This window comes from uncultured Phyllobacterium sp. (genome assembly GCF_902479695.1).
Classification (GTDB): Bacteria; Pseudomonadota; Alphaproteobacteria; order Rhizobiales; family Rhizobiaceae; genus Phyllobacterium; species Phyllobacterium calauticae.
The window spans coordinates 1-56122 of the sequence record NZ_CABSQF010000020.1 but is presented as its reverse complement, the minus strand read 5'-3'; the positions used below and the strand labels follow the sequence as shown (position 1 = coordinate 56122).

Here is a 56122-nt window from a genome sequence, read left to right as displayed (position 1 = left end):
GACACGACGGAGCGGGCCAGGGCTTCGATTTCAACCGCGTCTTCGGCGGGTTCCGACAGCGTCGTGGCATTGGCTTCGTGGTAATCCTCGCGGTCGCTGAAACTGGTGATTTCAGCGCGGGCAATACCTTCGACCAGAACCTTGACCGTACCATCCGGCAGTTTCAGCAACTGCAGGACATTGGCAATGGTGCCGATGCTGTAGATGGCATCCGCCTGCGGATCATCATCCGCAGCGTTCTTCTGTGTGGCAAGCAGGATTTGCTTGTCGACGCCCATCACTTCCTCGAGTGCGCGAATGGATTTTTCGCGACCGACAAAGAGCGGAACGATCATGTGTGGGAAGACAACGATATCGCGCAATGGCAAAACGGCATAAAGCCCGCTTTCTCCACCCGCCAGTGTCTTCTTGCTTGCAACCGTCATTTCATGTCCTTTCTCAGGCCAATCGGCCTAGATCGCCACATCCGGGTACCCTTTGGTTGCATGATCTTTTCCAAAATCGGGATCCATTTTGGGGATCATGCGAAGAGCGGCATACGACCGGCTGTGCAGCTTAACCTTTACTTGGAGTGGCGGGGCTCCGGTTTCAAGCGCCCCGGTTTCAAGCTCGGTCACAGAATCGTAATCTATCCTGCTCCTACCAAACTCCAAGCGCAATCTTTTGCGATGCAGCACACCGCTGAAGAGGATGATTTTCGTGGAAATCATCTGTCGACGGGGGCGATACTGCCCGGCCTACACTGTATTACCGACGCTGCTTTGCAAAAATTGTGCGCCCCGCATGGTTAATCAACCGTAAATATTGTTTCGTGGCACAATTAAGACCCGCAACAAATGCCAGGGTCAAAATGCAAAAGGCCCCGCTGACGCGGAGCCCTGCTTTCCAGACACTGGTTCGGCGCCTTACGCCGAAACATTGCCCTTTTCTTCCTTGCGTTCGGCATAGATGTAGAGCGGGCGCGAATTGCCCTCGACCACATCGCCGGAGATCACGACTTCCTGAACGCCGTCGAGCGTCGGCAGTTCATACATCGTGTCGAGCAGGATCTTTTCCATGATCGAACGCAGCCCGCGTGCACCGGTCTTGCGGGCAATGGCCTTGAGGGCGATTGCCTTCAGCGCATCCTCATGGAACGTCAGCTCGACGTTTTCCATGTCGAACAGGCGCTGGTACTGCTTGACCAGGGCGTTCTTCGGTTCCGACAGAATCTGCACCAGGGCAGCTTCGTCGAGATCCTCGAGCGTGGCGATGACAGGCAGACGGCCGACAAATTCGGGGATAAGGCCGAATTTCAAGAGGTCTTCCGGCTCAAGCTCGCGGAAGATTGCGCCGACACGACGCTCGTCCGGGCTCTTGACCGCTGCGCTGAAACCGATGGACGTCTTCTCGCCGCGTGCCGAGATGATCTTGTCAAGACCGGCAAAGGCACCGCCACAGATGAACAGGATGTTGGTCGTGTCCACCTGCAGGAATTCCTGCTGCGGATGCTTGCGCCCGCCCTGCGGCGGAACGGAAGCGACCGTGCCTTCCATGATCTTCAGCAGCGCCTGCTGCACGCCCTCACCCGACACGTCACGGGTGATCGACGGGTTGTCGGACTTGCGGCTGATCTTGTCGACTTCGTCGATATAGACGATGCCGCGCTGGGCCCGCTCGACATTGTAGTCGGCCGACTGGAGCAGCTTGAGAATGATGTTCTCGACATCCTCACCGACATAACCGGCTTCCGTCAGCGTCGTCGCGTCTGCCATTGTGAACGGCACGTCGATGATGCGGGCGAGCGATTGCGCCAGATAGGTTTTGCCGCAACCGGTTGGACCAACGAGAAGGATGTTGGACTTCGCCAGTTCGACTTCATTGTTTTTCGATGCGTGGGCCAACCGCTTGTAGTGGTTGTGCACCGCGACAGAGAGAACACGCTTGGCATGGTTCTGGCCGATGACGTAATCATCGAGCACCGCCATGATTTCCTGCGGCGTCGGAACGCCTTCGCGGGATTTCACCATCGAGGATTTGTTTTCCTCGCGGATGATGTCCATGCACAGCTCGACGCATTCATCGCAGATGAAAACAGTCGGGCCCGCAATCAACTTGCGAACTTCGTGCTGGCTCTTCCCGCAAAACGAGCAATAAAGCGTATTCTTTGAATCACCGCCGCCGTTGCTGACTTTGCTCATTGCAGTTTCCTTTCAGTATCGGCGCCCTGTTTGGCCGGGAACCGTTCACCCCCTTCGGGACTCTGCCCTGCGGGGAATGATTCGAATAGTAATTCGAAGAATAGGCTTCCTCTACTCACCAATCACTTAACGTAGCGTCTGTTGGCCTGCATGCAAGCCGGATGTGTGGCAAAAAGTCCGCATCCGGGTCAAAAAAAGTTCATTCTCGACCCGGTGCGGCCATTTAGCCGGTTACTTTGCATCCCCTTCGATGATCGCACGGGATTCAAGCACCTTGTCGATAAGACCGAACTCGAGTGATTCCTGTGCCGTCATGAAGTGGTCGCGGTCGAGAGTCTTCTCGATTGTCTCATAGTCGCGGCCCGTGTGCTTGACGTAGATCTCGTTGAGGCGACGCTTCATTTTGATGATGTCCTGGGCATGGCGCTCGATGTCCGATGCCTGGCCCTGGAAACCGCCGGATGGCTGGTGCAACATGATGCGGGCGTTGGGCAGCACGAAGCGCATGTCCTTTTCACCGGCTGTCAGCAGCAGCGAGCCCATCGACGCGGCCTGACCGAAGCACAGGGTCGAGACGGCCGGACGGATGAACTGCATGGTGTCGTAGATTGCCATGCCCGACGTGACGACACCGCCGGGCGAATTGATGTAGAGGTTGATCTCTTTCTTCGGATTTTCCGATTCAAGGAACAGAAGCTGGGCGCAGATCAGCGTCGCCATGCCGTCCTCGATGGGTCCGGTAATGAAAATGATGCGTTCTTTCAGCAGGCGCGAGAAAATATCATAGGCCCGCTCGCCCCGGTTGGTCTGCTCGACGACCATGGGTACGAGGTTCATTGCTGTTTCGATTGGATCTCTCATCGGTGGGCCTCAGCGTTTTGGAGAACAAGGGGTTTGAACGCCCCCAAGATTCGTGGATTACACTTTCGATACATAGGGTGTTGCCACCCTGTTCCGCAAGATGTTCTGCCGCCATCCGGTGAGGAGCGCAAGCGCAGAACCGCTTTTTACGCGGCTTCCGCCCGCAACCAGCGCTGCAGCAGCGGCACATCGCCGGTTCCCAGCGTTTGCGCGACCCGCCGCCCGACCGCCGCGCCGAATTTGTACCCATGTCCGGAACAGGCCGAGACGACGAGGCATTTGTCCCGTTCCACGGCGAAAAACCGTTCATCGGCGGTGAAGGTATAGGCGCAGGTGACAACACCGCTCACCCTGTATTCGCCGATCCGCTGCAGCGGCGGGGCGAAGAGATCGCGGATCGCTTCGCCCTCGCCCGGTTCGGCAACGCGGGCAGCGTTGGCATCCGCCGATTTGCGCTTGTGCAGGCCCGAGCCGAATTTCAGGCCGCCGCCGCCGCTGGCCGGGATGATATAACCGTCGGTACGCCCGCCCACATCGAGCACGACGGGAGAATGCTCCCAGGCTGCCTGCAAATCCGCCGGCGGTTCGAGATAGACCACGGCCGTCCGGTAGGTGGTGAGCGAGGAGACGAGATCGGGGAACAGTTTTGTCACCCATGCACCCGCCGGGACGACCACCCTGTCAGCAGCAATGACCGTACCATCGGCCAAGGTCACCGTCCCTGCGGCGCTGTCGACGGCAGTCACTCCGGTGTTTTCCAGAAGCGCGGCGCCGTGCGCGCGCAGCCAGCGCGCCATATCCCCGGCGATCCTGCGGCAATGCAGCGCGCCGCCCTCCGGCGAGAAGAACGCATAGCGGAACGTGCCCGCTTCCAGATAGCCATAGCGCTTTATGGCCTCGGCGGGCTCATAAAGCTCAAGGGGATAGCCGCCCTGCTCAAGCCCCTTGCGGTATTCCTCGGCGTCATCGTCCGCGTCGCGCGATATGCAGATGAAGCCGCGCGGATCGAGATGGCTCGTGCCGATGTCCTGCCACAGCTCGTCCCAGGCCGCATAGGCCTCCGAAATCGCATCAGCGTAACCGCCCGCGGCACCATAGGCGCGGCGGATGATGCGGTGATGATCGCCCGAGGCTGCCAGCGGATTGGGAATCGGCCCCTGCTCGATCAACGTCACCGCATGACCGGCCTTGGTCAGCGACCAGGCGCTGGACAGTCCGGCAATTCCTGCTCCGACGATGGTGATTTTCATGATGGGGTCCTGCTATGACTGCTGAAGGAGGGAGATTCGCATGCAATATGAAACCATTCGCATCGATTGCTCAAACATTTTCGACGTGGAAAGCTTTCATCCTGTGTTTGCCGCGACCTGCGGCTTTCCTTCCTGCAAAGCGGTGACCCGCCTGTTCCCTGCCTTTCCTTCGTCTGACCCACGGTATATCTGATCATGACCCCTGCTACGCCCGCCTCATTCCAGTTCACGCCTGCCACCCGCCATCTGCGGCTCGATCCGCACGACCAGGTCTTCGTGCAGAATCCCTACGGCACCTATGCCGCGCTGCACGCGCAGACATCGGCGTTCTTCTGGGAGGAATACGGCTTCTGGTGTTTCATCGGCTATGACGGCGTCAACAAACTATTGCGCGACCGCCGCTTCGGCCGGGAAAACCGCCACGGCATCGCCGATTCCCAGGGCAACACCGGTGATCGCGCGCATCTGAAGGATTTCGACCACGTCGAAAAATTCTCGATGCTGGAGCTGGAACCGCCCACCCATACCCGGCTGCGCACGCTGGTGAACCGGGCCTTCGTCTCCCGGCAGGTGGAAAGGCTGCGCCCGCGCATCGAGACGCTGGCGCACGCGCTGATCGACCGCTTCGAAGCAAAGGGCAAAGCCGATCTCATCGCCGATTTCGCCACGCCCATTCCTGTCACCGTGATTGCCGAAATGCTCGGGGTGCCGACGGAAGCGGCGCCGCGGCTTCTCGACTGGTCACACCGCATGGTGGCGATGTACATGCACGGCCGCAACCGCCGGTCGGAAGACAGCGCCAACGCCGCCGCTGCCGAGTTCTCCAGCTTCCTCAGGGACTATGCCGGACGGCGGCGCAGCGAACCGGCCGACGATCTTCTCAGCCTGCTGCTGGCGGCCGAGGCGGATGGTGCGAAACTGTCGGAAGATGAACTGATCACCACGGCGATCCTGCTGCTCAATGCCGGGCACGAAGCCACGGTGCACCAGACCGGCAATGCGGTCAAAACCATCGTGGAAAGCGGCCGCAGCGCCGCCGACCTGTTTTGCGATGCGGATTCGACGGCGCGGACCATCGAGGAATGCCTGCGTTTCGACGCGCCGCTGCACATGTTCACGCGCTATGCCTATGAAGAAATCGACCTTGGCGACGGCATTGCGGTGAAGCCCGGCGACCAGATCGGCCTGATGCTCGGCGCGGGCAACCGCGATCCCAACGCCTTTGCCGATGCCGGAGCTTTCCTGCCGGGACGGTCAGACCAGAAAAACCTCTCCTTCGGCGCGGGTATCCATTTCTGCATCGGCGCACCGCTGGCGCGGCTGGAACTGCAGGTCTCGCTCAAAGTGCTGTTCGACCGGCTTCCCGGGCTGCATTTCAAGGAAGCCCCGCGCTTCAAGGATACCTATCATTTCCATGGATTGGAGCGGTTGGAGGTGGAGTGGTAAGCACGAGTTCGCACTCACAACCTGATCACATATTCCTTGCGCGTTGTTTCGATGACTTCCCAGGTGCCGCGAAAGCCGGGGCGCAGCACAAAACTGTCTCCGGCCTGCAAATGCTGCTCCTTGCCGCCCTCTTCCGTGACGATCGAGCGGCCCGAGAGAATGTGGCAGAACTCCCACTCGTCATAGACGATGCGCCATTTGCCCGGCGTTGCTTCCCAGACCCCGGCGTAGAGGCCGCCATCGGCCTCGTCGCAGTTCCAGGTGCGGAACTGCGGATCGCCCGCGATCACCCGATCTGCCGCCGGGGCGCCGTGTTCGGGATCGATGCTGCCGAAATCGATGGTGACGAAATGCGACGATGCCATGGGTCTATCCCGCCTTCGTCAAAGCCTGGTCGAGATCGGAAATCAGATCCTCGACGGTCTCGATACCGATGGACAGTCGCACCACATCCGGCCCCGCACCTGCGGCGATCTTCTGCGCATCGCTCAATTGCCGATGCGTGGTCGATGCGGGATGGATGATCAGGGACTTGGTATCGCCGATATTGGCCAGATGCGAAAACAGCTGCAGGTGCTCGACCAGCTTGACCCCGGCTTCGTAACCGCCCTTCAGCCCGAAGGTGAAAACCGCACCGGCACCGCGCGGCGCATATTTCTGCTGCAGGGCATGATAGGGGTCGTCCGGCAGCCCGGCATAGCTGACCCAGGCAACCTTTGCGTGGCTGGAAAGCCACTGCGCCACCTTCAACGCATTGTCCGCATGGCGCTGCATGCGCAGCGGCAAGGTCTCGATCCCCGTCAGGATCTGGAACGCGTTGAACGGCGACAGCGCCGGCCCGAGATCGCGCAGGCCGAGGACGCGGCAGGCAATGGCAAAGGCAAAATTGCCGAAGGTTTCGTGCAGCACGATGCCGTTGTACTCGCTGCGCGGCTCGGACAGCAGCGGATAGTTGCCCGACTTCGACCAGTCGAACGTGCCGCAATCGACAATCACCCCGCCCATGGAATTGCCATGGCCGCCGAGGAATTTGGTCATGGAATGCACGATGATATCGGCACCATGTTCGATGGGACGGATGAGATAGGGCGACGCCAGCGTGTTGTCGACAATCAGCGGCAGGCCGTGCTTGTGGGCGATGGCAGCGATGGCCTCGATATCGGTGACGATGCCGCCGGGATTGGCAAAGCTCTCGATGAAGATTGCGCGAGTCCGGTCGTCAATCTGCGCTTCGAACGAGGCGAGATCGTCGGGTTCCGCCCAGCGCACATGCCAATCGAAGGACTTGAACGACTGGCCGAACTGATTGATCGAACCGCCATAGAGCTTTCTGGAGGCAATGAAATTGTCGCCGGGCTGCATGAGTGTATGAAACACCAGGAACTGTGCCGCGTGGCCCGATGCAACCGCCAGCGCCGCGGTGCCGCCTTCCAGTGCCGCCACGCGCTCTTCAAGCACCGCATTGGTCGGGTTGGTGATGCGGGTATAGATATTGCCGAAGGCCTTCAGGCCGAACAGCGATGCGGCGTGGTCGGCATCGTCGAAAACAAAGGCCGTCGTCTGGTAGATCGGCGTGGCGCGCGCGCCGGTTGCCGGATCGGGCTGGGCGCCCGCATGTACGGCAAGAGTTTCAATTCCGGGTGCGCGGTGCGCCATGGTTCATCTCCCTGTCATTCCTGATTTTGCTACACGCTATGGGATCGCAGCTTTGCCGCCAACCTATTTTGGCGATCTGAGGCCAAAACTCTGGAAGCCCTGCCGCATCTGCGGTTTTTTCGCCGACAGGATGCGCGAATTGACGCCGCTCCAGCCGATCTCGCCGCACAGCCGCGCATATTCGATCTTCGGGCAGCGATTCATCACCACCTGAATACCCGCCGCTTCGGCCCTGCGTGCCGCTTCGTCGTGGCGAACCGTCAACTGCGTCCAGATGACCTTCGGCAGCGGCGTCAGCGTCAAGACCTCATCGACAATCGCCGGCACGGCCTCGGAGGCGCGGAACACGTCGACCATGTCGATGGCTTCAGGGATATCGGCGAGGCGCGCAAAAACCTTCTGGCCGAGAATGTCCTTGCCCGCCTGTCCCGGATTGACCGGTATGACCCGGTAGCCCTTGTCGATCAGGTACTTCATGACAAAGAAGCTTGGCCGCACCTCATTGGCTGATGCACCCACCATGGCAATGGTTTTGACGGATGAAAGAATGCCGCTGATATAGTCGTCCGGGTAATGATCGTGATCCATGCGCTTATTCGCCCGTCCATTCCGGCTTGCGCTTTTCGATGAAGGCGTTGATGCCTTCCTCCGCATCGTGCGCCAGCATGTTTTCCACCATCACCTGCGCCGTATAGGCATAGGCCTCGGAAAGTCCCATTTCGGCCTGCCGATAAAAGGCTTCCTTGCCTGTTTTGACGGTTAAAGTCGATTTCTCCGCAATGGCTTGCGCGTATTTCCTGACAATCGGATTCAGGTACTCCTGCGGCACGACCCGGTTGACCAGACCGAACTCCCGTGCGGTCGAGGCATCGATGATCTCGCCGGTGAGGAGCATTTCCATGGCCTGCTTGCGCGAGACATTGCGCGACAGGGCCACCATCGGCGTCGAGCAGAACAGGCCGATATTGACGCCCGGCGTGCAGAATGTCGCCTTGTCCGAGCAGATCGCCAGGTCGCAGGACGCGACAAGCTGACAACCGGCAGCCGTTGCAAGACCGCCGACGGCGGCAATCACTGGCCTTGGATGGTGGACGATGGCCTGCATCAGTTCAGCGCAGAGCAGCATCGTCGTCTCGAAAAAGGCCCGGCCCCGATCAGCGTCCTGCCGGTGCGCGGTCAGTTCTTTCAGATCATGGCCCGCCGAAAACAGCTTCTGCGCCGAATCGATGATGATCACGCGCACCGCCTTGTCATCCCGCGCCGCATGCAAATGATCGAGCAGCAGGCGCATCATGGCGAGCGAGAGGGCATTGGCGGGCGGATTCTGCAATGTCAGGCGCAGAACGCCCGAGGCAAGCTCATATCCGACGATTGGTTCATCCTTGCGGATAATGTGAACTTCTCCCATATCGCTCCTCATTCCCCAGCGCTTGCAACCCGGTCAAAGACTGGTCCATTGTTTATAGAGTGGTTTGATCGAACTCACGTGCTTTTTGACAATAGCGAGATTCTCCGCCGACGGGCGTGCTTTCTCGACCGTTGCCAATCCGCTCCTCAGGCCGTCGATCATTTCCGCCTTCTGCTTATCGGTCAGGTTGGGCATGGACGGAATGGAGGCGATGGCCTTTTCCACCTCCTCGCGCGGTTCCGGATTGGTCACCCAATGATAGGTCACCATGATCGTTCTTGTGGTTTCGCCCCAGTCATTGAAATCCTTGAAGCCGTATTCCGCCGCCTTTTTGTCCAGCCGCGCCGTTGCTTCCGGTGAAAGGACGGCATTGCCCGCCGCTTCTTCCTTCATCTGCGCGCCAACGGGGGCAAAGCTGTAGAGAAAGCGCTTGATGATATCCTGGGTCAGCGCCACCGGCCGGACCGGCAGGCTGAAGGGTTCGATCTGCGGCGCGGTCTGTGCAAAGGATGGCACCACGGGTGTTGCCGCCAGAACGGCAATGAAAAACAGCGTGGATCGGAGCAGCGTCATGACTGGCTTCCTTGCAAAGAAGACACGGATGATTAGGAATACCAGCGATCATCGCCAGAGAACAGATGGAGTGCCCTTTGGAAACGGCAATGGATGTAACAGCGTTAACGGCCTTTCTCGAGCGGGAGTTTCCACAGGTGAACGCTGACGGGGTTGCCTACACCGTCACCGGTGCCGGCCCGGGTTATGCCACGATGCGGCTTGATCCGGCGGACCGGCACCTGCGCCCCGGCGGCACGGTATCGGGACCCACCCTGTTTGCCCTTGCCGATATTGCCGCCTATGTGGCGATCCTCGCGCAGATCGGCCCGGTCGCCCTGGCGGTGACGACCAATCTCAACATCAACTTCCTGCGCAAGCCGCAACTCGGGCCCATCGATGCCACGGCAAAGGTGCTCAAGCTGGGCAAACGGCTCGCGGTGATGGATATCGCGCTCACCAATGGCGAAGACAACGAACTCGTGGCCCATGCCACCGCGACTTATTCGATTCCGCCGCGCAGCTAGGGCTGCAAGCGAGCCCAAAATCCCGCAAAACGCTGCAAATCCGGGCAAGAAGCGTGTGGTAATATAATACCTTTTCCATAAGCTATTGTTTTATAAAGAATATTTGTCAAAACTGCCAAAAACATCTGCTTGACGTGATCCTGTTGGGCCGGTATTGAACCCCTCGACTGCGGTAGGTTCTTCCTGCCGCATTTAACTGTTGCGTGAATGACTACCATTGACGCAACGCAAGCAACAAGAAAAGCCTTCCTATGTGAAGGATGATCTCAAGGACGAACACAAATGGCTACCTTCTCTCAGAAGCCAGCAGATGTGACGAAAAAGTGGATCCTGATTGACGCCGAAGGTCTCGTCGTCGGCCGTCTCGCTTCCATCGTCGCCAACATCCTGCGCGGCAAGCACAAAGCAACCTTCACCCCTCACGTTGACGATGGCGACAATGTCATCATCATCAATGCTGAAAAGGTTGCGCTCACCGGTAAGAAGTTTACCGACAAGGTTTACTACTGGCACACCGGCCACCCAGGTGGCATCAAGGAACGCACTGCCCGTCAGCTGCTCGAAGGCCGTTTCCCGGAACGCGTCGTCGAAAAGGCTATCGAGCGCATGGTTCCCCGTGGTCCGCTCGGCCGTCGCCAGATGAAGAACCTCCGCGTTTACGCAGGTTCCAATCACCCCCATGAAGCTCAGGCCCCAGAAGTCCTCGACGTTGGCGCGCTGAATTCCAAGAACAAAAGGAGCGCATAAGAATGGCTGAGCTCAATTCGCTCGCAGATCTCGGTACTGCCGCCGCATCGACGCAGGCAGCTGCACCGGTTCATGTCCAGAAGCTCGACGCCAATGGCCGTGCCTATGCAACAGGCAAGCGCAAGGATGCGGTTGCCCGCGTCTGGATCAAGCCAGGTTCCGGCAAGATCATCGTCAACGAAAAGGAATACGGCAAGTATTTCGCCCGTCCGGTTCTGCAGATGATCCTGCAGCAGCCAATCGTTGCCGCTAACCGCGCTGGCCAGTACGACATCATCGCGACCGTTGCCGGTGGTGGTCTGTCCGGTCAGGCCGGTGCCGTTCGTCACGGCATTTCCAAGGCCCTCACCTACTTCGAACCTGCCCTGCGCGGTGTTCTGAAGAAGGGTGGTTTCCTCACACGCGACAGCCGCGTTGTTGAACGTAAGAAGTACGGCAAGGCGAAGGCCCGTCGTTCCTTCCAGTTCTCGAAGCGCTAATCCAGCGTTTCAATTGGACAGAACAAAAAGCGGGCCCTCGGGTCCGCTTTTTTGTTGCCAATAAATGCGTTTGCGGTAGCTTCGCCGCCAAGCTGAAGATGCATTATCCCGGAGTTAGAAATCCAATGCCATCGAAGACCATCGATCACGCCTTCACCGCACGGACCCCGACCAGCGCTGCGACCGATCCCACACATGCAGGCGCACTGTCCTTCATGCGCCGGCGCTATACGAAGAATCTGAACGGTGCGGAAGTGGTGGTCTGGGGCATTCCCTTCGACGCCGCGGTTTCCAACCGGCCGGGTGCGCGGTTCGGCCCGCAGGCGATCCGGCGGGCATCGGCTATTTTCGACAATGACCCGCAGTACCCCTTCCAGCGCGATCTGTTCGAAGACCTCGCGGTGATCGACTACGGCGATTGCCTGCTCGACTACGGCAATCACCAGAAGACTCCAGCGACAATCGAGCGCGAAGCGGCCAAGATCGTCAAATCGGGCGCGTTCCTGCTCTCCATGGGCGGCGATCACTTCGTCACATGGCCCATCCTGAAAGCGCATGCGGCCAAGCATGGCCCGGTGGCACTGGTGCAGTTCGATGCGCATCAGGACACATGGTACGATGACGGCAAGCGCATCGATCATGGCTCCTTTGTCGGCCGGGCAGCGCGCGACGGCGTCATCGACCCCGCGCATTCGATTCAGGTCGGTATTCGCACCCACGCGCCGGATGATTGCGGCCTGCAGATCGTCTACGGTTATGAAGTCGAGGAAATGTCAGCTGCGGAGATTGCCAAGGCGATCATCAAGCGCACCGCGGGCAAACCCGTCTATCTCACCTTCGACATCGATTGCCTCGACCCGGCTTTTGCTCCCGGAACCGGCACGCCCGTTGCCGGCGGCCCGTCGTCGGCGAAAATCCTTTCGGTGCTGCGCCATCTGACGGAACTTAACATCGTCGGCGCCGACGTGGTGGAGGTCGCGCCCGCCTATGACCATGCGGATGTGACGGCCATCGCCGGTGCCACAATAGCGATGTACTATCTTGGTATTCTTGCGGAGAAAAAAGCCAAGCGACGAAGCTGATATTCTGATTCAGGGTTCTTACATAATGAATCCGGTTTTCTCGCTAACTCTCTGAATATCAAGCGCCAAAGGCATCTCACATGAAACCGAAAATCTTTATCGACGGCGAACACGGCACCACAGGACTGCAGATCCGGACACGGCTTGCCGGCCGTCATGATCTCGAAGTCCTCTCCATTCCGGAAGCGGAGCGGCGCAACAAGGACATGCGCGCCGACTTCCTGAAGAGCGCCGACGTGGCAATCCTCTGCCTGCCGGACGACGCGTCGAAGGAAGCCGTCGCCATCCTTGAAGGCCATAATTCCACGCGGATCATCGATACATCGACGGCGCACCGGATTCATCCTGATTGGGCCTATGGCTTTGCCGAGCTCGACCGGGCGCAGCGGCAGAAGATCGCCGATGCACGGCTGGTGGCTAATCCCGGCTGCTATCCGACCGGCGCGATTTCGCTGGTCCGGCCGCTGCGTGATGCGGGCATTCTTCCCGGCGATTACCCGATCACCGTCAATGCGGTTTCCGGCTATACCGGCGGCGGCAAGCAGATGATCGCGCAGATGGAAAATCCCGCTAATCCGGACCATATCAGCGCCAACAATTTCCTCTACGGCTTGCCGCTCAAGCACAAGCACGTCCCGGAACTGCAGACGCACGGCCATCTCGACCGGCGTCCGATCTTCAGTCCCAGCGTCGGCCGCTTTGCCCAGGGGATGATCGTGCAGGTTCCCGTGTTCACCGGCGACCTCAACGGCAATGCCTCGCTGGAATCCATCCATGCTGCCCTGACAGCCCATTATGAAGGCCAGGACATCGTGCAGGTGGTGCCGCTGGCGGAGAGTGCATCGCTTGCAAGAATCGATGCGGAGGAACTGCGCGATACCGACATCATGAAGCTGTTCGTGCTCGGCACGGAAGGCCAGGGACAGGTGAACCTCGTGGCGCTGCTCGACAATCTCGGCAAGGGCGCTTCCGGCGCTGCCGTGCAGAATCTCGACCTCATGCTGAACCATGGCTGACAGCATCCACGAGACGTTCCCGGCCGAATGGCAGATATCTTCTCCGGAACTGTTCGTTGAAACCCATACCAGCCGCATCATCATGGTGCGGCTGGCTGACGGTACACCCGCCGTGGTGAAGGCACTCAACGAAACCGGCATGCGGGAAGAGTTGCGCGGCGTGCACTATCTCGACTGGCACGACGGCAACGGCTCCATCCGCGTGCTGGCCGAAAATGGCAATCTGCTGCTGCTCGAACATGCCGGCAGCCGCACTCTGCTGGACCATCTGAACGCGCATGGCGACGATGCGGCCACTGCGATTGCTGTCGATGTCCTGCTGAAACTGCAGGGCAATAATGGCAAGGGCAAATCCTTCGCACCGGACCTGCGGCCATTGCGCGAACAATATGCCAGCCTGTTCAAGAAGGCGGAAATCGACCGGAACAACGGCGATGCCAGCATTTTTGTTGCAGCGGCGGGGATTGCCGACACGCTGCTCAGCAACCCGGTCGACGTTCAGCCGCTGCATGGCGATGTCCACCACGAGAACATCCTTCTGGGCGATCGGGGCTGGCTTGTCATCGACCCGCAGGGGCTTTTGGGCGATCCCATGTACGATGCCGCCAACATGTTCTACAACCCGTTGGAACGGCAGGATTTGCGCACCAGCGACCAGCGTGTTGCAACGATGGCCCTCACTTTCTCCCGCGCCTTCAACCGCGATATCGGCACCATCCTCGGCTATGCCATGTCGCATGCGGCGCTGTCGGCTTCGTGGCACACGGAAGACGCGAATTTCGAGGAAGCGGAGCGGAGCCTCGGCGTCGCACGGGCAGTGCAACGCGTAATGGCCTCACTGGGCTGAGCGCCGGACCAGGCGGGCGACCGTCAGGAATGTCAGGACGCCGAGAATGCCCACCGTGGCGGCAACCGACAATGCCAGCGTCGGCCCGAGCTTTTCCATGATGAAGGCGAAGATGAACGGCGCGGATGACGATACGATCAGCCGCGCCGAGGTGATCTTGCCCAGAATTTCGCCATAGCCCTGATGCCCGAACAGCGCCAGCGGCAGGGTCCCCTGAACGATGCTGTTGAGCCCCGATCCCATGCCGAAGAGCATGGCGAAGACCACGGCGCCCGCCACCAGCGGCACAGGCAGTGGCGCGATCAACATCAGGAACGATAACGGGATCAGGGCCGTCGACAGCACCGCAATGGCCATAGCCGACAACCGGGTGCCGAAAACCATGTTTACCAGACGCGCGGCGAACTGCGATGGCCCAAAAATGGCACCGACCAGGACGGCCGACGTACCGACACCTACGGCAGCCAGAACAGGCACCAGATGCACGAGCATGGCAGACAGCGAAAAGCTTGCCAGCGAAAATCCGGCCATGATCAGCAGCAGCGCCGAACGCCTGTTCTCGATGGGCAACTGCCCGCCGACGCCCCTGGCGGATTCATCCGCGCGTTCCTCATGCAGCTTTGGCGAGCGCCGCGTCATTTGCGACAACCAGAAATGGATGGGAAAACAGATGAAGACCTGCAATCCCGCATAGAACAGGTAAATCTCCCGCCACGTAAACACTGTCAGCAGATGTGTTGCCAGCGGCCAGAACAAGGTCGAGGAAAACCCGGCTATCAGCGTCAGATAGGTGATCCGGCGCGGCGCCGTCTGCGGATCGATCTGCACAAGCACCGCAAAGGCCGTGTTGTAGAGGATGAACGGTGTGGCCATCCCCGTTGTCACGAGTGCCGGAGCGAACCAGATCCAGCTTGGCGACAGGACGCAGAGGATGAGCGACAGCGCTGCGGCGAGCGAGCCGAATGTCATCACCCGCCCTGCTCCGAAGCGGTCGGCCCAGCGGCCGGACCATGGCGAGATGATGCCGCCGATCAGAAGCGTGCCGGAGAAGGCCGCAAACAGCCATTGGCGGGACTGGCCGAACTCCTGCGCCATGGCCGGTTCGAGAATGCTGAAACTGTAATAGAGCGTGCCGTAGCTGACGATCTGCGTGACACCCAGACCTGTAACGGCGGCCAGTGAGCGTCTTGCGCTGAGAATCATGATGGTTGCTTTCGATACGGCGGGAATGCCCCGCTGTCCGTAGCCAGCGAAGCTCTCGAATCACTACACCGAGTCTCGGTGCAAATACAGTTCACCCTATCGCCGGGCAGAAATTTCCGTTGGCAAGGGGTATGCGCCCTTGGTTGCGCGCCAATGGGCAACGGCGAAACCCAGGATGACGATGGCAAATCCCTGATGCAAAAGGCCCAGGCTCATCGGCACCTGCATCAGCAGCGTGGTGATGCCGATGGCTGCCTGCGTGAGGACAAGGACCACCAGGAATATCGCACGCCGCGCATGGGTGGTACCCGGCAGGCGCCGCACCGTCGAGACCGCCTGCCACAGCGCCGCAAGCAGCACGAAATAGGCGAAGCAGCGGTGAACGAACTGCACGGTCTTGGGATTCTCGAAGAAATTGTGCCAGATGGGCTGGATCGGGAACATGTCGCCGGGAATGACGGCCCCATCCATCAGCGGCCAGGTATTGTAGGAAAGACCGGCATCCAGCCCGGCAACCAGGGCGCCGAGGTAAATCTGGATGAAGACAAACACCACGAACCAACCTGCCAGACGTTGGATGCCGCTGCCGGCCGGCCGTTCCGAATAGACGGCAAGACCGCGTGCCACGTACATTACGGCGGCAAAGATGATGCAGGCGAGCGTCAAATGGGTCGCCAGCCTGTACTGGCTGACGTCGACGCGGCCGCTGAGACCCGATGCAACCATCCACCAGCCCACGGCGCCCTGCAGGCCGCCAAGCGCCAGGATGCCGATCATGCGCGGCTTCAGCAGCCGTTCAAGCCGGCCGGTCAGCCAGAAGAAGGCAAGCGGAATGGCGACGAGGAAGCCGACGCCCCGCGCCAGGAACCGGTGCGACCACTCCCACCAGAAAATGCGCTGGAATTCGCCAAGGCTCATGCCCTTGTTGAGCTGTTCGTACTGCGGAATGAGCTTGTATTTCTCGAACTCTTCCAGCCATTGCGCGTGGTTCAAGGGAGGAATGATGCCGTGGATCGGCTTCCATTCGGTGATTGAAAGGCCCGAACCGGTCATGCGCGTCGCACCGCCGACCAGAACGATCGTGGCGAGCACAAGCAGCACGAGATAGAGCCACACGCGGATCAGTCTGCGGTTGCGCGCTTCGCGATCTCCGGCGGAGGACACAGCGCCTTCGGATAGGGTGTGGGCGGCCATTCAAAACACTCCTGTAACTGGCCGGATAGGTGCAGCATATGCGCCGGGATGACAAGCCGGGTTTACGCGACAAGCCGTCGCGTTTTTACCGCAAGGGGGGCTTTTTTGCTTTTCGGCTGCGGCTTAACCGGTTAGATGAGACCCTTGCGCACGTGTTGCAGATGAAAAAGACCAGAACTGGAATGGATTCATGCCCGTAAGGCTCAAGAAACTCATCGGAACCATCCTGCTGGTTACCCTGGTTTGCGTCTACGCCATCGTCGCCACGATCTTCGCCGTGGCGCTGCTTGCCAATGCCAGCCCGTGGATCCACCTGATCTATTTTCTTGGCACCGGCCTGCTTTGGGTCATTCCCGCCATGTTCATCATCAGCTGGATGGAAAAAGCACCAAAGAAGAAAGCCTAACTCAGGCCTGAATGACGCGCCGCCCCGCATTGGCAATCGGCGTCGTCACCCCGCTCATCATCGTCTGGGCGTAAACCAGCTTCTGGAAGCGGCCATTGATGGAGATGCGCGGCAAGGCATGCAGATTGTTGCTGTGCTCGGTATGGATGGTTCCATGCCGGGTCGTAACACCAGACAGGAAACCCTCTGCCGCGGCAATTTCCGCCTCCCGCTTACCGGCCGCCTTGGCTGAGCCGTAGGGATAGGCAAAATGCTGCGGCCGCCGCCCGAGCTGGTCCTCGATCATGCCTGCCGACAGATGCATTTCCTGCGCGACCATGCCCGCCGTCAGCTTTTTCAGATTGTAGTGGTGCACCGTGTGGCCGCCGATGGTGCACAGCGGATCGCGGTCCATCTGGCGGATTTCGTTCCAGCTCATGACATCGCGGTCCGGCGCGACGCTGCACACCATATCCTCCGCCGCGCACATCTCGCGCAGGACAGGCATCTGTTCCAGTTCGGTCAGCGTATATGAGAAATACCGCATAATGGCATGAAAAGCCGATCTTTTCTGGGAAAGCGTCCCGCATCGCCATTCCGGCCCGTCGGGGATTCGGATGAAATCCGCCTTGGCGACAAGGCTTTCGACCACTTCCCACCACAGCACCGCCGCCCCTTCGATGAAACCCGGTGCGACATACACGACGAACGGCACCGAATGTTTCTGGAAGACGGGATAGGCGTGGTGGAAATTATCGTCATAGCCATCGTCAAGCGTCACCGCGACGAAACGCCGGTCGGAACGTTTGCCACTCTTCACCCGTTCGACCACCTCGTCCATGGAAATGAACTCGGTTCCCTCGGATTTGAGCGAAACGATGATCTGTTCAAGGAATGCTGGCGTGATAGACAGGGAGCGCGTCACGCCAAGCGGGCTGACGCAGTCCGGACGGACGCGATGCAGCATGATGATCGAGCCCAGCCCGCCAAAATGCTCGCGCGCCGTCGACGCAAAACCGGTGTGCCACGCCAGTCGCATCACGGCCTTTCGTATCAAGTCGGCCGCGTGGACCATTCCTTCACCAATTCGCGCTAATAGGCATGTTGAAACGGGATCGTGACCGTCATTTCATGCAGATTAAGTGTTTATATATCGTTGATCAACGGCATGGTATTTGACGCAACACCGCTTTCACTGGAACCCGCCATGCCTTTACCCCATCTCGATCCAAGAATCATTGCGGCACCCGGTGAAATCGCAACAATCTGGCGATCCCTGCCGCAGAACCATGTCTGCGGCCCGGCACAGTCCGAAGATTGGGTTTCCCTGTGGCAGGCGAATGTCAATGCGGATTGCCTGATCGCTTGCCTCTGCGCCGGAGAAATACCGGTCTTCGTTCTGCCGCTGGCGATCAGCCGGTCCGGCCCCTTCAGGGTCGCCGCCTACCCCGGCGGGCCGCATGCCAACTGCAATTTCCCCGTTGTGTCCCCCGCGCATGCCGTCAGCCCCGGCGACCTGAACCGGCTCTTCGAGGCCCTGCACCAGTCGCGGCCGGACATCGACCTCGTCACGCTGGAACGGCAGCTTCCGCTGCTCGACGGTTGCGCCAACCCGCTGCTGCAACTGCCGAACCGGGTAAATGCCAATATCAGTCTGGCGATCACGCTGGATCGCAATTTTCAGACGGTTCTCGAGCGCCACAACGCCAAGCGCAAGAAGAAAAAACACCGCAACAGCATCGGCAAGTTTGCCGAGGTCGGCGGGTACCGCATTGTCACGGCAACGGTGCCAAGCGAGGCCGATGCCATGCTTGAGAACTACCTTGCAAACAAGGCGGAAAAGTTCGCCAAATCCGGGATCAGGAATACCTTTGAACCCGAGGAAATTCAGCGTTTCTTCCAGCAGTTGTTTGCCCGGCACGCGGCGAAGGAACAGCCCCTGTTCCAGCTCAAAGCCGTCGAGGTCGCCGGGCGTTATCGGGCGGTCCTCGGCAAATCCCGGGCGAGAACGCAGACCTTCATCGACTTCATCGGCATTGCCGACGATGACATGAGCAATGCCAGTCCGGGTGAGTTCCTGTTTTTCGAAGACATTCAGGACAGTTGCAACACCGATCTTGCCTCCTATAGTTTCGGGGTTGGCGACGAGCCGTACAAGCGGAACTGGTGCGATGTCGAAACGCTCCTCCATGACACGCAGCACAGCCTGACGGCCAAGGGCCGCGCCTGTGCCGCCTACCGCGCCGCCTGCGGCAATCTCGTGCGTGCCGTCAAGAGAAATGACCACCTGTGGACCACGGTGAAAAAACTGCGGTCCCGGCTCTTTGGCCGCGCCTGAACAGTCTCAGTGGCGATGGCTCGTGGCAGCGGCGCGGACGATCAACCCGTCGTCCAGCTCAAGCGAGCCATCCTTGAACGGGGTGAGAAGCTCGGGCTTGATGAACTCGCCGTCAAACAGCGCCATGGATATGGCCTTGACGCCACGGTCTTCAGGATCGACCAGGCTCAGCACGAGTTCGGAACCATCGTCGACAATGTGCTTCAGCTCGGCCGCCGTGGCCGGTCCGCTGTCGATGACCACCAGATCATAGGCGGACTGCAAGGCATTGAGAATCATCGGCAGGCGCCCGATGGACTGCATGGCCTTGACGGGGTCATGGATGCCGAGGGGAATGAGTTCCGCCTGCGAATAATGATCGGCGTGGATGACTTCGCTGAATGACCGCTCATTGGCCAAAAGGTCGGTCATCCCCGCGAGATTCTGGCCATCCAGCATGGAACGGCCGATTTCACCCGATCCGGTCATATCGATCAGAACGACCCGCACGCCGCGATCGGCAAGCTCCCGCACCAGCAATATGGTCAGCGCGGAGGCCTCGTCCCCTTCCGGCGACACGATAACCGCGCGGGCGGCACCGCTTGCCATCAGGCGGTCGGCAACGCCGGCAACACCCGAATGATCCGCATGGTGATCGGGACTTTCTACGGATGGCGCGGCAGCCAGAACCGGGGCTGCAACGGATGGCGCCGTGAATACCGGTGCGGCAACCGGCGACGGCTCCGCATGCAGGGGCTTGCTGCTTTCAACCGGAGGCACAGCCGCTGCCACGATTTTCGGGGGAGCGACCACCACCTTGGGTTCCACCACACCAACATCTGCAACGGCCGTGTGCGCAGGACGCAGGGCCCGGCCGCTGAACAAGGCGCTGAGCAGCGTGCCGATGCTCAGGACCAGCAGCGAGGCGACAAAGGCCGCAGCGGTCATCGGGAGAACCTTGGGGAAATAGGGCTCGACCGGCTTGTCCGCACGGGAGAAAATCCGGACATCGGCAGGCAGATAGCCGCGATCCGTGCGTGAGGAAGCCTCGCGGTAGCGCGTCAGGTATGATTCGAGCAGCTGGCGTTGCGCCGTCGCCTCGCGCTCCAGTGCGCGCAATTCCACTTCTTCTTCGCCGGCCTTGGATGATTGCGCCTTCAAACCATTGAGGGTGCGCGTCAGTTCGGATTCACGCAGACGGGACGTTTCCGCCTCGTTTTCAAGGCTGGCAAGCACCTTGCGGGCCTCCAGCCTGATCTGCTGATCGAGATCGGCCAGCTGCGACCGCAGGGCCTTGATGCGCGGGTGGCCGCTCAGCAGGGACGCGGACAGATCGGCAATGTCGTTGTTGAGCTGAACCTGGCGTTCGCGCAGCCGCTGGATCAGCGGCGACGCCATCACATCAGGCAGGGTTTCCACCGGGGCACCCTTGGCGAGCGCTGTGCGAATACCCGTCGCTTTGGCTTCACTGGCCGCCTTGCTGGCGCGCACGCGCGACAGTTCCGATGACAGTTCGGACAGTTGCTGCGTGGCCAAAACCGCATTGTTCTGGCCGATCAGCAGGTCAGACGAGCTGCGATAGGCGGCAACCTTGGCTTCGGCATCCTTTACCCGCTTGCTCAGATCGGCAATTTCAGGTTCGAGCCAGCCGGTGGCATCGGCATTCGACTGGGATTTCGACGCCTGTTGCGTTGCCACATATTCATCCGCGATGGCATTTGGCACCGCGGCGGACAGCGTCGGGTCCTTCGAGGAAAACTGGATGACGATGACGCGCGAATTCTGCACGCTGTAGACCACGAGGCGATCGCGCACGGCCTGCAGGATATAATCATCGCGTGCCGTGGCATCGGGATCGGCCGCCAGGCCAAGCTTGGCCAGGATACGCGTCAGCGCTGAAGGATCGGCACCAGCAGCGAGTTCAGCATTGTTGCCCAGGTCAAGCTTTGCGATCACCCGCTTCAACAGGTCGGACGAACCGATGAGTTCCACCTGGCTCTTGATTCCCTCCTGATCGAGAATCGGCCGGTCGTCACCCTGCTCGCCGCTGGGGCGGGTAAACACGGATTCGCGCGTCTCGATGAGAATGCGTGTTTCCGCGCGGTATTTGGGCGAAATAAGCGAAAGAACCAGGAACGCCGCCAGCGTCAGCAGAATGGCGCCCAGCAAAACGCGCACCCTGTTGCGCCATAAACTGGCAAACAGCGCACCAACGTCAATATCCACGTCACTATCGACAGAGCCAGCCCGAGGCATTCCCCACTCCACTTTGAATGCCGCAATGGTAAAGACCCATGGTAACCAGCGGGTTAAAATATCCGGACTATAAAGCAGACAGCGCAACAAAAGTGCACGCGCAGTTTACCAGCCATTAACCCTAATGAACTGATAATCCCGCTCAGAGTCGAGCGAATTCGTCGCCATTGTTGCAAGGGTATTTACGGTGTTCAGCAAGCAAATCTTTCTGGTCGCGATCAGCGTTGTGTCGATGACACTCGGCGGCTGCGCCAGTTATCGCCCTGCCCCTGCGGCATTTCACGACGCCATCAACAAACCCTACCTGCTCGATGCGGGTGACCGGGTGCGCCTGACCGTGTTCGAACAGGAAGGCTTGACCAATACCTACAGCGTTGATCAGGCCGGTTATATCTCGGTGCCGCTCATCGGCAGCGTGCCTGCCCGCGGCAAGACAATCCAGCAGATCGAAGCCGCCGTGGCCGCCAAGCTGCGCAAGGGCTATTTGCGTGATCCTGATGTCGCCGTGGAAGTAGACCGCTACCGGCCGATCTTCGTCATGGGCGAAGTCGGCGCCGCCGGTCAATATTCCTACGTGCCGGGAATGACCGCCCAGAAGGCGATTGCCGCTGCCGGCGGTTTCAGCGCCCGGGCCAATCAGGGGGATGTCGACATCACCCGCCAGCTCAACGGTGAAATCCTCACCGGCCGCGTGACGATTTCCGATCCCGTCCTGCCCGGCGATACCGTCTATGTGCGCGAGCGCTTCTTCTGATCGCGGGAGATGAGCGACAGCCGATCCCTTCGTATTGTTCACTGCTTTCGCGCACCTGTCGGGGGAATATTCCGGCACGTGCGCGATCTCATTGATGCACAGATAAAGGCAGGGCATCAAGTCGGCGTTGTCTGCGACGCATCGACCGGCGGGGATTTCGAAGAGGCCCTTCTGGCACAGATGCGGGACAAGCTGGCATTGGGGATGAAACGCATCGCCATGCAGCGGCAGATCGGCCCCGGCGATGTGATGGCGGCGGTGCGCACCCGCAAGATGCTCAAGGCAATGCAGCCGGATATCCTGCATGGACACGGCGCCAAGGGCGGCACCTATGCCAGACTGTTCGGCTCGCTGCTGCGGCTTTCCGGAAAGCGCGTCGCACGGTTTTACTCCCCGCATGGCGGCAGCCTGCACTACAGCCCGGCCACCACGGCCGGCCGCGTGATTTTTCGCATCGAGCGCTTCATGGAAGGGATGACCGACCGGATCATCTTTGTCTCCGCTTTCGAGCGTGACACATACATCACCAAGGTCGGCGCGCCGCGCTGCAAATCCGCGCTGATCTATAACGGTCTGGCGGATGCTGATTTTGAACCCGTCCGGCCGGACAAGGATGCCGCGGATTTCCTGTTCATCGGCGAACTGCGCAGCCTGAAAGGGCCTGATATTTTTATCGACGCCCTGGCAGGCGTGAGCACCATGGGCGGACAGGCACCGACTGCCGTCATTGTCGGCGATGGCGGCGAGCGCGATCCGCTTGTCCGGCAGGCTGAAGCGACGGGCATGCACGCGCAGATCAGGTTTCTGCCGCCCATGCAGGCGCGCGCAGCGTTTCGTCTTGCCCGGATTGTGGTCATTCCCTCCCGCGCCGAAGCCCTGCCCTACATTGTCCTGGAAGCGCTGGCCGCCGGCCGGCCCGTCATCGTCAGCCGTGTCGGCGGCATTCCGGAGATAGTGGGTGAGAATTCCGTCGCCCTGGTGCAACCGGATGCGCAGGAGCTTGCCCGCAAGATGTCCGCCGTTCTCGGCGATCCCGCCGCCTATCTGGCTGCCCTTCCCGGTCCCGATCAGATCAGACAACGCTTCAGCGCCGACAGCATGGCGGCGCAGCTCGAGACGGAATATTTCGCCGCGCTGAATGAATAGGCCGAACCCCGTCCGCATGCATTTTTCAGGCAAGCATTCCTTAGCTCATCCGTGATATGACGGATCAATCGAACTCTTCAAGGTGCAGTATGAAAGACAGAAAAGGGGAAAACAGGTTCTCGCGGGATGCCGTGCGCGATCTTGCGGCCGATGCCGGGTCGTCCAAACCGGCGGAAAAGGTCAAACTCAGCCCTGTCGCTTACCAGATTGCCTCGCAATATGCGCGCAACAGCAATTCGCCCGTCATGATCAGCGGCATCATGCGCATCGTGGAATTCCTGATTATCCTGTTGACCGGCATGACGGTCTTTCTGATGTATGTCGGCCCGCAGCGGGGGGCAATCTTCAGTTATTTCTCCGCCGTTCTTGTGACCGCCATTGTCGGCGTGCTCGTCCTGGAACTCACGGACAGTTACCAGCTTGCGGTGATGCGCAATCCGTTCACCCGATTCGGTCGCCTGCTGATGGCGTGGTCCGGCACCTTTGCGCTGATGGCGCTGGCCGCCTTTTTCCTCAAGATTTCCGAGGCCTATTCGCGGGTCTGGCTGGGCACCTGGTATGTCTCCGGGCTGATCCTGTTCATTGCCTTTCGCGTGATCATGTCGCGGCTTATCCGCCGCTGGGCCCGCAACGGCAAGATGGAACGCCGCGCCGTGATTGTCGGTGGCGGCAAGCCGGCCGAGGACCTGATCCGCTCGATCGAGCAGCAGCCCTACAACGATATCCGCATCTGCGGCGTCTTCGATGACCGGGATGCCAAGCGTTCCCCGCCCGTCGTCGCGGGTTATCCCAAGCTGGGCAATATTTCCGAGCTGATCGAGTTTGCGCGCATCGCGCATATCGACATGCTCATTGTCTCGCTGCCGATCACGGCGGAAGAGCGCGTTCTGGCGCTTCTCAAGAAGCTCTGGGTCCTACCGGTGGATATCCGGTTGTCGGCCCACAACAATCACCTGCAGTTCCGCCCGCGCGCCTATTCCTATATCGGCTCGATCGCCATGATCGATCTGTTCGACAAGCCCATCAATGACTGGGATTCCGTGGCGAAACGGGCATTCGATATCGTCTTCAGCCTGTTCGGCATCATTGTCTTCAGCCCGATCATGCTGGCGACCGCCCTCGCCATCCGGCTGGAGAGCAAGGGCTCGGTCATTTTCAAGCAGCGGCGGCACGGCTTCAACAATGAAATCATCGAGGTCTGGAAGTTCCGTTCCATGTATACGGAAATGTGCGATCCGACGGCGCGCAATGCGGTGGTGAAGAACGATCCGCGCGTCACGAAGGTCGGACGCATCATCCGCAAGACATCCGTCGACGAATTGCCGCAGTTTTTCAATTCCCTGATGGGAACGCTTTCGCTGGTCGGGCCCCGGCCGCACGCCATATCGGCCCATACCCACAATCTGCTCTACAATGAGGTCGTGGACGGCTATTTCGCCCGCCACCGGGTCAAGCCGGGTGTGACGGGGTGGGCTCAGATCAATGGCTGGCGCGGTGAAATCGATACGGAAGACAAGATCAAGATGCGGACGGAGTTCGATCTCTACTACATTGAAAACTGGTCATTGTGGTTCGATCTGAAAATCCTGTTCCTGACACCGGTCCGCCTGCTCAACACGGACAACGCCTATTGAGCGCCGCCGCCGATCCCACTGATTCAGCCCATGTCGGCAGGGCCGCCGGCAACCGTGCGCTGATCCGGATGTTTTCGATGACAGCCGTCGGGTTCGGCGTGTTCCTCAGCGGGTTCGTCATCAACGAACCCGCGCCCTACGAGTTGTACATGGCTACCCTGATCGTGGGCTGGGCACTCTTCGGCCTGCGCTTCTCGCGTAGCGTGGTGGTTCTTCTCGCAACGCTTGTGCTGTTCAATCTCGGCGGCTGGCTGTCGGTGGCGCAGATGGCCGATCTGAAGACCGCACCGATGTATATGGCCGTGTCGCTGTTTCTGGCGCTCACGTCCGTATTCTTCGCTGCGATCATAGAAGGCAACCACCGCATTCTGCGGGCGATCTTCAACGGCTATGTGATCGCGGCGGTCTGCACGACGATGCTGGGGATTCTCGGCTATTTCGACGCCTTCCCGGGGGCGGAGGTTTTTACGCGCTATGGCCGCGCCATGGGCGCCTTCAAGGATCCCAACGTCTTCGGCCCCTTCCTGATCCTGCCGATTGCCTGGCTGGTGCATGGCATACTGGTGGGCGATCTGCGGACCCTGCCGCTGCGCCTCGTGCCCACGCTCATCCTCACCCTCGGCGTTTTCCTGTCGTTTTCCCGTGCCGCATGGGGCATGGCCGTGCTGGTGATTGCGGGCCTTGCCCTGGCGCTGTTCATCCGCAGCCCGAGCCGCCTCTTCCGCATCAGAATCATCCTGCTTGCCGGCCTGGCGGTCGCGATTCTTCTCGTCGCCATCGTCATCGCGCTGCAGATTCCCAGTGTGTCGGAACTGTTCTTTGCGCGCGCCCAACTGGTGCAGGATTACGACAATGCCCAGTTCGGACGCTTCGCCCGCCACTGGTATGGCCTGCTGATGTCGGTCGATCATCCCCTCGGGATCGGACCGCTGGAGTTCGGGCCCATCTATGGCGAGGATACCCACAATATCTGGCTGAAGGCGGCGCTTGATTATGGCTGGATCGGCTTCGTCAGCTACCTGACCCTGACCATGCTGACGCTGGGTCTTGGCCTGCGCATCCTGTTTCGCGACAGGCCCTGGCAGCCCTTCCTGCTATGTGCCTATCTCACCTATCTCTCGCATGTGGCCATCGGCAATGTCATCGATACCGATCACTGGCGCCATTTCTACATTCTTGTGGGTATCATCTGGGGCTGCGTCGCGCTGGAAGCCCGATATTCCCCGGCGCCCGCCGCTTCTGAAGCAAGGGTGTGAAGCCGTCGCGACAGGCTTTACCCGAGCGCTTTTTTCCTATGAATTCCAGTGATATATTTAGCGTAAATAGGCACTTCGGAACAACAGCCGGATAATCACTTATAATAGATTTCCAATGTCACCTCCGTGCGTTACCTTGAGAAAGACGCAATTTCTACGCAGCATCAGGCGATTAAATCAAGCTTCTAATACAAGTAGAATTTATAAACTACCGGTTGCATCCAACACATAAAAATAATGGGTGGAAATGGTCATTGACGTTTTTAGATACCGATAATCCGAATTATTCAACGGCCGACGGCGAACTCATGCAGCAGGCGCTGGACGGGGCGGCAAGGACGTTGAAGATCGAGGACGACAACGATCCGGAACGGAAAATTCTGGAGCGTTTTGTCCGTGCCGCATTCATTATCGGCAACCGGGATGCCGAAGCGATAGCCCGATTTGCCGTGAATGCCGTACTCGTCCGGCGGAAAACCGCCAAGGGCAGAATCCGCCCTACCCCCGGAAATTACCGATAAACTGGCGAAATGCGGGCGACGTTGCGCCGCTGAACATCTCCGCCGGCGAACCGTCGCAATCGATCAGCCCTTCGCGCATGAACACGACGCGGTTGGAAACATCCCGCGCAAAATTCATTTCATGGGTCACGACGAGCATCGTCATCCCCTCCTCCGCCAGCGAGCGCATCACCCGCAGCACTTCACCGACCAGTTCGGGATCGAGCGCCGAGGTGGGCTCGTCAAACAGCATGACCTTCGGTTTCATCGCCAGGGAGCGGGCAATGGCTGCCCGCTGCTGCTGACCGCCGGACAGATGGGCCGGATAGGCATGGCGCTTTTCCGCGATCCCCACCTTTTCCAGAAGCGCTTCCGCCTCTGCGATACATTCCGCCCGGGGGCGTTTGAGCACGTGAACGGGGCCTTCGATCAGGTTTTGCAGGATGGTCATATGCGACCACAGATTGAACGACTGGAACACCATCCCGAGCTCCGCGCGGATATGGTCCACCTGCTTCGAACTCGCAGGGACATTCCTGCCGTGCTTCCTGACCATGTTGATATGTTCGCCATCCACCCAGATCTCGCCTTCATCGGCAATTTCGAGAAGATTGATGCAGCGCAGGAACGTCGATTTGCCCGAACCGCTCGACCCGAGAATGGAAATGACGTCGCCGTCATGGGCTTCGAGCGAAATCCCGCGCAGGACTTCCAGTGAACCGAATTTCTTGCGGATATTGCGCACGGAAAGCCGGTTGACGGTTGCTGCGGCGGGATCGGCGGAATGTTCATGCACCATAATACAAGGTTCCTTACGGCAAACGCGGAACAGCGCGCCGATGGTGGGAAAGCCGGTGTTCCAGCAGCGCCATGGCCTGCAGGATCAGGAAATTGAGGATGAGATAGATCGCCGCCGCACACAAAAACACTTCCATGGTGCGGTAGGTCTGCGAAATGAGACGCTGTGCCACGCCCGTGACCTCCCATACCGTCACGAGGCTGGCAAGCGCGGTCGATTTGACCATCATGACGATTTCAGTGGAATAGGCGGGAAGCGCATGGCGGAAGGCGATCGGTCCGATGATCCGCCGGACGAGCAGAAAACCCGACATGCCGATGGAGCGCGCGGCCTCGATCTCCTTGACGGAAACGGCCCGCAGACCGCCCCGAAATATCTCGGCGGTGTAACCGGCCGTGCACAGCGCCAGCGAAAGCACGGCGCAGACAAAGGGTTCGCGCAGGAACGGCCAGAGAAAGCTGTAGCGGATGAAGCCGAACTGACCGAGGCCGTAAAACACCAGAAACATCTGGATCAGCAGCGGCGAGCCGCGGAACACGAAAATGTAACCCTTGGCAAAATTGCGGAGGATCGGGTTTTTGGCGACACGCATCCACACGATCAGCAAGGCCAGCAAACCGCCGAAGATGATCGAGAGGAAAAACAGCGCCAGCGTCATCGGCACCGCTGCCAGCAGGGTTTTCATGGTCTGGAAAATGAAGACAAAATCCATGTCCGCTCCTCAGGCCTGACCGAGGGACGACGGCATGGAGCGGTTGGCGCGCCGCTCCGCCCGGTTGAACAGCCGGTCCGACAGGCTGGTCAGAACGAGATAGAGACAGCCGCCGGCAATGAAGAACAGGAAATATTGCCGGGTCGATCCGGCGGCGACCTGGCTCGTGCGCATCAGATCCGCCAGCCCTGTCACCGAAACCAGCGCCGAGTCCTTCAGGCTCAGCTGCCAGACATTGCCGATACCGGGAATGGCAAAACGCAGCACCTGCGGCGCGATGATGCGGCGAAAGCGCAGGCCGCGATGCATGCCGATGGCCTCTGCAGCCTCCAGTTCTCCCTTGGGAATGGCCAGAAAAGCGCCGCGATAAACCTCCGCCTGATATGCGCCGGAGATGATGCCGACCGCCAGCGCGCCCGCGGCAAAGGACGGCAGGCCAAGAAAGCCTTCATAGCCGAGATAGCGCCCGATGGCGGTGACGGCGCCCGATCCGCCGAAATAGATGAGATAGATGATCAGAAGTTCAGGAACACCGCGAAACACCGTCGTATAGGTGTTTCCGAGCGCGCTCAGAACCCTGTTTCCCGATAGTTTCGCCCAGGCAACCATGGTGCCGAGAACAGCGCCGAGCAGCAGGGCGACGATGGTTACGCACAGGGTCATCAGCGCACCGGCGATAAGCAGCCCGCCCCAGCCCTGCTGTCCAAATCCGAGCACCTCGATTATCCACATGCGCCGTGTTCCCGCTCCGCCCGGTTGATCCGGTTGTTCAGAGTATAGGCGGGCATTGTCAGATGCTGCAAATGCCGCGCCTTTCTGACAATGCCCCATTCATCCAGAGGGCGTTACCGCCTCGCGGCGATAGTCACGGGCTGACGTCGGTCTTGAACCACTTCATCGACAGGGTCTTGACCGTACCATCCGCCAGGGCGGCGGTGATGGCCTTGTCGAACATGGCCTTCAGATCCGTATCGGCCTTGCGGATGCCCAGCCCCTCGCCGATGCCGAAGATCGTACCGCCGAATTCGGGGCCGGTGAAAACCAGCGCGCCGTTGGCCTTTTCGAATGTCGTGCCGAAATACACGGCATCGTCGAAGGCAAGATCAATACGGCCGGACTCCAGATCGAGATCGCGCTCCGCGCCGGTCTTGTATTCGCGCACGGTGGCGATGCTGCCGAAATTGTCATAGATGAACTTGGCATAGACGGTCGCCGCCTGGATGCCGATGGTCTTGCCCTTGAAGGCCGTCTTCATGGCTTCAATTTCGGCAACGCCGGTCTGCCCCGGCGTGAGCTTGAGAACCGAACCGGTTCCGGCCGCATTGGCCAGCGGGCTGTCCTTCTGGGTGGCGAAACCCGCATGGGTATTGGCATAGGGGATCGTGAAATCGATGACCTGCTTGCGCTCGTCGGTGATCGACAGCGCATCCATGATGACATCGAACTTGCCGGCGTTGAGCGCCGGAATCATGCCATCCCAATCGGAAGCCACCAGTTTGCATTCGACCTTCATCTCGGCACACATATGTGCGGCCAGTTCCGGCTCGAAGCCGCCCAGCGTCCCGTCCGGATTGGTGACATTCCAGGGTGCATAGGCGCCCTCCAGCGTGATCGTGACTGTCTTCCAGTCCTTCGCATGGGCCGCAGACATGGACAGCGCGGAAAGCGCCATCGCACCCGACAGCAGGAGCTTGTGTAGTTTCATCAGCCTTCTCCTCTTGAGGTTGGCAAGTGTTGAACCCGTGTTCCCGTGCCACACTGCGGTGGCTTTTGAGCTTTTGTCTTTTGGCAAGTTGTATATGGTACCTTATGACATCCCCTGTGCCGCGCAAGAGGGAAAGTCGCACAGCGAGGCAAATTCTGATCCTGCACAAGGAATGAGCAATGAAGGGCCTGCGATGACCGATGCCATGCTCAAGAAGCAACCCGCCACACGTTATGGTGCGCCGCTTTATGCCCATGTGAAACGGATGATCCTCGGCCGCATTCACAGCGGCGAATGGCCGCCCGAGCATCGCGTCCCCTCGGAGAACGAGCTGGTGGCCGGATTGGGCGTCAGCAAGATGACCGCCAACCGCGCCCTGCGCGAGCTTGCCAATGAGGGTGAGCTGGTACGCATCCGCGGCGTCGGCTCGTTTGTCGCGGCGCGCAAGGGTCATTCAACGCTGTTCGAGGTGCGCAACATCGCCGATGAAATCATCGAGCGCGGCCATGTCCATAGTGCATCGGTGGTTCGCCTCAACCTGGAGAAAGCCGCCTGCGCGGTCGCCGATGCGCTTGAACTGCCATCCGGCGCACCCGTCTTTCACTCGGTGATCGTGCACCGGGAAAACGGCGTTGCCGTGCAGATCGAGGATCGTTTCGTCAATCCGCGCGCGGCTCCCGATTATCTGGCGCAGGATTTTACGGCGCGCACGCCCAACGCCTATCTCAGCGCGATTGCCCCCCTCAGCGGATCGGAACATATCGTCGAGGCTGCCATGCCATCGGCACGCGACCGCAAGCTGCTCGGCATTGCACGCAACGAGCCATGCCTTGCCATCCGCCGCCGCACCTGGTCGGGCGATACCGTGGTCTCGCTGGTCCATCTGGTCTATCCCGGCAATCGCTACCGGCTGGAATCGCGGACGGGTGCCACGCCGGACAAGCTTTGACGCACTTTACCAAGCAAAAAAGCCAGACGCGAGGTCTGGCTTTTTGATAACCGATCTATCCAACCAATGATTGATCTGGCGGGATAAATGGTCGGAGCGGCCGGATTCGAACCGACGACCCCTTGACCCCCAGTCAAGTGCGCTACCGGGCTGCGCTACGCTCCGCCGGTGCCGAACCCCTAGAATACTGGGCGTTTCAGCGCAAGGGGCCAAAACCCAAAAAAGAACGAAATGTGAAAGTTTGGCCTGTGCGTTATTGACAGGATACTAAAATCACGCACAAAGCGCCGCACATGTTCTCAAAACGTTCTGCAGCGTGCAGTTTCATTCGTCACCAACTTCCACGGCCAGAATGGAATGATTCGTAGTCTGGCATTTTGCCCCTTCTTGACTTTCGCACCACATGAGAACATTTGCCGAACGGAATGCTGGGGAGGCTTTAACAAACGCTATGGGGTGGAATGGTATTGCGGAGAACATAAGACTGAGGGAAGCAAGGGAACAATCCCCCCGTCGAGCCGCTAAAATTTAAACTGCTTCAACTAATTGTTTCAACCTATTTTCTGTAAAAAACTTCAGTGTACTACTTGAAATGCTGATTGCAGACACTTGCGCCATAAGATATACTGCAGTAACGTGGGGAGACATGTATTTCAACAAAATCAATAATTCATGACCCGGCACGCTGATCTACTGAACAGGTTGCCCAGGGTTTGAAATATGGATTCTCTGCACTTGAGAACGGACGTTGAGACTGGTCAATCCCTACCGGAACTAGAGCGATTGTCCGATTTCAGAGAGGGGCGCCCCTCGTTACCCTATATGCCCGCTTTGGATGGGATTCGGGCGGTAGCAGTAACCTCTGTGGTACTCGGTCACTTCGGAGTGCCGGGTTTTTCCTTGGGCGGGGGCTTTGGAGTAGACGTATTTTTCGTTCTCAGCGGGTACCTAATCACTCGCATTATTCTTGGGCAAATTGCAGAAAACAAACCTCTATCGGAATTCTACTGGAACCGCTTCACTAGACTATTTCCTCCCCTTCTGCTGGTTTGCACATCATTGTTCTTACTTCCGCCCTCGCTGTTAACAAATTGGGACGCATTCCTGAATTCTTTTGGCGCACTGACTTATGTTACAAACTGGACCAGGGCTTTCCCAACATACGGCGCACCAAGTTTCACGGCCCACACATGGTCCCTGTCGGTCGAAGAACAGTTTTACCTCGCTTGGCCGGTCACAGTGTATTTGGCCTCTCGGTGGCTCCCAAATGTTCGAACAGCCATCTTCGGCGTTACCGCGACATCTTTAATCTGGTTTGGACTGCTCATTTACATTAATGCAAGTGTCGACCATATCTATAATGGTTTTGATGGGCGTTGCCCGGCGATATTGCTCGGGGCCTGCCTTGCAGCCCTCCCCAATCTGAAGTGCCCGGCGCCGCTGGCTGTTGTCTCGTTCCTTGCCTACCTTTTTATGGTACTTACGCAGAAATGGCACCCGTTTGCAGCTCTGATACTCTGGACGCTGACATTGCCGATTATTGTCTATGCACGAGATGCCGCGTCAGTAGGCCCGCTCGCAAAGCTCCTACGCCTCCGGCCAATTATTTATTTGGGTGTAATTTCCTATGCAGTCTATCTATGGCATTTTCCATTCTATTACCTTCTTGGCGAGAAGCTGCATATGGGGGCAATCCCTACAGGAATTCTTGGAATATCGTTGACTTTGATTTTGTCGGTCTTGACGCAAATTTTCGTGGAAAATCCGGTTAGACGTCTTCGATACGCAATTGGACCTTCCAGTCGCCAGAATACAGGATGTGGGATAGCAATTTGGACGCTTCTTGCCTTGGCTGGAGGGCTTGTATTCTTTTACGGTGGGTTCGTATAATTTCTCTTGCCGTCATAATTATTGGTGCCACCACAAGGCCGAGGGAAGCAAGGGCACGGTGAACGGCTGGGCTGGGTTTAAATCATAGCTCGAGAATTTGGGCCGACAGTACCCCTTGGAACAAAGGGGTACTGTCCATGTAAATTGTTTCAGTTGCTTATTGTGTGGACCCCACGGGCCCAAGATCACAAAAAAGCCCCTTTGAGTCATCCAATGCAACTAGCTTGATTGCGACCAAATCTTCGGCCCGAACAAATCCGTACCAACCCATACGATTGTAGAACTTCTGTCCCAGCCATTCTTCCGCCGCTTGGCTTGTACGCGTTGACTTGGCAACACCAACAATTCGATTGTCTCGATCCACTGCGACAACTGTGGACGCGGGTGACTTGCTTGCCGATATCCAGCTCCAGCCGCCTATAATTGCTGGAGATCCGCCAATCTTAAAGATTTCCTGCTTATCGTCTGCTGGAATTGCGTGGATACTCTCAAAGCTACCGCGACACTGCGTCTGTGTCATATGTTGCATAACTGAAGAGAAATCCTGTCCCCATCTATAGCCAATCAGGTTAAAGGGACCCAACCCCTTCGGCTCAGCGAACTTTGTGTAGTTCACAATATCCGCTGCGGGTGATGAGACGCCCCCCATTACCGATTGCGAATTGATATTCATCACCACGGCTGCTGCAGCCTCCCAGCTCCGCTCTGATGCCTTTTGCCATATTTCGGTTTCACGGATATAGCCAGCGTAACTCATCGGTATCAAGAGCAAGAGGAGGACAACGTAGACCGGTTGTAGTGTCCTTTCATCCCTGACTGCTCTCCGCTCCCGAACCACCGACGTGATAATTATCAACGCCGCTATCAGACCAAGACTTGCAAATGAACTGTACTTTTTGTTTCCAGCCTCGATGATACCGAATTGCGCTCGGGAGTAAGCTGCGGCCAAACCTGTTGTGACAACAAAACTCATTAACGCGAGACCTGCGGCCCCCGCGGCCCCACCCAGTCGCGGATATAAGAATCGAGCAATCGAATAGACGATTGCGATCAACAAAATGAAGCACCCGATTGCCGTAGCCAGAGCTGTTGAAGTCCAGAATGCGTCAATTGAGCCGGGCCACGCCGCGAAGCGTAACAAGGGGGCACCAAGATAGAATGCCAGAAAGTGAATGATGGCGATGGGGTCGCGTGAAGTCGTACCGACCGAATTGGTTGTCGCCAATACTAACGCTGCATGAGCAATCCCCATAAGCAACAGCGCGACCGTGGTGGACAATCTCCATCGCAGCACGATTGAGCAGGCAGCAACCCCAAGAAGAACTACAGGCGAGTTCCCCAGTGTAAGAGTGGCAATAAAGGCATAACCGAGCAATAACATGAAAAAGCGAACGTTGGTTAACGAAGGGCCACGCTCATCATCGCTGGCGCCCCCAACCAGAAGCGCTGCCAATACACACAGCAGTGCTATAATTGTATGCTGGACCTGGAAAGCAACCAAGAACGTGTAAAGATAGTTCGGATTGACCGACAACAAGAGGAATGTCGCAAAAAACAACAATCCTTCGGCAACGGTTATCGTGGCTCTCTTGCGTAGGAACACAAATCTGAAAATTAGCACTGCAATCAAGCAGTGAAGAGCCATCGATACTGCAATCTGTATATATTCCCGTCCCTGGAATAACCAAGTGTCAGCGATCATCAAAAGACGAGTTGTGAATATCCGGTGTTCGTTGTGCTGCGAGATCAAATACTTGAAGAGCGGCTTCCAGCCTTCGGCCGATGCCGCGTGAAAGCGTCCCTGATCAAAAACATCATCATATAGTGGTATCGCCATATGATTCCAGATGACAAAGCCAACGGTGGCGACTGAGAGCGATATTGCGGCAAAAGCAATCGACAGCAACACGATGGTGCGAAACGCTGACATTGATTGCGTTGTTCGAACCACATTTTCAATGCGCATAAAGTTGGCCCCCTGTATTGCCATAACGGAATAGTCGTAGATCTACCGCATCGTGAAATCGGCGGACGGCTTGAAGTCGTTTTTAACGCGCCATACCTTTGGTTTATATGATATTGCGAGATAAATAATAGGGCGTCAGTAGAATTTGCACGACGAACCTTATCAAGGCAAATAAGCTTTGCCAGGTCTTATCAATTTGGGACGGCAGCGCAGCAATCTTTTTAAGCATCCACAGGATGAATGCGCCCAAGGATGCTGACACGAGGCTAACCAGCATCAAGGCGCCAATTGCCCGTTCGCGCCATTTCTCAAAATCCGCGACTGGCTACTCTACGGCTTTCAATCTTCCGTCGATACTATCTATCTTACGATCCGTCGCGTCGGCCTTGCGGGTGATCTGCTCAAGCTTCTCATACTGTTCTTTCCGTGAGTGCGCGACCCACTCATTCTCCGCAAGGATTAGATCAACCTTGCTCTCGAGGCGACCGAGCGCCCGTTGCTGACTGACTTCGGTCAACAGCGCATTTCCGTGTTCAAATTGTCAAATAATCCAGCACAGCGACCAACACGGGCATTTGCTCTGTCTAAAGCGCCACGCTCCCGCTTAACCTCAGAGCCCGCTGTATGCAGCCAGCAAGGCGTTCTACCTCAAGGCACTCGAACCGCTCGGTATCGCTGTCGTCGCAGAGGGGACGACACCGGCGCAGGGTGCCGAGCTCAGCCCAAAGGGCAAGGCTTCCCTGTGCCTCTACCAGACCGAGGAGAAGCCGGCGCACCTTCATCTGGCGTTCACCGCCCGGAATCGCCGGCAAGTCGAGGCTTTCCATCGGGCGGCTCTGGCGGCGGGCGGCAAAGACAATGGCGCGCCGGGTCTGCGCCCGCGCTACCATGCGAACTACTATGCGGCCTTCGTCATTGATCCGGACGGGCACAACATCGAAATGGTTTGCCACGAACCCGAGGCCTGAGGGACGACCACGGAAAGACAGGGCGAGCTAAGGTCCTCGCCCGTCTCAAATGGACAGGGGATATTTCGTATTCGGCTGGATCTAAAGCGCGATCGCGTGCCTGTTCTTTCCCGCAGCTTTTGCCTGATACAAAGCTTTGTCGGCCTTATCCAATAAAACGCCGGCTGCACTTCCGTGCCGCGGAGCAAGGGCAATTCCCATGCTGGACCCCACTTCCACGCTGCTGCCGACGTTCAAGCGGATGCGCTCTCCTATGTTTTCAGAGATTGACGCCGCAAACGCCGTAAGGTCCTGATCGTCGTCGCCCGCTTTCACAACAACAAACTCATCACCGCCAATACGGGCCGCTGCGTCTTCGGGCCCGAGATTGGCTAAAATCCGCCTCGACACTTCAAACAGCACCTCATCGCCGCTTGCGTGGCCATATTGATCGTTGACGAGTTTGAAGCCATCCAGATCGAGGTAAAGCACGGCAAAGCCTGTCTGATCCTGCTGCAGCGCCGACAAACGATCATTGATGTGTGCCAGCAGGCCCGTGCGGTTCAGCAGGCCCGTCAGCGCATCTTCATTTGCCCGGCGCTCATTTTCGCGTTCAGCCAGCTTTGTCGCAATCAGCATCGCGTTGAGCTTGTGCGAGGCCATTGCCATGCTGATGAGATAAAGCGGAATTTGCAAAAGCGTGACGTATAAGATCGGCTCGCCGGACATCGCACCGCCGAGGCAAGCAGGCCCAAGGCTCAAGATGATCATGACCGAGGCAAGACGCGGCGCGCCAAAATTGCGAAAGCAGATGCCCCCCACCATGGCGCCGGCGGATAGGCAGGCGAGTGTTGCCACCACCCAATCCCCGCTCATCATGCTGATGAAACAGCCGTAACCGACGGCGCCTGACCAGGCTAGAGCCAGCAGAATGTAAATGTCGGTAGGCGTGGCTTTGCCCGCTTTGGCATTCCTGTGGCTGATGAGCAGCACCACGAGCCTCATGCCGCAAATCAACAATTCACATCCCAGCCAGAAGATGAATTCTGGTCGAGGTATCCGGTATGCGATGAATGCCGATACCAGAATTGTATTGATAACGCCGCCGGCAAAAATCGGTAATGTTCCGAACAGGCTCGCAATCAATTCCGATCGAATATAGCCAGGCACATTGGATCCAGCATCGGCCAGCCAGCGTGTCAGCCGCCATTTCGGTACACTGAATCCTGAAATATCCTCGCGCATAGGCACCTGCTCCGTTGTCGGCGAGATGCGTAGCGAAGAGTCGTCAAGAATTAGAGAATCCCGTGATAGTTCCGAACCGGATAGTTAGAAATGCCTTAAGATGTGAACAGCGGTGTTGATGACCCGGCATCATCGCATCGGCAACGGATTTTCCGACCACGAGGGATCGCCTGCCGGATTTGCGGACCAAAACCGAATACCCGTGAAATCGATCGATTGCACATTGTCCGGCAGGGCATCACGATAAATGCCAAAGCGCGGCTGGACGTCGATAAACGGGCGGCCGGAATCATCGCGGACACCATGATCGGGATAGCCGAGAAGCCCTGTATACGGATCGCAGCCGCGCCCGTTGAGCCAGACCTGCACCTGGCTTGCCCCCTCCTTCAGACTGGGCTTGATCATGACCTTCACATCATTCCAGTGGTCCAGGTCCAGGTGCCATGGACCGCATATTATTCTGGATTCCCCGAGATTGCAGTCGCTGGTTCCGCGCACCTTGACCAGGAAATCCGCCCCCGTGGCCGATGGGCGGGCCTCGACCTTGAAGAGGGGATTGGCGGCGGGACACGCCCCTTGCGGCTTCTCGTCACGCGCCTGGATGTTCTGTTTTACCTGATGAATGACTGTCCGGTTGCCAATGCCCTGCCAGGGACGTTCAAGACGGAACCGAAAACGGTACCAGGTCGGCTCATCGAACTTGACGACCTCCTTTCGCATCTGGATTTCCACGCGTTCCGTCGATTTTTCGTCGGACTCTTTTTCAACGGCGTCGCCCGGATGCACAGAGAGACGCAGCACCGGCCCGGACGAAGGGGCAGCGCCGGAATCACAGGATAGACGCGACCGCCATGCCCCCTGATCCAATTTCTTGCTGATCTTCCATAGGCTTGGGGGATGCTGCGGATCGGGTGCGCACAGCTCGGCAAGGTCACCTGACAGAGCCGGAGCCGCCTCCTGCGCTGCGGCGGACCCCAAAACCATCAAGCTTAGGCTGAAGAAAACACAAGCTATCCACGAAAGACGTGCGTTCACGAAACGAGCTCCCCCTGTCCCATATCCTCTCAATCCCCCTGGTCATAAGCTGCAATCCCAATGCCAACATGACACAGAAGTGTAAACCTGTATAAAACTTTGCATTGCCTGGGCCGAGTGGCCAGGCGCCGGCAGTTTGCCTATGACGCGCGTCCTTGCTCAGGCAAATGTGCGGATCGCCGGATGTTGAAACCGGCGCAGATTGGCCCCGAGCTGTTCAAAGTCCTCTGTCCGGGGATCGCTGCGCCGCCAGGCCAGGACAATGGTGCGCGCATATCCGCTGCCTTGCAGCGGCAGGTAGTGCAGCCCATGAACGTCACTCACCGCAAGGACGGGCAGCAGGGTACATCCCTCGCCTGCAGCCACCATATATTTCAGGGTCTCCAGACTGGTCGCGTGCCGGTTGGTGGTGTCGATCTCCGCACAGGCGGCAATGGCCTGATCCCGCAGGCAATGCCCCTCCTCCAGCAGCAATCGCTCATGGGGAGACAGATCTTTCCATCCGGCACCGCCAGCCAGCGTTGCCGCATGTCCCTCGGGACAGGCCATCACGAACGGTTCGTGAAACAGCGGGATTTCGCTCAAGCCCGGCTCTCCGGACGGTGTCGACATGAGCACGGCATCGAGGTCACCGCGCAGCAGAGCCGTGACGAGGTCGTCGGTGCGCCCTTCACCCAGCACGAAGGCAAGCGCCGGATAGTGCGCGCGCAAGCTCTGGAGAATGCGCGGGAAATAATAGGGGCCAAGCGTGGCGATTGCCGACAGGCGCAACGTGCCGCCGAAGGCCTCCGAGGAGCGGACGGACAGATCCAGCAGCCGGCGCGCCTCCAGTACCACACGGCGCATCTGGTCAAGGAGTTCGTGGCCCTGCGGCGTGACGATGACCCGCCGCGTCGTGCGTTCGAAAATCACCGTCTTCAGCCGGGTCTCGAGCTTGCTCACCTGTACGGAAAGCGAAGGCTGCGCAACCCGGCACTGTTCGGCGGCCTTGCCAAAGCTGCCCAGATCCGCAACCGCAATGGCATATTCCAGATCGCGAAGCGACAGGCCGGACAACGTCATGACGATCATACTTCTTTCGATACAGGCCAATGGTTGAGTCACCTTCACGCGATTGGCCCATCGCACGGCAGGCATGAACTACTCATAGTTCATGCCTATTAGAATATGATAATTCTTATATTATGCCAATGTATATCAGCGCGGTATATCGGACATGCCTGACAGGGCGCGCATGAGCGGCGCCCGGGCAAACGAGCCAGGCCCGGTAAGGGCCAAGGCATTTCCCGTTGTGTAAAGGAACGAATGATGACAACGAACGAGCAGATACCGGTCAAGGAGATGGAAGTCGCGGCCACGATCAAGGCGCTGAATGCCGCACTGTCTGAAGCGGGTGTAGAGGCCGACAAGATCATCTCGATCCATTTCGTCCTGGGGGTCAAGGCAACGGTTGGACAGCCGGTCGAAGACAGGTACCGGGTCCATTACCGCAGCTGAATGAACGGCATGGGACGAAGCGGGAAACATGACGGCTTGATTGTGACAAACGCCTTTGGCAAGTGAGCGTCGCTTGAGCAACCCAAGCATGGGGTCCAGTGCGTGCCTGCCTTCGCCCGGCGCTGCACTGGGCCTCGCCACAGGCGCATCCGCGCGCCGGCGGACATGCTGTCCCCGAGGCCGGACTGCATCTCAGTTTCGCCTCAGGTTCGGATAATCTTCTGCTCAGGTTCTCGTGTTATCACCCGCACGTTGTCACCTTCGGGCAACGGAGGCTCGGCATCTCATCACCCCCCGATGCCCCTTGCCGGGCCTCACCCGAAGGATACGCGTACCGCGCAACATGAAGTTTGCGTCGCCCGCACGCCGACATCCGGCTTTACCCTAAATTGCAGATTGTGACGGATTGGAACCAGGCGTTGAATGCGCTATGGGGTATGAATGAAGCTCATTCAAATCGCCGCCTGGCTGCTGTTCGCAGCCATACTTTTCATCACTGTCGACCCCATCAGCCTGCGGCCGGAGAGCGGCTTGCCGGTCAATGTCGAGCGCTTTGCAGCTTTTGCCGTGCTTGGCTTCGTCTTTGCGGCGGCCTATCCGCGGCGGTGGCTGCTCATCCTGTTTTTGGTGGTTGGCGCGGCTTTCGGTTTCGAGCTGGCACAGATGCTTGCCCCAACCCGGCATGCCCGGCTGCTCGATGCCGTGGTGAAGGCGGCCGGCGGAACCTTCGGGGTTGCCGCAAGCACGCTCTTCCTGCGCCTTTTGCGCTAAGGGGATTCGACCTGCCATTCGCCAACGGCAAGCCCCGGAAGCATTTTACCTGCGGCGGGCCGTCTGGAAGCGGATATCGCCCGCAGCGGCCAAAAGGATAATATCGTCGCCCAGCGACCATTCTGCCGCCCGCGCGGCCAACCGTGCGGGAACAGCCTCTGAATTGCCCGGACCAGCCGGCACATCGTAGGTTGCGTGGCCATCATGGGAAAGGATCACCGCAAATCCCTTTTCCAGCGCGGCTCGCGCCGTCGCCGCCAGGCACATTTCCGACAGCATGCCGCAGATCGCCATCGACCGGACGCCATGCGCCCGGAGCTGATTCTCGAGCCCGGTGCCATCGAAGCCATTATCTCTGGACTTGCGGATCACCGCTTCGCGCGCCTCCGGCGGAAAGAACAATTGCCAGCCATCGGTATTCGGCGCGTCAACCGCGCCGGCAGGACCGTCATTCTGCAGGAAGACAACCGGCACCTTGGCCGCGCGCGCATTCTCGAGAAGCCTTTTCACCGCACCCTGAAGCTGGACGCAATCCGGGACGGCTTCGGCTCCCGTGATGAAGGCATTTTGCACATCGACGATCACCAGGGCGTGGGCAGTTATCTCATCTTTTGTAAACGCCAAGTCTCCACCCTCCTCCGTCCGCAGCGCCAACCGATACGACAGTCCCGCGCCGAGGTTTATTCACTGTTTCGTGTACGGCCAGCCCGGCATTTGAACACCGGATATATTCCAAACCACCCGGAATCATTGCATATATTAGGTCTCTCAAAAAAAGTCATAAGACATGAGGGGTGTGGAACATGCGAACAAGAATTAAGTTTCTGGGACGACAGAGCTGCAAGGAAAAAATCATCGTTCAGGCGGAGGAGCGGAGTCGCGCTGCTGAGATGAATTTTCAGGATTGCACGGTCGATGTACCGGCGCTCGTCAGGCGTATACGACGAAAGGCGAGAATTAAACTTCTGACAGCGCACAGATAATCCGAATTTCGGATGTGGCTTTCACCCATGCGCGCCTTGCGGCTGGCTGCAGCCATTGTTGAATGGCGTATCAATTGCGCTCAGAATCAGCCACAACCAAGCTGCCCGCAAGGGCAAGGCGCGACTGCTATCAACTTAAGGATAGGGTCGGGCGGGCTGATTGACGTCTCACCCGCTGCCACGAACGGACGTGGCCGCCTCCAGACTCATGCCGGGCGGTCAGGCACGGGAAACAGCAGATCCACCAGACCGCCGGACGCCACGCAGCTGACGGAAATACCAAGCGAAAACCTGATAATATTTACAAGCCCTATCACAATTTTGTTACAATAGCATGATATGCTTATACTTTAAAGTATTCATACTGATTATACTTGATATTAACCCTGTGTTAACTTATAGTTGCAAATCCGCAACAATAAAAATCCCATCGCTCCCGGCATTAAAGATTTGTAATTTGACATTTGACTCTACGACCAAAGTCGCAGAATACCGAATTGTCACTACCAATCTCATGGAGAGCAACAATGAACATTAAGAGCCTGCTACTCGGCTCCGCTGCAGCTCTGGTTGCAGTAACTGGCGCGCGCGCTGCTGACGCAGTTGTCGTCGCCGAACCTGAAGCTGTCGAATACGTTCGCGTTTGCGATGCATACGGCAAGGGCTTCTTCTACATTCCTGGCACCGAGACCTGCCTGAAGATCGGCGGCTATGTCCGTTACGACGCCAAGGGCGGCGACAGCGTATACACCGGCGGCCATGTCAGCGGCATCAAGGGCTCAGACGGCCTGAACGAAGACACCTATTACAAGCGCACACGCGCCACAGTTCGTTTCGACGCCCGTTCGGAAACAGAACTCGGCACACTGCGTTCGTACATTGAAACACGTTTCAACTACACGAACGGTTCCAACAGCGGTGGCCTCATTCCTAACGCGTTCATCGAACTCGGCGGTTTCCGCATCGGTGTTGCTGACGAACTGTTCGGTTCGTGGACCGGTTATGCCGGTAGCGTCATCAACGACGACGTGATCAACTATCAGTCCGGCACGTCCAACCAGGTTAGCTACACGTTCGCAGCTGGCAATGGCTTCTCGGCCATGATCGGTGCTGAACAGGGCGAATCCGAATCCGACAACGACGGCGCTTCGCACGACTACCGCATCAACGATTACATGCCGCATGTAGTCGGCGGTGTGAAGTACGAGCAGGGTTGGGGCGGTATCTCGGCTGTTGCTGGTTATGACTCGGTTATCGAAGAATGGGCCGGTAAGGTTCGTTTGGACGTCAAGTTCACCGACACTGTCAAGGCATTCGTCATGGGTGGCTATCAGTCGAACTTCGACGATAACTACGCGCATGCACGCAGCCTGAACTGGTTCGGCCGCTGGGAAGGCGACTGGGCTGTTTGGGGTGGCCTGTCCGCCAAGGTTACGGATAAGGCAACTGTCAATGCACAGGTTGCATACGAATCCGAAGGCACCGTTGCTGGTACTTTGAACGTTGCTTACGAGCTCGTTCCTGGCTTCACAGTTACGCCAGAAATCAGCTACACCAAGTTCGATGGTCATCGTAAGGATCAGTCGATCCTCAACGGCGGCAACGACGATGCATTCGGTGGCATGATCCGCTTCCAGCGCAACTTCTAATCCTTAACAGGATTTGAAGATGTATCCGGGGCCCGTCCCCGGATACTCAGGCCTTGGCCCAACAAACATATGAATTGTGTTTGGCAATGGAGAAGGACTGCATTGCTGAACTGCGATGATGAGATCTCCAGTCACGTCATTTTTTGAAACGGTGGGCTTCGCGGCTCACCGTTTTTTACATGTGCAGCGTTGCGCGCGCTGCACGCCGGCCGGATCGACATGTTGTGATTTGGAAACCGGCGCGTTTCCCGCTATATTCCGCCCTGGAATGCAGGAGGTTACGGATATGCGTGATCTTGATTTCTTGCTTGCAGTCATTGTGATTATCTTGCTGGCGTACCAGGCGAAACCGTCGCACCGGGTGTAAACGGCAAGAGTTGACTGACCTCTCCATAGAATGATCCAGGCAAGGATCGACTGTCCGTCGTATGATCCGGGAATATCCGTATACGAACCACAGCATTGGGCTTCCGGCATGGGCCGGGAGCGGAACGTCGTCAGGGAGCGAATGAACTATGGGAGAAGCGATTCTTCACACGCCGCACCATGCACAGCCTGCATCGCCCAAAACGATGCAAAAGGTGAGCAAACAAATTCCTAAAACTGCCTGTGACCCGACAAAACTCTCTTCAATCCTGCGATTGGCCAAAGGCGGATTCAGCCACCGGCGCTTCAAGCATGACACCAAGTAGGTTTTGACCGGAGAAACAAAAAGCCCGTTATCGGAACGCCGATAACGGGCATGCGGGGGTGTCCGCCGGAGCAGCGTTTGCCGCTGTCTTATTTTGGCAGGAGAACCTTGTCGATCACGTGAATGACGCCGTTCGACTGCTTGACATCAGCGATCGAGACATGAGCGACGTTGCCCTTCTCATCCTTGATCGAGATTTTGCCGCCCTTTTCGCTGACGGTCAGAATGCAACCACCGACCGTCTTTACCTTGTGCGAGCCGCCATCGTCCTTGATCATCTTCTTGATCGTCATGGACATGGCGTCAGCAGCCACCACATGGCAGGTGAGAACCTTGGTGAGCGTCGCCTTGTTCTCTGGTTTCAAAAGCGTCTCGACAGTGCCTTTTGGCAGCTTGGCGAAGGCTTCGTTGGTTGGCGCGAATACCGTGAACGGTCCCTTGCCCTGAAGCGTTTCGACAAGACCGGCCGCCTTGACTGCGGCGACAAGTGTTGTGTGGTCCTTGGAGTTGACCGCATTCTCGATGATATTCTTGTTGGCATACATCGGTGCGCCGCCAACCATCGGGTTGTCCTTTGCCAATGCTGCTCCGCTCAGTGCTGTAACCGCCAAAAATCCGGCGAAAATACCTGCAGTCAATTTACCCATTGTATTGCTCCGCGTTTGCCTCCCCTTCCTGGGGAATGCAAACAAGAACGAGGGCTTGACCGGGAAAGTTTCCGGCAGGTGCATTTATTATTTTTCCGGGCGCTGACATTCGAACAAAACCCGAGGGGAACCTAAGCGGCCCCTGCCCGTTATAGGCTTGTCATGCACAGGAGCAGATAAAGAATGGCAATATTTTCCAAAACCACCGATGATATCCAGGACGATGTCGAGGCTCAGATCGCAGCCTTGCGCAAGGAAGTGTCGAAACTCACGGCCAATCTCGCCGACATGGGCGGCGAAAAGCTGGACGATGTGAAACGCGTTGCCACCAACCAGGTGCGCTATGCCGCCGATGCGGCCAAGGAAAACCCGCTGGCAACCCTTGCTATCGTGGCGGGCGCAGCCCTGCTCATCGGGCTTGTTTCAAGACGCTAACGAAGGGTGATGGCCATGGACAGTGCTGAACCAAGCCGTAACGATGAGGATCGCGCACGTTTGCAGCGCGAAATCGAAGATCTGAAGCGCGATCTGGCGGCGCTGACGCAGTCGCTCGCCGACAAAGGCGTGCAACTGCTCGATGATCTCGAAGGCGATGATTCCTCGGCCTTTGACGCCATCAAGGACGGCGGACGGCGGGCAGCACATGCTGTCGGCCATCAGGCCCGCAAAATCGGCGGTATCCAGACGCAGAATTCCGTGTCGACGCTGATGGTCATTGCAGGCCTCGGCATCGTCATCGGTATGCTGGCCCGTTGAATCAGTTCCAAATTTTTTCAAAATATTTTGGAACTTTTGGCGGATGGCGGCGTTTTCACAATACTGGTCCCCCAACCAGCTAGGCTGAACCCCACAGCCAACCCCAAATCCCAGCTTTCACTCCCCGTGGAAGCTGGGTTTTTTTATTGGCGGGAGCGCGGTGCGTGGTTCGACAAGCTCACCATGAGAGAATTCATTTGATTGCAAGGCCAATCGGATACGTTGCAGCATATGGCTCCCCGCAATCCTCAACCTCCCTCATGGTGAGCTTGTCGAACCACGAACAACCTATTTGCCAGCCTGCAACTCTGCAGCGAATTGCGCGGTGAACCTAGCGGACCTGATCCAGCAGGCGCTTGCATTCCAAGAGGTCGAAAAGCGTTTCCTGCAGCAGGGTCCGGTTGTCCTTTGACAGCCGCTTGCCGTCGGCAGCCACCGGCCCGTCATCGTCGCCCTTGATCAGGCCAAAGAGACGCCGGCCATGGGACGATGATTTCGGCGATCCCATGACGGCGGCTTCTTCCGCCGCGTCGGCGCGTTCCTGCTCGGCGGAATGTGCTTCCTCTTCGCGAACGGCCGCCTGCTTCTGCTGGCTGATGGCTTCGGCGGCAGCGGTGTCGCCGCTGCCGAGCGCGATGATGAACTGCGCGCCATTTTCCCGCAAAAGCCGCTGCACGCCCTTGATCGTATAGCCCTGATCATACAGCAGATGGCGGATGCCCTTGAGCAGATCGACATCGAGCGGGCGATAATATCGTCGTCCGCCGCCGCGCTTCATAGGCTTGATATGGGTAAAACGCGTTTCCCAAAAACGCAGAACATGCTGGGGAAGATCGAGATCTTCAGCAACTTCACTGATGGTTCTAAAAGCGTCGGGACTCTTGTCCATGTTTTCACCCTTTCAGGAGAAAATCTGATTCGACGCCCATTTCAGCGGTTTATCAAGTGGTTTTCAAGTACAACGCGAGATTGCCCCACAGCAATCTCGCCCAGGGAGCCAAAGCGCCCTGCATAAATCCGCTATGCAGATTTCTTCTTGCGTGCCTGATGCGAGCGCAAAATGCGCTGTTTGAGCACATTGGACGCCTTGAACGTCATGACCCGGCGAGGCAAAATGGGCACCTCTTCACCCGTTTTCGGGTTGCGGCCGATGCGTTCGTTCTTGTCCCGGACCTGAAACGTGGCGAACGATGACAATTTGACCGTTTCGCCACGAACAATGGCATCACATACTTCATCGAGAATGGTTTCGACGAGTGAAGCTGACTCCGTGCGTGAAAGCCCTACCTTGCGATAGACTGCTTCGGCCAGATCAGCGCGCGTAATGGTCTTACCCCCCATACGATCTCTAAGCTCTCGTTTGTTGCAAAACTATCAAGGTGGAAGCGGAAGTTATAGGATCAAATCCGATAGGGCAAGCAGGTAAAACAGTTGATAAAACAAACTGCTGACCCAACCGGACCATCACCACCGTAGCAGAACTGCACCCCACGTAAAGCCCCCGCCCATGGCTTCAAGAAGGACAAGATCGCCCTGCTTGATCCGCCCGTCGGCAACCGCTGTCGCCAGGGCCAGCGGGACGGACGCCGCGGAGGTATTGCCATGCTGGTCAACCGTAATGACCACCTTTTCCTCGGCAAGGTTCAATTTCTTGGCTGATGCGTCGATGATGCGCTTGTTGGCCTGGTGCGGAACGAACCAGTCGACATCCTCGGCCGTGATCCCGGCCTCCGAGAACGAGGCTTCGATGACGTCGGTGATCATGCCGACCGCATGCTTGAAAACCTCGCGGCCCTCCATGCGCAGGTGTCCGACCGTCTGGGTGCTGGATGGTCCGCCATCCACATACAACTTCTGCTTGTGCGAACCGTCGGACCGCAGGTTGGCGGTGAGGATGCCGCGATCGGATGTCAGGCCGCGTCCCTCACTGCCCTCGAGCACGACGGCACCGGCGCCATCGCCGAACAGGACGCACGTCGTGCGGTCATTCCAGTCGAGAAGGCGCGAGAATGTCTCCGAACCGATGACCAGAACGCGCTTGGCCATGCCGCCGCGAATGTAGAGGTCGGCAGTGCTGATGGCATAGACGAAGCCGGAGCAGACCGCCTGCATGTCGAAGGCAAAGCCATGGGTCATGCCGAGGCGTGCCTGGATGTCGACGGCGGAGGCCGGGAACGTATTGTCGGGCGTCGAAGTCGCCAGAATGATCAGGTCGATGTCGTCCGGCGTCATGCCGGCATTGTCGAGCGCTGCGCGTGCTGCTGCCTCGCCCAGCGAAGCGGTTGTTTCGCCCTCGCCTGCGATATAGCGCTGACGGATGCCCGTCCGCTGCACGATCCACTCGTCGCTGGTTTCGACAATGCCTTCCAGATCGGCGTTCTTGACCAGGCGCGCCGGTTTGGCCGCCCCTACACCTCTAACAACGGACCGGATCATTTATTTTTCCTACGCCTGTGGTTCTATTTCAGCTTCTGAATCATTTTCGGTCTCGCCCTGAAAAGCGACCCCGACCGGGCTTTTGTGAAAATGGCTCAGATCCGAGGCAATTTTGCTCAAGAGCTTGTTGCGCGCCATATCATAGCCGACATCGACGGCGGACGCGAAGCCCAGCGCATCGGTTCCGCCATGGCTCTTGATGACAACACCATTGAGCCCGAGAAACACGCCGCCATTGATCTTGCGCGGGTCCATTTTCTCCCGCAGATGATTGAATGCACCCCTGGCGAAGAGATAGCCGATCTTGGCCATCAATGTGCGGCCCATGGCATCGCGCAGATACTGCGCGAACTGCTTGGCCGTCCCCTCCGCCGTCTTCAGGGCGATGTTTCCGGTAAACCCTTCGGTGACCACCACATCGACGGTGCCCTTGCCGATGTCGTCGCCTTCGACGAAGCCGTAATATTCAAGGCTTGGCAAGGGAATCTCGCGCAAAATGCGCGCCGCATCCTTGACGTCGTCCTGTCCCTTGATTTCTTCCACCCCGACATTGAGCAGGCCGATCGTCGGGCGTTCGATCTCGAACAGCGACCGGGCCATGGCGGCGCCCATGACGGCATAGTCGACCAGCTGCTGCGCGTCGGCACCGATGGTCGCGCCGATATCGAGCACGATGCTCTCACCGCGCAATGTCGGCCAGATGCCGGCAATGGCCGGGCGTTCCACATTGGCCATGGTGCGCAGGCAGAATTTCGACATGGCCATCAGCGCGCCGGTATTGCCCGCCGATACGCAGACATCCGCCTCGCCTGTTTTCACCGCCTCGATGGAGCGCCACATGGATGACTTCCAGCGGCCGTTGCGCAAGGCCTGGCTGGGTTTTTCGTCCATACGCACCGACACGTCGCAGTGGTGGAATGTCGAGCTCGCAAGCGTGGGATGACGGTCGAGAACCGGCCTTACCTCTTCCTCACGACCGAAGATCACAAACCGGATATCAGGATGGCGCTCCAGCGCCGTTGCCAGACCGGGAATGACGATCTCAGGACCGAAATCACCGCCCATGGCATCAATGGAAATTCTGATCACTCTCGATTGTCCTGTTCAGTGAGTATGCTTGCTGGGTTTATCAATTGCTCAAAGACTCGGCGAAAATAGTCAATTTCCGTCGCTGTACAACCGGAATCTGCCGGACCTCCGGCACATGGACTGGAATCATTGTGAAAAACACTGCCCCTTTTTGGGTATTTTCCGTTGTTATAGCCCATCAGGGCAGTATTTCGATAGTCAGCCTCAGGAAATCGTCACAATCAAGGCTTCTGTTTCCAGTCCTTGAGGCCGGCAAACGGACTGACAGGCTTTTCCGCTGTTTCGTCATCACCGAAGACAACCTCGATGGGCGTATCCGATACGCCCTCCTTGCGGGGGTATGGATCAATGGCCAGCTCGAAAAACTCCTCGGCTATGGCACCGGCATCCAGCGTATCGCCGGAAAATGTCTCCGGAATATCGGGACCGTCGGCGCTGATGATCAGCTCGCCGTTCTCATCGAGCGGCAAACGTGCCAGCTTGGAGTTCTCCGGCACGAACAGCGTATCCACTTCCGCATTGACGACCGCATCGACAGGATCCGACGTGACGACACAGGACTGCACGATCCGGGCCTTCACCACGCCGCGCACGCGTATGCCGTCCTTCTTCCAGGGAACAATCTGCAGATCGGCCTTGAACGACGTTACATCCTGCAATTCGTGAAAGTCCCGCAGCGCTATGCGCTCGCGCTCGTCCGCTTCGATCTTGACGGTCAGTCCCTTCTGCGGAAGCCGTTTGACCGAGACCGGGAAACTGAGTGCGCCATCGATATTTCTTGTCATTTTGCTCCCCTTCCTAATTCTGCAGGGTTTCTGCACCGGCGCTGGCGTCCGGAAAGGCCAGCTGCCCGCGGGCTATATCTTCATCCGACTGGTTTTCCAGGAACAACGCCGCTTGGATGGTGTATCCGGCCAGCGCGGAGGCGCCTGTCCATTCGCTGGTGTCAGGGCGGACATTGCGGGCCAGTGCGGCCGCCAGGGCCGGATGGTCGTTGGTCTGGAGCGCCTTGTCATAGGACTCCACCCGGCCATAGAACATGCGCGCCAGTTTTTTCATCCGCTTCGGGATACCGGAGTCGCCGATCCCAAGCTCCCGCAGCGAGTGATCCACGTCCCGGAAGAATTCATCCGTCACTTCCTGTCCGATCATCTTGAGGGCTGGTGTCCTGCCCTTTATCCGGCGCATGAAAAGAAAAACGTGCAAAGATACCATTTCATAGCGTCCGAGCGGCGAATCCGGCACATCAATGTCAGAATAGAGGTATGGCTGCCGCGCCGCCGCCACGATCACATCGTAGAGGGCTGTGGTAATCGCCTCATTTGCTTTGGCCTTACGGCTGAATAAATTGAGAATCATATATGTGCTTTCACTTGGGTCGGGCCGCAACACGAGTCGCCGGTTGCATCGGACTTCAAGGTGGTTTACCGAAGTTCTGCGGGCAGCGAAAGACGTGGCCCCACTATTGAAATGGAGATGTCGTTGTTGCAGCGGATTTTCAAGGCCGATCGTTCCCGGGAATATCTTCTCGCCGGAGCTCTGTTTTTTGTCGTAGGGCTTGCCGGCTGTAATACCGCCAACCTCAATCCATCCGAAACATTGTCGGAAGGTTATATTCTCGACGAGAAGGCGCTGGCGTTCGTTCCGGTCGGGTCCAGCCGCGAGCAGGTCATCCTGTCGCTTGGCAGCCCGTCTTCGACGGCAACGTTCGACAACGAAGTCTTCTATTACATTTCCCAGAAGCGCAAACGCAGCGTCGCCTTCATGCAGCCGAAGGTGACCGACCGTCGCATTCTTGCGGTTTATTTCGACCAGAAAAGCAAGGTCGCCAGCATTTCCAATTACGGATTGCAGGACGGCAAGGTTTTCGACTTCATCTCCCGCACCACGCCGACCGGCGGCAAGGACCTTTCGTTCCTCGGCCAGCTGCTTGCGGGCGTTGGCAAGGCACCCGGTTCCATTGGTGCAGGCGGACCTCCCGGTCAGTAATTCCTGCGCTGAAAACAAAAAACCCGCGAAACCGGATTTCGCGGGTTTTTCTTTGACGTGACGGGCGCTTATCCGTGCGCAAGCACCGCCAGCAGCAGCAAGGCCACGATGTTGGTGATCTTGATCGCCGGATTGACCGCAGGGCCAGCCGTGTCCTTGTAGGGATCGCCAACCGTATCGCCGGTCACGGAAGCCTTGTGGGCATCCGATCCCTTCATGTGACGAACGCCATCCTTGTCGACAAAGCCGTCTTCAAAGGACTTTTTGGCATTGTCCCAGGCACCGCCGCCGGATGTCATCGAAATGGCAACGAAAATGCCATTGATGATCACGCCGAGAAGCGAAGCACCGAGCGCGGCAAAGGCCGAGGCTTTTGAACCGGAAATCAGCAGCACGCCGAAATAGACGACGAGCGGTGCCAGAACCGGCAGCAGCGACGGCACGACCATTTCCTTGATGGCGGCGCGGGTGAGAATATCCACCGCCCGCGCATAGTCCGGACGCTCCGTACCGGCCATGATGCCCGGCTTTTCACGGAACTGCCTGCGCACCTCTTCCACCACGGAACCTGCTGCCCGGCCAACGGCCGTCATCGCGATACCGCCGAAGAGGTAGGGGATGAGACCGCCGAAGATCAGACCGGCGACAACGTAGGGATTGGACAGTTCGAACGATACGGCGCCCATTCCCTTGAAATAGGAGAAGGCCGTCGAACCATCCTTGTTCGCTTCGCTGATGAAGAACTGCAGGTCGTTGGAATAGGCGGCAAACAGCACCAGCGCGCCCAAACCGGCCGAACCGATGGCATAGCCCTTGGTCACGGCTTTCGTCGTGTTGCCAACGGCATCCAGCGCGTCGGTGGACTTGCGCACGTCCGGATCAAGCCCGGCCATTTCCGCGATACCGCCGGCATTGTCCGTCACCGGACCGAAGGCATCGAGCGCAACGATCATGCCGGCAATGCCGAGCATGGCGGTAACGGCGATGCCGGTGCCGAACAGCCCGGCAAGCTGGTAGGTCGAGATGATGCCGCCGACGATGACCAGGGCGGGCAGCGCCGTCGATTCAAGCGACACGGCCAGACCCTGGATGACGTTGGTGCCGTGACCGGTGACCGATGCCTGGGCAATCGAATTGACGGGGCGCTTGCCGGTGCCGGTGTAGTACTCGGTAATCACCACGATCAACCCCGTCACCACAAGCCCGACCAGGCCACAGTAGAAGAGATTGATGCCGGTGATCGATTTACCCGCAACAATACCCACCTCGCCCCAGCCGACAGTCATCGACGTGGCAAGGGCAAGACCGGCAATCGACAGAAGACCCGTCACGATGAGGCCCTTGTAGAGCGCCCCCATGATCGAGTTGTTCGCACCGAGCTTGACGAAGAACGTCCCGGCAATCGAGGTGATGATGCAGGCGCCGCAGATCGCCAAGGGATAAAGCATGACCGTGCTCAGGACGGGCGTTGCGGCAAAGAAGATGGCACCCAGAACCATGGTGGCAACAATGGTCACCGCATAGGTTTCGAAAAGGTCGGCGGCCATGCCGGCGCAGTCGCCGACATTGTCGCCCACATTGTCGGCGATGGTTGCCGGGTTGCGCGGGTCATCTTCGGGAATTCCGGCTTCGACCTTGCCGACGAGATCGCCGCCGACGTCGGCACCCTTGGTGAAGATGCCACCGCCAAGACGGGCGAAGATGGAAATAAGCGACGCACCGAACCCGAGGGAGACAAGCGCGTCAATGACAACACGGTCCGCAGGCAGATGGCCCATCGGGCCCGTGAGGATGTAATAATAGACCGAGACACCCAAAAGGGCGAGACCGGCCACGAGCATGCCGGTGATCGCACCGGATTTGAACGCGATCTCGAGACCGGCGGCGAGACTGCGGGACGATGCCTGCGCCGTGCGCACATTGGCACGGACGGAAACATGCATGCCGATGAAACCGGCAAGTCCCGACAAGACGGCACCGATCATGAAGCCGACTGCCGCGGTGGAAGACAAGAGGTACCAGACTGCTAGAAAGACAACGACGCCAACCATGGCGATCGTGGTATACTGACGTGTGAGATAGGCCTGTGCACCTTCGCGAATTGCACCGGCGATTTCTTGCATGCGCGCATTGCCCTGGTCCGCTGCGAGCACCGATTGGGTAGCCCAGAAAGCGTAAACGACAGACAGCAGACCGCAGGCGATGACGAGAAACAGTATAGTCATGCCACTCCCTCAGATTTTGACCCGAAAAATACCCCTCCCCAGGTCAGGTTCGGTACGGCACGCAAAATCTGCCAGGCCGGCAGAAACGCGACCGTATGTACTAGGAGTAACGAAGCGGATGCGAAAAGGTCAAGGCCTTTCGCTGAGGCGGCTCAGGGTTGGGATAGACCGATCTGATTCAGCAGGTTTGGCGCATTGTGTTCTGGCTGGCGCGTGGTTCGACAAGCGCACCACGCACCACGCCTAAGGCGGGTGTCCGCCATTTTCAATGAAGGGACGTCAGCCGCGCGGGTTCTTCGCGCCGCGGCTTTCACCGCGCAATTCGAAGGCCAGACGGTCGAGCACGGCATTCACCAGTTTGGGTTCGTCTTCCGTGTAGAAGGCCTTGGCGATGTCGATATATTCCGAAACGATAACCGCCGTCGGCACATCGGGACGGTTCTTCAGTTCCCAGATACCGGCGCGCAGGATCGCCCGCAGCGTGGAATCGAGCCGTGACAGCGGCCAGTCTTCGGTCAGGGCCTGACGGATCATCGGGTCGAGGGATGTCTGCTCGGCAACCACACCGGCGACAATGGCACGGAACCATTGCGGATCGGCATCCAGATACTGCGTACCGTCGACTTCCTTGCCGAGACGGTGCGCTTCATATTCCGCCACCACCTCGATCACGCCGGTTCCGGCAACGTCCATCTGGTACAGTGCCTGCACCGCCGCCAGGCGGGCAACGCCGCGCTTGTTGGCGGGCTTTACAGCGGGACTTTCCCCATCTTTGGAAGCAGGCATCCGGTCAGGCTCCGAGTTTTTCCTTGAGGGCAATCATGGTCAAGGCAGCGCGCGCTGCAAAGCCACCCTTGTCCTTGTCCTCGCGGCGGGCACGGGCCCAGGCCTGCTCTTCGTTCTCGACGGTGAGAATGCCATTGCCGATGGCAATGCTTTCATCCACCGCAAGCTCCATCAGAGCACGGCAGGATTCATTGGCAACGATATCGAAATGATAGGTTTCGCCGCGAATGACCGTACCAAGCGCCACGAAGCCATCATACTCCGTTCCGCCGTCTTCCGCTGCATCGAGGGCAAAGGAAATGGCGGCAGGCACTTCAAGCGCGCCGGGAACGGTCACGACATCATAGGTTGCCTTGCCTTCATCGAGCGCCAGTTTGGCACCGTTCAGCAGGGCATCCGACAGATCGTCGTAGAATCGCGCTTCCACGATCAACAGATGGGGCGCATGCGCCTTTTTTTTGGACATGGAAAACTCCAGAACTCAATGGGGGTGGCGAAGATGCTCCGCCTCTGCGTGTGGTCCTAGGCTGATTTCGGATATTCTGCAAGCCGTGCAGCGTATCTCGCCATCTGATCGATCTCGATATTCACCTTGTCACCGGCCTTGCGGTCACCCCAGGTGGTGACTTCAAGCGAATGGCGGATCAACAGGACGTCGAATTCATTGCCATTGACGGCATTGACCGTCAGCGACGTGCCGTCGAGCGCCACGGAGCCTTTCGGCGCGATGAACCGCGCCAGTTCTTCCGGCACCCGCAGCGTGAAGCGGACGGCATCTCCCTCATCCTCGCGCTTGACGATCTCGGCCATGGCATCGATATGGCCGGAGACAAGGTGCCCGCCCATCTCGTCGCCCAGCTTCAGCGAGCGTTCCAGGTTGATGCGCGTGCCGTTCTTCCAGTTGGCAATGCTGGTCAGGCGCAAAGCCTCTTCCCAGGCTTCCACCTCGAACCAGCGGGCATTCGAACCCTTTTCCGGCAGTGTCACGACGGTCAGGCACACGCCTGAACAGGAGATGGAGGCGCCGATCTCGATCGTCTGCGGATCGTAATTGGTCTCCACGCGCAGAAGCACGCCTTCATTGAGCGGCTTGACCTGACCAATCTTGCCGATATCCGTTACAATTCCCGTAAACATGCATAGTTCCTCAGATGGGTCTTACGTATTCGCGATAGTGATCGTCACCGAAGCGGTCATCCCGCGACAGCGTGAAGTCACGAGCGATATGGGAAGAAAGTTCTGGTACTGCAAGACCGCCGTCCGATCCGATTGCCAGCGGGCCTTCAAAAAGCGCAATGCGGTCAACGAGATCGTCCTGCAGAAGCGCAGACGCGACGGCAGCACCGCCCTCCACCATCAGCGTGGCGATGCCCTGCGCCGCCAGATCGTCGAGCAGTTCCGGCAGCGCGGTTGCGCCGCAGTCGGTTTCGGTCGCGAGCATACGGCAGCCCGCCGCGACCAGCGCCTGGCGCTTGGCCGGATCGGCCTGGGCGCTGGCGGCAATCCACAGGGGAACGCTACCCGCCGATTGCACCAGCTTGCTGTCCAGCGGCAGACGCAGCCGGCTGTCGAGCACGACGCGCACCGGCGAGCGGTTTTCCAGCCCCGGCAGCCGGCAGGTCAAGACGGGGTCATCGGCCAGCGCCGTGCCGATTCCCACGAGAATGGCGTCGGATTCAGCCCGCATCAGGTGCACCTGCGCCCGCGCGACCGGGCCGGTGATGGCAATCTGGCCCGTGCCGTGCCTGCCGATGTAGCCATCGGCGGAAAGTGCAAGTTTCAGAGTCACTTCCGGGCGTTTCTTTGAAGATCGAATCAGGTAACCGGCGAGATAATCGGCGGCTTCGGCCGCCAGAACGCCGGTCACCACCTCGATGCCGCCATTGCGCAGGATGGCATAGCCCCTGCCCGCCACCCGGTCATCCGGGTCATTGGCGGCGGCAATGACCCGGCTGACACCCGCCGTGACCAGTGCATCGGCACAGGGCGGCGTCTTGCCGTGATGGGCGCAGGGTTCGAGCGTGACATAGGCCGTAGCGCCCCTCGCCCGGTCGCCAGCCTCGGCGAGGGCCTGGGTTTCCGCATGCGGCCGCCCGCCGATGGCGGTCACGCCGCGCCCGGCAATGACACCATCCTTGTCGACAATCAGCGTGGCGACGGACGGGTTTGTTCCCGTCAGCCCCTGATGGCTGCGCGACAGACGAATGGCCGCAGCCATGTAGCGCCGGTCAAGCGCACTCTGCTCCGATGGGTTCATACGGTTCACTCATCCTCGACCGGATCGGACGCAACATCGCCAGCGGTGATTTCGTCGATCACATTGTGGAAATCCTTGGCCTCGCGGAAATTGCGGTAGACCGAGGCGAAGCGGATGTAGGCGATGTCGTCGATGCCTTTCAGCGCATCCATGACCAGCCGGCCGATTTCGTCGGAGCTGACCTCCGGTTCGCCGGAGCTTTCGAGCTGGCGGACAATGCCCGACACCGCGCGCTCCACCCGTTCCGGATCGACCTGCCGCTTGCGCAGTGCGACTTCAACCGAACGCATCAGCTTGTCGCGGTCGAAAGCCACCTTGCGACCACTCTTCTTGATCACGCTGAGATCGCGCAACTGCACGCGCTCGAAGGTGGTGAAGCGCCCGCCGCACACGGTACAGATG

The 56122-nt window shown here is 58.5% G+C and carries 60 protein-coding genes and 1 tRNA gene (1 of these 61 cut by a window edge); 24 read left to right on the top strand and 37 right to left on the bottom strand.

Annotated features, from left to right (window positions below; translation table 11 throughout):
- From lon to RDL77_RS13880, 4 genes are all read right to left on the bottom strand, one after another.
- On the bottom strand, window positions 1-425 hold the 5' portion of the coding sequence (lon, locus tag RDL77_RS13895) for an endopeptidase La (RefSeq protein ID WP_223615763.1). The gene continues 2002 nt to the left of window position 1, outside the view; the window shows 425 of its 2427 coding nt (coding positions 1-425); it begins with the start codon at window positions 423-425; its stop codon lies beyond the left edge, outside the window.
- A 480-nt stretch (window positions 426-905) separates the two neighbouring features.
- Window positions 906-2180 (bottom strand): ATP-dependent Clp protease ATP-binding subunit ClpX, encoded by a 1275-nt coding sequence (clpX, locus tag RDL77_RS13890; protein WP_223615762.1) that lies wholly within the window; start codon window positions 2178-2180, stop codon window positions 906-908.
- A 231-nt stretch (window positions 2181-2411) separates the two neighbouring features.
- A complete protein-coding gene (locus RDL77_RS13885) occupies window positions 2412-3041 on the bottom strand; it encodes an ATP-dependent Clp protease proteolytic subunit (protein ID WP_091883799.1) in 630 nt (209 codons plus the stop codon).
- Between the two features lie 146 nt (window positions 3042-3187).
- On the bottom strand, window positions 3188-4291 hold the full coding sequence (locus RDL77_RS13880; RefSeq protein WP_288193356.1) for an FAD-binding oxidoreductase: 1104 nt from the start codon (window positions 4289-4291) through the stop codon (window positions 3188-3190).
- A gap of 40 nt (window positions 4292-4331) precedes the next feature.
- On the opposite strand from RDL77_RS13880, the gene RDL77_RS13875 reads away from it, so the two are divergent.
- Together RDL77_RS13875 and RDL77_RS13870 are read left to right on the top strand one after the other, a co-directional pair.
- On the top strand, window positions 4332-4484 hold the full coding sequence (locus RDL77_RS13875) for a hypothetical protein (RefSeq protein WP_288193355.1): 153 nt from the start codon (window positions 4332-4334) through the stop codon (window positions 4482-4484).
- A 2-nt stretch (window positions 4485-4486) separates the two neighbouring features.
- Window positions 4487-5737: a cytochrome P450 gene (locus RDL77_RS13870; RefSeq protein WP_288193354.1), complete on the top strand. Its 1251-nt coding sequence runs from the start codon at window positions 4487-4489 to the stop codon at window positions 5735-5737.
- 14 nt (window positions 5738-5751) lie between these two features.
- Here RDL77_RS13870 and RDL77_RS13865 read toward each other — a convergent pair whose 3' ends face one another.
- The 5 genes from RDL77_RS13865 to RDL77_RS13845 form a co-directional block, all read right to left on the bottom strand.
- A complete protein-coding gene (locus tag RDL77_RS13865; protein WP_288193352.1) occupies window positions 5752-6102 on the bottom strand; it encodes a cupin domain-containing protein in 351 nt (116 codons plus the stop codon).
- A 4-nt stretch (window positions 6103-6106) separates the two neighbouring features.
- Window positions 6107-7393, bottom strand: coding sequence for an O-acetylhomoserine aminocarboxypropyltransferase (locus tag RDL77_RS13860; RefSeq protein ID WP_288193351.1), 1287 nt, complete (start codon window positions 7391-7393; stop codon window positions 6107-6109).
- Between the two features lie 63 nt (window positions 7394-7456).
- Window positions 7457-7981: a CoA-binding protein gene (locus tag RDL77_RS13855; protein WP_288193350.1), complete on the bottom strand. Its 525-nt coding sequence runs from the start codon at window positions 7979-7981 to the stop codon at window positions 7457-7459.
- Between the two features lie 4 nt (window positions 7982-7985).
- On the bottom strand, window positions 7986-8801 hold the full coding sequence (locus RDL77_RS13850) for an enoyl-CoA hydratase (protein WP_288193349.1): 816 nt from the start codon (window positions 8799-8801) through the stop codon (window positions 7986-7988).
- Between the two features lie 33 nt (window positions 8802-8834).
- Window positions 8835-9374 (bottom strand): hypothetical protein, encoded by a 540-nt coding sequence (locus tag RDL77_RS13845; protein ID WP_288193348.1) that lies wholly within the window; start codon window positions 9372-9374, stop codon window positions 8835-8837.
- Between the two features lie 89 nt (window positions 9375-9463).
- On the opposite strand from RDL77_RS13845, the gene RDL77_RS13840 reads away from it, so the two are divergent.
- From RDL77_RS13840 to RDL77_RS13815, 6 genes are all read left to right on the top strand, one after another.
- Window positions 9464-9880, top strand: a complete 417-nt coding sequence (locus RDL77_RS13840; RefSeq protein WP_288193347.1) for a PaaI family thioesterase — start codon at window positions 9464-9466, stop codon at window positions 9878-9880.
- 282 nt (window positions 9881-10162) lie between these two features.
- Window positions 10163-10627: a 50S ribosomal protein L13 gene (gene rplM / locus RDL77_RS13835; protein WP_182547164.1), complete on the top strand. Its 465-nt coding sequence runs from the start codon at window positions 10163-10165 to the stop codon at window positions 10625-10627.
- Window positions 10628-10629: 2 nt separating this feature from the next.
- Window positions 10630-11106: a 30S ribosomal protein S9 gene (gene rpsI, locus RDL77_RS13830; protein WP_182547165.1), complete on the top strand. Its 477-nt coding sequence runs from the start codon at window positions 10630-10632 to the stop codon at window positions 11104-11106.
- 125 nt (window positions 11107-11231) lie between these two features.
- Window positions 11232-12188, top strand: a complete 957-nt coding sequence (speB, locus tag RDL77_RS13825) for an agmatinase (protein WP_223615752.1) — start codon at window positions 11232-11234, stop codon at window positions 12186-12188.
- Window positions 12189-12268: 80 nt separating this feature from the next.
- Window positions 12269-13204, top strand: a complete 936-nt coding sequence (argC, locus tag RDL77_RS13820; protein ID WP_288193346.1) for an N-acetyl-gamma-glutamyl-phosphate reductase — start codon at window positions 12269-12271, stop codon at window positions 13202-13204.
- On the top strand, window positions 13197-14051 hold the full coding sequence (locus RDL77_RS13815) for an aminoglycoside phosphotransferase family protein (protein WP_288193344.1): 855 nt from the start codon (window positions 13197-13199) through the stop codon (window positions 14049-14051). Before argC ends, RDL77_RS13815 begins: the two co-directional genes overlap by 8 nt.
- Here the strand turns inward: RDL77_RS13815 and arsK are convergent.
- Together arsK and RDL77_RS13805 are read right to left on the bottom strand one after the other, a co-directional pair.
- Window positions 14040-15254: an arsenite efflux MFS transporter ArsK gene (gene arsK / locus RDL77_RS13810; RefSeq protein WP_288193343.1), complete on the bottom strand. Its 1215-nt coding sequence runs from the start codon at window positions 15252-15254 to the stop codon at window positions 14040-14042. The genes RDL77_RS13815 and arsK overlap by 12 nt on opposite strands.
- A gap of 96 nt (window positions 15255-15350) precedes the next feature.
- Entirely contained in the window at window positions 15351-16448 is a 1098-nt protein-coding gene (locus tag RDL77_RS13805) for a COX15/CtaA family protein (RefSeq protein ID WP_223615748.1), read from the bottom strand.
- Window positions 16449-16638: 190 nt separating this feature from the next.
- On the opposite strand from RDL77_RS13805, the gene RDL77_RS13800 reads away from it, so the two are divergent.
- On the top strand, window positions 16639-16854 hold the full coding sequence (locus RDL77_RS13800; protein WP_105735541.1) for a DUF2842 domain-containing protein: 216 nt from the start codon (window positions 16639-16641) through the stop codon (window positions 16852-16854).
- A 1-nt stretch (window position 16855) separates the two neighbouring features.
- Here the strand turns inward: RDL77_RS13800 and RDL77_RS13795 are convergent, their stop codons facing one another.
- Window positions 16856-17872: a polysaccharide deacetylase family protein gene (locus RDL77_RS13795; RefSeq protein WP_288193391.1), complete on the bottom strand. Its 1017-nt coding sequence runs from the start codon at window positions 17870-17872 to the stop codon at window positions 16856-16858.
- A gap of 168 nt (window positions 17873-18040) precedes the next feature.
- Here RDL77_RS13795 and RDL77_RS13790 point away from each other — a divergent pair, with 168 nt between their 5' ends.
- Complete coding sequence (locus tag RDL77_RS13790) at window positions 18041-19171, top strand: GNAT family N-acetyltransferase (RefSeq protein WP_288193342.1); 1131 nt, start codon at window positions 18041-18043, stop codon at window positions 19169-19171.
- A gap of 6 nt (window positions 19172-19177) precedes the next feature.
- Here the strand turns inward: RDL77_RS13790 and RDL77_RS13785 are convergent, their stop codons facing one another.
- Window positions 19178-21406, bottom strand: a complete 2229-nt coding sequence (locus RDL77_RS13785; RefSeq protein WP_288193340.1) for a GumC family protein — start codon at window positions 21404-21406, stop codon at window positions 19178-19180.
- A gap of 232 nt (window positions 21407-21638) precedes the next feature.
- Here RDL77_RS13785 and RDL77_RS13780 point away from each other — a divergent pair, with 232 nt between their 5' ends.
- From RDL77_RS13780 to RDL77_RS13760, 5 genes are all read left to right on the top strand, one after another.
- Window positions 21639-22160 carry a polysaccharide biosynthesis/export family protein gene (locus RDL77_RS13780; protein ID WP_223615777.1) on the top strand — a complete coding sequence of 174 codons (522 nt, stop codon included), beginning with the start codon at window positions 21639-21641 and terminating at the stop codon, window positions 22158-22160.
- Window positions 22161-22169: 9 nt separating this feature from the next.
- Window positions 22170-23306 (top strand): glycosyltransferase family 4 protein, encoded by a 1137-nt coding sequence (locus RDL77_RS13775; protein WP_288193338.1) that lies wholly within the window; start codon window positions 22170-22172, stop codon window positions 23304-23306.
- A gap of 89 nt (window positions 23307-23395) precedes the next feature.
- On the top strand, window positions 23396-24940 hold the full coding sequence (locus RDL77_RS13770) for an undecaprenyl-phosphate glucose phosphotransferase (RefSeq protein WP_223615744.1): 1545 nt from the start codon (window positions 23396-23398) through the stop codon (window positions 24938-24940).
- A 77-nt stretch (window positions 24941-25017) separates the two neighbouring features.
- Window positions 25018-26196: an O-antigen ligase family protein gene (locus RDL77_RS13765; RefSeq protein WP_308526405.1), complete on the top strand. Its 1179-nt coding sequence runs from the start codon at window positions 25018-25020 to the stop codon at window positions 26194-26196.
- A 254-nt stretch (window positions 26197-26450) separates the two neighbouring features.
- Complete coding sequence (locus tag RDL77_RS13760; protein ID WP_288193337.1) at window positions 26451-26717, top strand: hypothetical protein; 267 nt, start codon at window positions 26451-26453, stop codon at window positions 26715-26717.
- Here RDL77_RS13760 and RDL77_RS13755 read toward each other — a convergent pair.
- The 4 genes from RDL77_RS13755 to RDL77_RS13740 form a co-directional block, all read right to left on the bottom strand.
- The gene (locus RDL77_RS13755) at window positions 26695-27495 is read right to left on the bottom strand and encodes an ABC transporter ATP-binding protein (RefSeq protein ID WP_223615742.1); all 801 of its coding nucleotides are present in this window, start codon (window positions 27493-27495) and stop codon (window positions 26695-26697) included. The two genes, RDL77_RS13760 and RDL77_RS13755, sit on opposite strands and share 23 nt — an antisense overlap.
- A 13-nt stretch (window positions 27496-27508) precedes the next feature.
- Window positions 27509-28207, bottom strand: coding sequence for an ABC transporter permease (locus tag RDL77_RS13750; protein ID WP_288193334.1), 699 nt, complete (start codon window positions 28205-28207; stop codon window positions 27509-27511).
- A gap of 9 nt (window positions 28208-28216) precedes the next feature.
- Window positions 28217-28939 carry an ABC transporter permease gene (locus RDL77_RS13745; RefSeq protein ID WP_288193333.1) on the bottom strand — a complete coding sequence of 241 codons (723 nt, stop codon included), beginning with the start codon at window positions 28937-28939 and terminating at the stop codon, window positions 28217-28219.
- A gap of 133 nt (window positions 28940-29072) precedes the next feature.
- Window positions 29073-29912, bottom strand: a complete 840-nt coding sequence (locus RDL77_RS13740) for a transporter substrate-binding domain-containing protein (RefSeq protein ID WP_288193331.1) — start codon at window positions 29910-29912, stop codon at window positions 29073-29075.
- Window positions 29913-30105: 193 nt separating this feature from the next.
- On the opposite strand from RDL77_RS13740, the gene hutC reads away from it, so the two are divergent.
- Complete coding sequence (hutC, locus tag RDL77_RS13735; protein ID WP_288193330.1) at window positions 30106-30861, top strand: histidine utilization repressor; 756 nt, start codon at window positions 30106-30108, stop codon at window positions 30859-30861.
- 88 nt (window positions 30862-30949) lie between these two features.
- Here hutC and RDL77_RS13730 read toward each other — a convergent pair.
- Window positions 30950-31026 (bottom strand) — tRNA-Pro (locus RDL77_RS13730).
- Window positions 31027-31644: 618 nt separating this feature from the next.
- Between RDL77_RS13730 and RDL77_RS13725 the strand changes: the two genes are divergently transcribed.
- Window positions 31645-32751 carry an acyltransferase gene (locus RDL77_RS13725; RefSeq protein ID WP_288193329.1) on the top strand — a complete coding sequence of 369 codons (1107 nt, stop codon included), beginning with the start codon at window positions 31645-31647 and terminating at the stop codon, window positions 32749-32751.
- A 157-nt stretch (window positions 32752-32908) separates the two neighbouring features.
- Here the strand turns inward: RDL77_RS13725 and RDL77_RS13720 are convergent, their stop codons facing one another.
- Both RDL77_RS13720 and RDL77_RS13715 read right to left on the bottom strand, forming a co-directional pair.
- Window positions 32909-34717: a hypothetical protein gene (locus tag RDL77_RS13720; RefSeq protein ID WP_288193328.1), complete on the bottom strand. Its 1809-nt coding sequence runs from the start codon at window positions 34715-34717 to the stop codon at window positions 32909-32911.
- 325 nt (window positions 34718-35042) lie between these two features.
- A complete protein-coding gene (locus RDL77_RS13715; RefSeq protein ID WP_288193327.1) occupies window positions 35043-35234 on the bottom strand; it encodes a hypothetical protein in 192 nt (63 codons plus the stop codon).
- Between the two features lie 103 nt (window positions 35235-35337).
- On the opposite strand from RDL77_RS13715, the gene RDL77_RS13710 reads away from it, so the two are divergent.
- Window positions 35338-35685: a VOC family protein gene (locus RDL77_RS13710; protein WP_288193389.1), complete on the top strand. Its 348-nt coding sequence runs from the start codon at window positions 35338-35340 to the stop codon at window positions 35683-35685.
- An 81-nt stretch (window positions 35686-35766) separates the two neighbouring features.
- Here RDL77_RS13710 and RDL77_RS13705 read toward each other — a convergent pair whose 3' ends face one another.
- The 3 genes from RDL77_RS13705 to RDL77_RS13695 all read right to left on the bottom strand — a co-directional run bounded on the left by RDL77_RS13705 (window position 35767) and on the right by RDL77_RS13695 (window position 39015).
- A complete protein-coding gene (locus tag RDL77_RS13705) occupies window positions 35767-36909 on the bottom strand; it encodes a GGDEF domain-containing protein (protein WP_288193326.1) in 1143 nt (380 codons plus the stop codon).
- A gap of 129 nt (window positions 36910-37038) precedes the next feature.
- Window positions 37039-37893, bottom strand: a complete 855-nt coding sequence (locus RDL77_RS13700) for a heparin lyase I family protein (RefSeq protein ID WP_288193325.1) — start codon at window positions 37891-37893, stop codon at window positions 37039-37041.
- Window positions 37894-38103: 210 nt separating this feature from the next.
- Window positions 38104-39015 carry a LysR substrate-binding domain-containing protein gene (locus tag RDL77_RS13695; protein WP_288193323.1) on the bottom strand — a complete coding sequence of 304 codons (912 nt, stop codon included), beginning with the start codon at window positions 39013-39015 and terminating at the stop codon, window positions 38104-38106.
- Window positions 39016-39252: 237 nt separating this feature from the next.
- Here RDL77_RS13695 and RDL77_RS13690 point away from each other — a divergent pair, with 237 nt between their 5' ends.
- Window positions 39253-39441, top strand: coding sequence for a hypothetical protein (locus tag RDL77_RS13690; RefSeq protein WP_223615732.1), 189 nt, complete (start codon window positions 39253-39255; stop codon window positions 39439-39441).
- Between the two features lie 441 nt (window positions 39442-39882).
- On the top strand, window positions 39883-40212 hold the full coding sequence (locus tag RDL77_RS13685) for a VanZ family protein (protein ID WP_288193321.1): 330 nt from the start codon (window positions 39883-39885) through the stop codon (window positions 40210-40212).
- Window positions 40213-40257: 45 nt separating this feature from the next.
- Here RDL77_RS13685 and RDL77_RS13680 read toward each other — a convergent pair whose 3' ends face one another.
- Complete coding sequence (locus RDL77_RS13680; RefSeq protein WP_288193319.1) at window positions 40258-40836, bottom strand: isochorismatase family protein; 579 nt, start codon at window positions 40834-40836, stop codon at window positions 40258-40260.
- A gap of 886 nt (window positions 40837-41722) precedes the next feature.
- On the opposite strand from RDL77_RS13680, the gene RDL77_RS13675 reads away from it, so the two are divergent.
- The gene (locus tag RDL77_RS13675; RefSeq protein ID WP_288193318.1) at window positions 41723-42844 is read left to right on the top strand and encodes a porin; all 1122 of its coding nucleotides are present in this window, start codon (window positions 41723-41725) and stop codon (window positions 42842-42844) included.
- 780 nt (window positions 42845-43624) lie between these two features.
- Here RDL77_RS13675 and RDL77_RS13670 read toward each other — a convergent pair.
- A complete protein-coding gene (locus tag RDL77_RS13670; protein WP_223615728.1) occupies window positions 43625-44182 on the bottom strand; it encodes a fasciclin domain-containing protein in 558 nt (185 codons plus the stop codon).
- A gap of 183 nt (window positions 44183-44365) precedes the next feature.
- On the opposite strand from RDL77_RS13670, the gene RDL77_RS13665 reads away from it, so the two are divergent.
- Window positions 44366-44617, top strand: coding sequence for a DUF883 C-terminal domain-containing protein (locus RDL77_RS13665; protein ID WP_223615727.1), 252 nt, complete (start codon window positions 44366-44368; stop codon window positions 44615-44617).
- A 15-nt stretch (window positions 44618-44632) separates the two neighbouring features.
- Window positions 44633-44938 (top strand): hypothetical protein, encoded by a 306-nt coding sequence (locus RDL77_RS13660; RefSeq protein WP_288193316.1) that lies wholly within the window; start codon window positions 44633-44635, stop codon window positions 44936-44938.
- Window positions 44939-45269: 331 nt separating this feature from the next.
- Here RDL77_RS13660 and RDL77_RS13655 read toward each other — a convergent pair whose 3' ends face one another.
- The 6 genes from RDL77_RS13655 to RDL77_RS13630 form a co-directional block, all read right to left on the bottom strand.
- Window positions 45270-45827 (bottom strand): MerR family transcriptional regulator, encoded by a 558-nt coding sequence (locus RDL77_RS13655; RefSeq protein WP_223615725.1) that lies wholly within the window; start codon window positions 45825-45827, stop codon window positions 45270-45272.
- A gap of 131 nt (window positions 45828-45958) precedes the next feature.
- The gene (locus RDL77_RS13650; RefSeq protein ID WP_091883889.1) at window positions 45959-46279 is read right to left on the bottom strand and encodes an integration host factor subunit alpha; all 321 of its coding nucleotides are present in this window, start codon (window positions 46277-46279) and stop codon (window positions 45959-45961) included.
- Window positions 46280-46402: 123 nt separating this feature from the next.
- Complete coding sequence (locus RDL77_RS13645) at window positions 46403-47374, bottom strand: beta-ketoacyl-ACP synthase III (RefSeq protein ID WP_288193314.1); 972 nt, start codon at window positions 47372-47374, stop codon at window positions 46403-46405.
- A 9-nt stretch (window positions 47375-47383) separates the two neighbouring features.
- A complete protein-coding gene (gene plsX, locus RDL77_RS13640) occupies window positions 47384-48463 on the bottom strand; it encodes a phosphate acyltransferase PlsX (RefSeq protein WP_223615724.1) in 1080 nt (359 codons plus the stop codon).
- Window positions 48464-48684: 221 nt separating this feature from the next.
- Window positions 48685-49248, bottom strand: coding sequence for a DUF177 domain-containing protein (locus RDL77_RS13635; RefSeq protein WP_223615723.1), 564 nt, complete (start codon window positions 49246-49248; stop codon window positions 48685-48687).
- Window positions 49249-49261: 13 nt separating this feature from the next.
- The gene (locus tag RDL77_RS13630; protein WP_288193387.1) at window positions 49262-49822 is read right to left on the bottom strand and encodes a ubiquinol-cytochrome C chaperone family protein; all 561 of its coding nucleotides are present in this window, start codon (window positions 49820-49822) and stop codon (window positions 49262-49264) included.
- 123 nt (window positions 49823-49945) lie between these two features.
- Here RDL77_RS13630 and RDL77_RS13625 point away from each other — a divergent pair, with 123 nt between their 5' ends.
- On the top strand, window positions 49946-50452 hold the full coding sequence (locus tag RDL77_RS13625) for an outer membrane protein assembly factor BamE (RefSeq protein ID WP_223615774.1): 507 nt from the start codon (window positions 49946-49948) through the stop codon (window positions 50450-50452).
- 68 nt (window positions 50453-50520) lie between these two features.
- On the opposite strand, the gene RDL77_RS13620 is transcribed toward RDL77_RS13625, so the two are convergent.
- The 6 genes from RDL77_RS13620 to RDL77_RS13595 all read right to left on the bottom strand — a co-directional run bounded on the left by RDL77_RS13620 (window position 50521) and on the right by RDL77_RS13595 (window position 56121).
- A complete protein-coding gene (locus RDL77_RS13620; protein ID WP_223615722.1) occupies window positions 50521-52677 on the bottom strand; it encodes a sodium-translocating pyrophosphatase in 2157 nt (718 codons plus the stop codon).
- A gap of 279 nt (window positions 52678-52956) precedes the next feature.
- Window positions 52957-53463, bottom strand: a complete 507-nt coding sequence (gene nusB, locus RDL77_RS13615; RefSeq protein WP_223615721.1) for a transcription antitermination factor NusB — start codon at window positions 53461-53463, stop codon at window positions 52957-52959.
- Between the two features lie 4 nt (window positions 53464-53467).
- A complete protein-coding gene (ribH, locus tag RDL77_RS13610) occupies window positions 53468-53929 on the bottom strand; it encodes a 6,7-dimethyl-8-ribityllumazine synthase (protein ID WP_091883905.1) in 462 nt (153 codons plus the stop codon).
- A gap of 56 nt (window positions 53930-53985) precedes the next feature.
- Window positions 53986-54600 carry a riboflavin synthase gene (locus RDL77_RS13605; RefSeq protein WP_223615720.1) on the bottom strand — a complete coding sequence of 205 codons (615 nt, stop codon included), beginning with the start codon at window positions 54598-54600 and terminating at the stop codon, window positions 53986-53988.
- A gap of 10 nt (window positions 54601-54610) precedes the next feature.
- Window positions 54611-55720, bottom strand: a complete 1110-nt coding sequence (gene ribD / locus RDL77_RS13600; RefSeq protein ID WP_288193311.1) for a bifunctional diaminohydroxyphosphoribosylaminopyrimidine deaminase/5-amino-6-(5-phosphoribosylamino)uracil reductase RibD — start codon at window positions 55718-55720, stop codon at window positions 54611-54613.
- A gap of 5 nt (window positions 55721-55725) precedes the next feature.
- Window positions 55726-56121 (bottom strand): transcriptional regulator NrdR, encoded by a 396-nt coding sequence (locus tag RDL77_RS13595; protein ID WP_288193310.1) that lies wholly within the window; start codon window positions 56119-56121, stop codon window positions 55726-55728.
- Window position 56122: the final 1 nt, after the last annotated feature.

Coding starts and splice junctions, on each gene's coding strand:
- clpX (WP_223615762.1), bottom strand. CDS start 2,180: ATGAGCAAAGTCAGCAACGGCGGCGGTGATTCAAAGAATACGCTTTAT.
- RDL77_RS13885 (WP_091883799.1), bottom strand. CDS start 3,041: ATGAGAGATCCAATCGAAACAGCAATGAACCTCGTACCCATGGTCGTC.
- RDL77_RS13880 (WP_288193356.1), bottom strand. CDS start 4,291: ATGAAAATCACCATCGTCGGAGCAGGAATTGCCGGACTGTCCAGCGCC.
- RDL77_RS13875 (WP_288193355.1), top strand. CDS start 4,332: ATGCAATATGAAACCATTCGCATCGATTGCTCAAACATTTTCGACGTG.
- RDL77_RS13870 (WP_288193354.1), top strand. CDS start 4,487: ATGACCCCTGCTACGCCCGCCTCATTCCAGTTCACGCCTGCCACCCGC.
- RDL77_RS13865 (WP_288193352.1), bottom strand. CDS start 6,102: ATGGCATCGTCGCATTTCGTCACCATCGATTTCGGCAGCATCGATCCC.
- RDL77_RS13860 (WP_288193351.1), bottom strand. CDS start 7,393: ATGGCGCACCGCGCACCCGGAATTGAAACTCTTGCCGTACATGCGGGC.
- RDL77_RS13855 (WP_288193350.1), bottom strand. CDS start 7,981: ATGGATCACGATCATTACCCGGACGACTATATCAGCGGCATTCTTTCA.
- RDL77_RS13850 (WP_288193349.1), bottom strand. CDS start 8,801: ATGGGAGAAGTTCACATTATCCGCAAGGATGAACCAATCGTCGGATAT.
- RDL77_RS13845 (WP_288193348.1), bottom strand. CDS start 9,374: ATGACGCTGCTCCGATCCACGCTGTTTTTCATTGCCGTTCTGGCGGCA.
- RDL77_RS13840 (WP_288193347.1), top strand. CDS start 9,464: ATGGATGTAACAGCGTTAACGGCCTTTCTCGAGCGGGAGTTTCCACAG.
- rplM (WP_182547164.1), top strand. CDS start 10,163: ATGGCTACCTTCTCTCAGAAGCCAGCAGATGTGACGAAAAAGTGGATC.
- rpsI (WP_182547165.1), top strand. CDS start 10,630: ATGGCTGAGCTCAATTCGCTCGCAGATCTCGGTACTGCCGCCGCATCG.
- speB (WP_223615752.1), top strand. CDS start 11,232: ATGCCATCGAAGACCATCGATCACGCCTTCACCGCACGGACCCCGACC.
- argC (WP_288193346.1), top strand. CDS start 12,269: ATGAAACCGAAAATCTTTATCGACGGCGAACACGGCACCACAGGACTG.
- RDL77_RS13815 (WP_288193344.1), top strand. CDS start 13,197: ATGGCTGACAGCATCCACGAGACGTTCCCGGCCGAATGGCAGATATCT.
- arsK (WP_288193343.1), bottom strand. CDS start 15,254: ATGATTCTCAGCGCAAGACGCTCACTGGCCGCCGTTACAGGTCTGGGT.
- RDL77_RS13805 (WP_223615748.1), bottom strand. CDS start 16,448: ATGGCCGCCCACACCCTATCCGAAGGCGCTGTGTCCTCCGCCGGAGAT.
- RDL77_RS13800 (WP_105735541.1), top strand. CDS start 16,639: ATGCCCGTAAGGCTCAAGAAACTCATCGGAACCATCCTGCTGGTTACC.
- RDL77_RS13795 (WP_288193391.1), bottom strand. CDS start 17,872: ATGCGACTGGCGTGGCACACCGGTTTTGCGTCGACGGCGCGCGAGCAT.
- RDL77_RS13790 (WP_288193342.1), top strand. CDS start 18,041: ATGCCTTTACCCCATCTCGATCCAAGAATCATTGCGGCACCCGGTGAA.
- RDL77_RS13785 (WP_288193340.1), bottom strand. CDS start 21,406: ATGCCTCGGGCTGGCTCTGTCGATAGTGACGTGGATATTGACGTTGGT.
- RDL77_RS13780 (WP_223615777.1), top strand. CDS start 21,639: ATGACACTCGGCGGCTGCGCCAGTTATCGCCCTGCCCCTGCGGCATTT.
- RDL77_RS13775 (WP_288193338.1), top strand. CDS start 22,170: ATGAGCGACAGCCGATCCCTTCGTATTGTTCACTGCTTTCGCGCACCT.
- RDL77_RS13770 (WP_223615744.1), top strand. CDS start 23,396: ATGAAAGACAGAAAAGGGGAAAACAGGTTCTCGCGGGATGCCGTGCGC.
- RDL77_RS13765 (WP_308526405.1), top strand. CDS start 25,018: ATGACAGCCGTCGGGTTCGGCGTGTTCCTCAGCGGGTTCGTCATCAAC.
- RDL77_RS13755 (WP_223615742.1), bottom strand. CDS start 27,495: ATGGTGCATGAACATTCCGCCGATCCCGCCGCAGCAACCGTCAACCGG.
- RDL77_RS13750 (WP_288193334.1), bottom strand. CDS start 28,207: ATGGATTTTGTCTTCATTTTCCAGACCATGAAAACCCTGCTGGCAGCG.
- RDL77_RS13745 (WP_288193333.1), bottom strand. CDS start 28,939: ATGTGGATAATCGAGGTGCTCGGATTTGGACAGCAGGGCTGGGGCGGG.
- RDL77_RS13740 (WP_288193331.1), bottom strand. CDS start 29,912: ATGAAACTACACAAGCTCCTGCTGTCGGGTGCGATGGCGCTTTCCGCG.
- hutC (WP_288193330.1), top strand. CDS start 30,106: ATGACCGATGCCATGCTCAAGAAGCAACCCGCCACACGTTATGGTGCG.
- RDL77_RS13720 (WP_288193328.1), bottom strand. CDS start 34,717: ATGCGCATTGAAAATGTGGTTCGAACAACGCAATCAATGTCAGCGTTT.
- RDL77_RS13705 (WP_288193326.1), bottom strand. CDS start 36,909: ATGCGCGAGGATATTTCAGGATTCAGTGTACCGAAATGGCGGCTGACA.
- RDL77_RS13700 (WP_288193325.1), bottom strand. CDS start 37,893: ATGGTTTTGGGGTCCGCCGCAGCGCAGGAGGCGGCTCCGGCTCTGTCA.
- RDL77_RS13695 (WP_288193323.1), bottom strand. CDS start 39,015: ATGATCGTCATGACGTTGTCCGGCCTGTCGCTTCGCGATCTGGAATAT.
- RDL77_RS13690 (WP_223615732.1), top strand. CDS start 39,253: ATGACAACGAACGAGCAGATACCGGTCAAGGAGATGGAAGTCGCGGCC.
- RDL77_RS13685 (WP_288193321.1), top strand. CDS start 39,883: ATGAAGCTCATTCAAATCGCCGCCTGGCTGCTGTTCGCAGCCATACTT.
- RDL77_RS13675 (WP_288193318.1), top strand. CDS start 41,723: ATGAACATTAAGAGCCTGCTACTCGGCTCCGCTGCAGCTCTGGTTGCA.
- RDL77_RS13670 (WP_223615728.1), bottom strand. CDS start 44,182: ATGGGTAAATTGACTGCAGGTATTTTCGCCGGATTTTTGGCGGTTACA.
- RDL77_RS13665 (WP_223615727.1), top strand. CDS start 44,366: ATGGCAATATTTTCCAAAACCACCGATGATATCCAGGACGATGTCGAG.
- RDL77_RS13660 (WP_288193316.1), top strand. CDS start 44,633: ATGGACAGTGCTGAACCAAGCCGTAACGATGAGGATCGCGCACGTTTG.
- RDL77_RS13655 (WP_223615725.1), bottom strand. CDS start 45,827: ATGGACAAGAGTCCCGACGCTTTTAGAACCATCAGTGAAGTTGCTGAA.
- RDL77_RS13650 (WP_091883889.1), bottom strand. CDS start 46,279: ATGGGGGGTAAGACCATTACGCGCGCTGATCTGGCCGAAGCAGTCTAT.
- RDL77_RS13645 (WP_288193314.1), bottom strand. CDS start 47,374: ATGATCCGGTCCGTTGTTAGAGGTGTAGGGGCGGCCAAACCGGCGCGC.
- RDL77_RS13635 (WP_223615723.1), bottom strand. CDS start 49,248: ATGACAAGAAATATCGATGGCGCACTCAGTTTCCCGGTCTCGGTCAAA.
- RDL77_RS13630 (WP_288193387.1), bottom strand. CDS start 49,822: ATGATTCTCAATTTATTCAGCCGTAAGGCCAAAGCAAATGAGGCGATT.
- RDL77_RS13620 (WP_223615722.1), bottom strand. CDS start 52,677: ATGACTATACTGTTTCTCGTCATCGCCTGCGGTCTGCTGTCTGTCGTT.
- nusB (WP_223615721.1), bottom strand. CDS start 53,463: ATGCCTGCTTCCAAAGATGGGGAAAGTCCCGCTGTAAAGCCCGCCAAC.
- ribH (WP_091883905.1), bottom strand. CDS start 53,929: ATGTCCAAAAAAAAGGCGCATGCGCCCCATCTGTTGATCGTGGAAGCG.
- RDL77_RS13605 (WP_223615720.1), bottom strand. CDS start 54,600: ATGTTTACGGGAATTGTAACGGATATCGGCAAGATTGGTCAGGTCAAG.
- ribD (WP_288193311.1), bottom strand. CDS start 55,720: ATGAACCCATCGGAGCAGAGTGCGCTTGACCGGCGCTACATGGCTGCG.